This window comes from Geobacillus sp. Y412MC52 (genome assembly GCF_000174795.2).
Taxonomy (GTDB): domain Bacteria; phylum Bacillota; class Bacilli; order Bacillales; family Anoxybacillaceae; genus Geobacillus; species Geobacillus thermoleovorans.
Window position 1 is genome coordinate 2,561,034 of record NC_014915.1, and the last position, 55,345, is coordinate 2,616,378.

The following is a 55,345-nucleotide window of genomic DNA, read 5'->3' on the forward strand; positions in this document are numbered from 1 at the left end:
CGAGGATCACGACGCCTAAAATCGTTGACAGCATGAATGTTTTCCCAATTTGCTTATAGCCGAAATACATGAACGGGACGTTTAAGAGGATGACGAGCGTGGCGAAATTGAGCAGCCGCCATTCGTCCGGAGTCAAGTAGTCCAGAATCAGCGATATGCCAATGATGCCGCCGTCGATCATTTTGTTTGGAACGAGCAGCCGCTCGATGGCAAACGCCGCCAAAGAGGCGCCGATGGCGATCATCAACACCCGATACAACACATGGCCTAGCGGTTCTTTTTTATGCTGTTTTGGCGCCAAACTACCACCCTTTCCCTTTTTGTTTTTTTCCATTATACCATACACGCCTTTTCCATTCACGTCATATGATGGAACAGAAGCAAGGAGGCGGCTGCGATGAACATTTACCAACAGCTTGTCAAGCAAAAATTAAAAACGATCACTCCGGAAGAACTCGTTTCGTACAGCCGAGAGTACGGCTTGCCCATCACGACGAGCCAAGCGAAACAAATTCTTCATCTCGCCCGAACGAACGACATTAACGTCTTTGACCCTGAGGAACGGAAAAAATGGGTGCGAGAGTTAGCGAAAATCACGTCACCGGACATCGCTCGAAAGGCGAACGAACTGTTTTTGAAATTCGTGCAAAAAAAATAAAAGGGCGCATAGCCCTTTTCTCATTCCGCCCCAGCGTTGATTTTTTCAAGCAACTGGTCATCGAACGACTGCGCCCGCAGCATGGCGATTTCGTGCTTGTACGGCGGCTTTTTGTTGTGTTTGTCTTCGCCCACGTATGGGGTTTCTAAAATTTTCGGAATATCCTCAAGCTGCGGGTGATGGACGATATAGTTGAGCGCAGCAAACCCGATATGGCCGAAACCGATGTTTTCATGGCGGTCTTTCCGGCTGCCGCGCGGGTTTTTGCTGTCGTTGATGTGCAACACTTTCAACCGTTCAAGACCAATGATCCGGTCAAACTCCTCAAGGACGCCGTCAAAATCGTTAACAATGTCATAGCCGGCGTCATGCGTATGGCATGTATCAAAGCAAACGGACAGCTTATCATTATAGGCGACGCCGTCGATAATGTACGCGAGCTCCTCAAACGTCCGCCCGCATTCCGACCCTTTGCCGGCCATCGTTTCTAGGGCAATTTCAACCGTCTGTTCGCGCGTCAACACTTCATTCAGGCCGCGAATAATTTGGCGAAGTCCAGCTTCCACCCCTGCGCCGACGTGAGCGCCTGGATGGAGCACGAGCTGTTTGGCTCCAATGGCTTCCGTCCGCTCGATTTCCGCGCGCAAAAAGTCGACGCCCAGCGAAAACGTATCGAGATTGGTCGTATTGCCGATATTGATGATATACGGGGCGTGGACGACAATCTCTTCGATGCCGTGCGCTTGCATATGCTTGCGCCCGGCTTCGATGTTGAGCTCTTCAATCGACTTGCGCTTTGTGTTTTGCGGCGCCCCAGTGTAAATCATAAACGTGTTCGCTCCGTAGGAGGCCGCTTCTTCGCTGGCGGCCAGCAGCATTTTCTTTCCGCTCATGGAAACATGTGAACCGATTTTTAACATGTTCTTCTCTCCCTTTTCTTTGCGTTAAAGGCGGACGGCGATTATGATTTTTTGAAGCGGCCAAGCCGCTTTTTCTTCTTCTCCAGCTCCGCGCGCAGCTTTTTTTTGTAGCCCGGCTTCACCTGCTTCGTTTTTTTCAGTTTGGCGAAAAGCAGCGCCAGTTCGTCATCCTTTTCGCCCGCCCGCTTGCTCCGCCGGTTCCACGGCGGCAGCTCCTTCCATTCGCCGCGCACGAGATCACGGTGGACAAACGAAATTCCCATTTTTTCCAATCGGGCAATCGCATCTTGGTCAGACGGCTCGTAAATCGTCGCCGCAATGCCGCTATAGCCAGCGCGCGCCGTCCGTCCGGCGCGGTGAATATAAAACTGCAGATCATCAGGCAACTCGTAGTTGATGACATGACTGACGCCTTCAATATCGATGCCGCGCGCCGCCAAATCGGTCGCGACGACATATTGAAACTCCAAATCGCGGATGAGATTCATCATCTTTCTCCGCTCGCGCGGCGTCAAATCGCCGTGCAGCACGCCGACTTTCAATCCTTGCTCAGCGAGACGGTCGGCGACCTCGTCAGCCATTTTCCTTGTGTTGACAAATACGATGGCCAAATACGGGTTGTAGCTGAGGAGCACATCATGAAGAAGTTTTGTTTTCTCGCGTCCGCGCAGCGGGATGAGCACATGTTCGATGTTTTCGTTCGCCGTCTGTTTCGGGTTGACGTGGACAAAGGTCGGGTTTTCCATATATTTTTTCAAAAACGGCTTCAGCTTTTCCGGAATCGTCGCTGAAAAGACGAGCATTTGCAAGTCTTTCGGCATCCGGGCGGCGATTTGGTCGACATCAGTGATAAAGCCCATATCGAGCATCAAGTCGGCTTCATCGACGACAAGGATGTGGGCCGTATGCACATCAAGCGCCTGCTCGCGGATGAAATCGTTGATGCGCCCCGGCGTGCCGATGACAATATGCGGCTGCACGTTGAGCTTTTCGAGCGCTTTTTGCTTATCCGTCCCGCCGATCAAGCAACGGGCGACGATCATCCGATCTTTCGGGCAAAACTTCGTAATTTTCAGCGTTTCGTGGTAAATTTGCGTCGCTAACTCGCGCGTCGGCGCCGTGATGACGGCTTGCACTTCGGCGCGTTCCGGCTTGATTTTTTCCATGATCGGCAATAAGTACGCATGTGTTTTTCCCGTTCCAGTTTGCGATTGGCCGACCATGCTTTCGCCGCGCAGCGCCCCCGGAATGATGCGCTCTTGAATTTCCGTCGGTTTATAAAAACGAAGCGTCTTGATCGCTTCGATGATAAACGGTTGAAACGGAAAACGAGTAAACTGCGTTTCTGCCATGAAGCACCACTCCCTTCTATGAAATAAATGCAACTGGAAGGTTTCCCATCTCGTTGGCCCAAAAGCGTGCCGTCTATTTTTCCGACTGTCGGCGGCAAGCTTTGACGCGACGGAAGACGGAACAACCAACCGTTTCACAAATCCATGCATCGGTCTGGAAGCGGTATGGTTCGGTCACCCGACAGTCGATCAAATACCGGCTGGCTCCATAAAAGAGCGTAAACGTGAACGTTTCAAATGGCATATGGGCACCGCTTCGTCCGCTTCACCATTATAGCGAATCGCTGCCCCCTGCCGCAACTAAAAGACGATCCTGCAACAAACCTTTCCCGCCTTGCCCGCATATTGTAGAAAGGAGGACATTCGTTCATCCGCACGACCGAAAGGAGGAAGCTGCTATGAGATACAGTCGGCCCCCGATGATGCCTTCTCCGTTTGCCGGAAGGCCGCCATCCCCGTTCGCCCGCATGCCGGCGCCGCCTTTTGGCCCCAGCGGCCCCGGCGGCTTCTTGGCCCGCTTGTTTTCGCGCGGGCAGCCGCCGGCTGCTGCATCGTCTCCTTGGGGGCTGCCGTTGCTGTCCAACGCCGCTAACACCGCCGCATCCAACACGGGCGGCGGCTTGGTTGGCATGTTAAACAACGTGCAAAAAATGCTTGGCATCGCACAAAACGTCATGCCGATGGTGCAACAGTATGGACCGCTCATCCGCAATCTTTCGGCGATGATCCGCATTTTCCGCGAGTTGAAACCGGCCGATGAAGGGGAAGGCGAAACAACGTCGGAAAGCGCACCGGCCAACGAAACGAAACAAAAGCCGGCCGCCAAGGCGCCAAAAAAACGCTCCGTTCCGCAGGCAAAGCGCGAAGAGCCGCAAGAAAAAGAAGCACCGGCCGCCCCGAAGCCGTCCAAGCCGAAACTGTATATCTAGTTTCTTTCCCCGCCCTAGCGCACCCTCTGTTTAGGGCGGTTATTCTTTGTCTTCTCCCGGGTGCTCCGATATAATGGAAGGTGAACAACCGCCGCACAACCGGCGGCAGGGAGGGAATATGATGGAAGTGATTAAAATTACCCCGCGCGGGTATTGCTACGGGGTGGTCGATGCAATGGTCATCGCCCGCAACGCGGCGTTGGACCCATCTTTGCCGCGTCCTATTTACATTCTCGGCATGATCGTCCATAATAAGCACGTCACGGACGCGTTTGCCGAAGAAGGCATCATCACGCTCGATGGAGAAAATCGTTTGGAAATTTTGGAAAAAATCGACCATGGCACCGTCATTTTCACCGCCCACGGCGTCTCACCGGAAGTGAAAAAACGAGCGCTCGAAAAGGGACTTGTCACGATTGATGCGACATGCCCCGATGTGACAAAAACGCATCGGCTCATCGAACAAAAGCTCGCCGATGGCTACGATATCATCTATATTGGCAAAAAAGGACATCCGGAACCGGAAGGAGCGGTCGGCATCAATCCGGAAAGAATCCATCTTGTGGAAACCATCGATGATGTCGAACGGCTGTCCATTCACAATGAGCGCATCATGGTGACAAACCAAACGACGATGAGCCAATGGGACGTCGCCGATATCATGGCGAAAGTGAAAGAAAAATACCCGCACGTGGAAATGCATAAAGAAATTTGCCTGGCCACCCAGCTCCGACAAGAAGCGGTCGCTGAGCAGGCGAAGGAAGCCGATGTGACGATCGTCGTCGGCGACCCGCGCAGCAACAACTCGAACCGCCTCGCCCAAGTATCGGAAGAGATCGCCGGCACGAAGGCGTATCGCGTCGCTGATGTGACGGAAATCGACATCAACTGGATTAAAGATGCGAAAAAAGTCGCTGTCACCGCCGGCGCTTCCACCCCGACGCCGATTACGAAAGAAGTGATCGACTTTTTGGAGCAGTTTGACCCGAACGACCCATCGACATGGAAGAGGGAACGGAAAGTGCCGCTGCAAAAAATCTTGCCGAAAGTGAAAACAAAGAAAGAAGAGTGACGGTTGTTTCATCCATAAAGAGAGGCTGTCTTGGACAAACGGTTGAACCGCTCATCCAGGACAGCCTTTTTCGTTGGCCGTTCATACGAACTGAAACGGATCAGTATGGACGCTGGAAGCAACCACTTCCGCCCCCCATTGACGTTTCGAGAGCTCAGTGATTAAGTATCGAGCTACGCCTTCTTTCATGATTTTTTCTACATTATGTCCCGGATCAATGATGTGAAGGCCGAGCGCTTGGGCGTCATGGGCGGTGTGGTAATACACATCCCCTGTCACGTATACGTCCGCCCCGGCCGATGCGGCGGCAGCGACAAACTTATTCCCATCCCCGCCAAGCACCGCGACCGTTTGCACGAGATCATCCAGCCGGCCAACGACGCGCACCGCCGGAACGGAAAACGCCGTTTTCACCTGCTCGGCAAAAGCGCCAAGCGTCACCGGCTGCGGCAGCCGGCCAATGCGCCCGAGCCCGAAGCGGCGGCCTTCATTGTCAAGCGGATAGATATCATAGGCCACTTCCTCATACGGATGAACAGCCAGCATCGCCTGAATCGCTTCCCGTTCAAGAGAGGCCGGCACGATCGTTTCGATGCGCACTTCCTCAACTTCCTCGAGCCGCCCTTGCTCGCCGATGAACGGCCGCGCTCCTTCGTGCGGCAAAAACGTGCCGACGCCGCGGCTGTTGAACGTGCAATGGCTGTAGCGGCCGATATGCCCGGCGCCGGCATCGCCTAAGGCCTTACGCACCACCTCAGCATGCGTCACCGGCACATAAACAACGAGCTTTTTCAACGGTTCGGTATACGTCGGCACAAGCACAGCCGTATCGTTTAAGCCGAGCGCCTCGGCAAGCCAATCGTTCAGACCGCCATCGGCCACATCCAAATTCGTATGGGCGGCGTACACCGCAATGTCATGCTTGATGCACGCGGCGATCATCCGCCCGTGCCCATCATCAGTCAGCAATTGCTTCAGCGGGCGGTACAGCGGCGGGTGGTGGGCGATGATTAAATCCACTTGCTGATCGATCGCTTCGACAACGACATCTTCGAGCACATCAAGAGCGATCATCACTTTTTTGACCGGCTTGTTTAGCGTCCCGATTTGCAGACCGATCCGATCCCCTTCCATCGCCAACTGTTTCGGAGCAAGCTGCTCAAGAAGCTGAATGATTTCATAACCGTACGGAACGCGGCTCATAACAACGCCTCCTCCACCAATTGAACTTTTCTCTCCAGTTCACGCTTTTTCCGCTCAGCCGCTTCACTTTGCCCTTTGGCCGTCAAATCAGCGATGATCCGTTTCCAATTTTCAATCTCGCGCTTCCACTTTTCGCGGAACACCTCGCTGTTTTCCCGGCGCAAAAACGGTCCAAGGAGCAGCTCCGCCTCGAGATGGCGATACGGCCGTCGGGGGGCGCCAGGCTCGGCGACGAGTACTTCATAAATTTGCCCATCTTCTTTCAAAATGCGCTCAGCCACGAGCTCCCACCCATGATCAAGAAGCCAACGGCGAACAAGTTCCGCACCGATGTTCGGTTGCAAAATGAGCCGTTTGACACCGGCAAGCTTTTCCTTTCCGTCGCCCAAAATGCGGGCGATAAGCGCCCCACCCATGCCGGCGATCGTGATGCAGTTCACCTCCCCCGGGGCAAGGATCGAAAGCCCATCCCCTTTGCGCACGGAAATGAGATGAGAAAGCCCGGACTTCTCGACTTGCTGCTGCGCTAGGCGGAACGGTCCGTCCGCCACCTCGCCGGCAATGGCTTTTGATGCGTAGCCGTGCAAGCAGGCATAGCAAGGCAAATACGCATGATCCGATCCGATGTCAGCAAGCACCGCCCCTTTTGGAATGAATGAGGCGACCGTTTCCAGCCGTTTCGACAGGCGAAATTCGTTCATAGCACCGCAATGGCAACCAACCTTCCGCCACCTGCAGCGCGAAGGCGGTTCGCCTTCCCCTCCTTTCCTCTCCAACACCGCGCGCCTCTATTGTACTAAACAAAACATCCCCTTGCCAAAAAGCAAAGGGATGTTCACCATCCATTATTTTAAACCGGCGAGCCATTTCGCCATGGCATCGGCTTTATCCGCCGGCACAAGCCCTGGCGGCATGTTGCCGCGCCCGTGTTGGATGACGTCTTTAATTTGGTCCATCGACAGCCGTTGCCCGACCCCTTTCAACGATGGACCGACGCCGCCTTCATAGTTTTGGCCGTGACAGCCAGAACACGTTTGTTGGTAAAACTGTTCTGGGTTGAATTCGGCCGTTTGTTCCGTTTTTTCGCCGCCTTTTTTCTCTTTGGCCATTTCCTTCGCATCGCCTAGCCCTTTAAACGACAAGACGAACGTCAGCACAATCCCGAATGCCATGATGATGAAAAACGGGATGAGCGGATTGCGGTTCATCTCTTTTACCTCCCTTATGTATAATGAAGAACGCTGCAAACAATTTTATTTTACTGTAAATAATGGACAAGGAAAAGCCCTAAGTTGCCGAAATGGCAACAACACGCCTCAGCGCCACCAGATGGCGGCGGTTACAAGCAACGCCCCGCTGACAGCGGCGAGCGAAAAGTAGCGAAGGTGAAGCAGGCGGCCGACAACAAACCAGAGAACACAGTTTCCGAGCACGACAGCTACTAGCGCACCCGTTTGCCTGGGAAAATACCGATCAACCTCAAGAATGGATGCCATAAGCAAAATCCAGGCGCTTCCGATGAGCGGAAAGTGAAGGAGCTCTCGCTTGTTCCGCCACCGCCAACAAAAGAACAAGCAGGCAGCCAAAAATAGGGCGAAAAGGAACGTTTGCAAAACGAATGACAATTCAGTAAAATAAATGACAAGAGCAGCGGCTGGAAGCAATAAACAGAGACCAGCGGCGAGCGAGCTGCGCCACCGTCGTCCGTGCGAACGGGCGTCTCCTTCCGTGTACAACGCGAGCAAATAGTCGCAATAATGTTCCGGCAGAAGGCGCGAACGTTTCCAATATTCGATTTCTTGGATGATCGTTTCCCGTCGTTGCCGATTCATAGATAGACCACCTTTCCCATAAAGAAAGAAAAAATAGTTTACTTCCGAAGAAGTAAACTATCGAACAAAACGGTCACTCTAAAAAGTCTTTCAGCCGTTTGCTGCGGCTTGGATGGCGCAGCTTGCGCAACGCTTTGGCTTCAATTTGACGGATGCGTTCGCGCGTCACGCCGAACACTTTGCCGACTTCTTCGAGCGTCCGCGTCCGTCCGTCGTCAAGCCCGAAGCGGAGACGCAGCACATTTTCCTCGCGATCCGTCAGCGTATCAAGCACATCTTCGAGCTGCTCTTTCAACAGCTCGTAAGCAGCGTGCTCGGATGGCGATGTCGCGTCTTGGTCTTCGATGAAATCGCCAAGATGCGAGTCATCTTCCTCGCCGATCGGCGTCTCGAGCGACACCGGTTCTTGGGCGATTTTCAAAATTTCCCGCACTTTTTCCGGTGTCAAATCCATTTCCTCGGCGATTTCTTCCGGCGTTGGTTCGCGCCCGAGGTCTTGGAGCAATTGCCGTTGGACGCGGATCAGTTTATTGATCGTTTCGACCATATGAACCGGGATGCGGATCGTCCGCGCCTGATCGGCGATCGCCCTTGTGATGGCTTGGCGGATCCACCACGTCGCGTACGTGCTGAACTTGTAGCCTTTCCGATAGTCAAACTTTTCGACCGCCTTGATCAGCCCCATGTTCCCTTCTTGAATCAAATCAAGAAAGAGCATGCCGCGGCCGACATACCGTTTGGCGATGCTGACGACGAGGCGGAGGTTCGCTTCCGTCAGCCGGCGTTTCGCTTCTTCATCGCCTTGCTCGATCCGTTTCGCCAGCTCGATTTCTTCTTCCGCCGACAACAGCGGCACGCGGCCGATCTCCTTCAAGTACATGCGCACCGGGTCATTGATTTTGACGCCGGGAGGAACGGACAAGTCATTTAAGTCGAATTCTTCCTCTTTGGCCAAGTCGTCGATGTCCGGATCGGCCTCAAGGTCGGATTCGCTGATCACTTCAATGCCCTGCTCAGCGAGGTATTCATAATACTCATCCATCTGGTCGGAGTCCAAATCAAAGCCAGACAACCGCTCAGCGATTTCCTCGTAGGTGAGGATCCCCCGCTTTTTGCCGAGCTCAGCGAGTTGCTCTTTCACTTGTTCAAGCGATTCGCCGGCAGCTTCAGCCTGCTTTGATTGGGCTGGTTTTTCAGCCATTTCATTACCTCCCTCTAGAAATGTTGATTTATCAAGGCTTTTCGGCCCCTCAGGGGTGTCCAAAAAATATTTTTCGACAAAATCCCTTACATTCTTTTTCAGTTTTGTGGATATCTTACAGACCTAGGGTGCGCTTCGCGGCCACGGCTGGGGATATTTTCCTTCCGTGGGGAGAAGCGTATTCGATGCACCCTTTGGATCTCCGCGTCGCTGATGAGGACGAACCCTCCCATGTCTCCGGGCGTCTTCGCGCCAACATTCCCTCGTTCGGTCTCGTCATCAGGCGGAGGCCGGCCAAGCTCCTTTGGGGACTCAAGGTCGAATGGATAAAATCACGCCAGCTTCTCCGGTGTCATCCTGTTGTCCAACGATTCTTCCGTTCGCAGGGGGAGGCCTTAGGCCGCCCGTTGCACCTGGGACAAGACGTCCTGTTTCATTCGCTCCGCGTCAAAGGCTTGTTTCTTCGTACAAATCGCAAACAGCACATTCAACAGCTTCCGGCATAATGCGACGATGGACTGCTTTCCGGTCAGCGGATTGACGGGGCGGGTCGTGTAATAGTCATGCAGCTCGCGAAACGCCTCGTTGTGCCGGATCAGCGGAATCATCGCCCGAAACAGCACCGATCGCAGCCGTTTCCGTCCCCGTTTGGAGATGTGCTTTTGCCCTTTGCGCTGGCCGGAGGAGTTCTCTTTGAGCGTCAGGCCCGCCAACTTCACCAATTGACGCGGGTCCCGATAGTGGGCGAAGCTGCCGATCTCCGCCAGCAGATCGATGATCGTGGCGTCTCCCAACCCGTCGACCGTTTTCAGCCATTGATACTCCATCGTCGTTTGAACCAACGCCTTCAACTCGGCGTCCAACGCGGCGATCTCAGCCTCCAATTGGCGGTATCGGCGGACGAGCGCGGCGATTTCAAACCGGGCCATCGTCGTCCCTTCCGTCACCCCAATCGAGTCCTTCGCGGCGTCGATCAACGCCTGAATTTTGGCCTTCTGCGGGCATTTCAGCCCTTCGCTTTGCCGGTACACCTCGATGAGCTCCTCGGCGGATCGGCTGGCCATATCGGCCGGAAGCGGCGTCCACTCCAGCACCGAAAGCGCCGTTTTCCCCAGGTCGCGAAACACCGTCCAAAACTCTGGAAAATATCGGTCGGTCCAGCGGACGATCGCGTTTTTCACCGCCGTCTGTTCCTTGCGGAGCTTCTCTTTGAGCGTGCTCCCGACGCGCAAATCGGCTTCGATCTCGTGCAGCAGCCGGGGGACGAGGAATCGTCCGTCTTTCGCCAGTCTGGCGATGACTAGGGCGTCTTTGGCGTCATGTTTCGTCGGCAGGTTGTCATCGAGTTCTTTCGACCGGCACACATGCGCCGGGTTGACCATGACCAACGGGATCCCGTGCTCCTCGAGGAAGTAGGCCAGGTTCAACCAGTAGTGCCCGGTCGGCTCCACCGCGACGATCACCTGCGGCTTTCCGAACGCTTGCATCGCCTCCTGAATCGCTTCATACAGCTGGCGAAAGCCCTCTTTCGACTGGAAGATCGGGAACGATTTGCGAAGCACACGCCCCCGGTCATCCACGAAGCAGGCGTAGTGGGTTCGTTTCGCGATATCGATGCCCACGACAAGCGTTTGTTCGGTGACTTGATCAATTTTATAGTTTTGTGTACAATTCATCTGAAGTCCTCCTTGGTATGGTGAGTGATGTGTTTGACACCCCTGCATCATACCAAGAGGGCTTTTTTTGATCAAGTCCCCGGAAAAGCTCCTAACGGGAATGCTCCTTTAAAAACTCATACCACCATGTTATGAAGAAGATAACATTTTTTTCATCTCAATCATCTCTTTCGCGATGCGGGCGGCCGTCAAAAAGTCTTTTCTTCGCTCCGCTTCCGTCTTTTCTTGCTCTTTTTCCTTTAGCATTAACCATTTCGGGTGATTCAACACATGCCGGATGCAATCGGCAAGCTCCCGCTCGGAAACGTCGTCTGCGACCAACAAAAGCGACAGCTCGCTCGCCAGCGTCCGCAACTCGCCGGGAAGCCGAGACATGAGCGCGCTGGGGTCGGCTTCATGCCCCTCTTCGTAAAAGGCGTAAATGTAAGCAGCCAACGCCCGATGCTCTTCGATATTAAATCGGCCGCCGACCTTCTCCTGAACGATGAACGCCACATCGCGGCTCCGCATCATATGGGCAAGCAGCAACCGCTCGGCATTTTGAAAGGCCGGAAGCAATTTTTTCGTCAATGCCGGCTGGGACGGTTTTCCGCCGTCGTTCACCTGCGGCTTTGGCTGTTCCGGCTTGGAGCGGGACAACTGTTCGTAAAGCGCGGAGAGCGACAGCGAAAACTCATCCGCAAGCTGGCGCATATAATAATCTTTTTCCACCGGGCTCGACAGCTTGCTGATTTCTCGGAGCGCTTCCTCGATATAACGGAGCCGGTCGCCTTCTTCCTGCAAATTTTTTCCCCGCCGCAAACGATCCATTTTAAACGCCATGAGCGGCCGGGCGGCGGCGATCTCTTCGGCAAAACGGTCGGCGCCAGAAGTGCGTATATATTCATCTGGATCCAGCCCGTCCGGGAGCAACGCTACCTTCACGCGGCACCCGAACGCGCTCAATTGTTCGGCGGCGCGCCAGGCGGCTTCCGTTCCGGCGCTGTCGCCGTCATAGCAAATCGTGACCGTTTCAGCATGGCGGCGCAAAATGCGTGCCTGCTCCTCGGTCAGCGACGTTCCCATCGTTGCCACCACATAGTCAACGCCGGCCTGCACGGCAGAGATGACATCGGCAAACCCTTCAACGAGCAGCGCCTCTTGACGCTTGCGGATTGACATGCGCGCCTCGTGAAAAAAATACAAAAGCGTGCCTTTGCGGAAAATCGGCGTTTCTGGGCTGTTCATGTACTTTGGTTGCCCGTCGCCGAGCAGACGGCCGGAAAAACCAACCGTCTCGCCGCGATGATCATGGATCGGAAACATAATCCGATTCCGGAAGCGGTCGACGTATCGCCCGTCTTCTTTTTTCACCAACAAGCCCGCCTTTTCCATCAACACCAACGGAAACGAACGGCTCTCCAGCAGCTTGACGGCGGCATCAGGAACATCCGGCGCATAGCCGATTTCAAATCGGTCGATCGTTTCTTTTGTCCACCCGCGCACCTGCAAATAATCGAGCGCGGCTTGTCCTTCTTTTGTATGGACAAGCAAATGATGGTAAAATCGTTTCAACAACGTGTGTGCTTCGACCATCGCCTTCGCCTCGTCGGCTCGGCTGCCATCACTCCCGCGGCTGTCCAGCTCATAGGCGGACAAGTCGATCCCTGCTTTGGCCGCAAGACGTTTCGCCGCTTCCACAAACGGAATGCCTTCGATATCCATTAAAAACGTAAAGGCATTCCCCCCTGCCCCGCAGCCGAAGCAGTGGAAAATTTGCTTTTCTGGGGAAACGGAAAACGATGGCGTCTTTTCTCCGTGAAACGGGCATAAGCCAAAATAGTTGCGGCCTTGCTTTTTCAACTGGACGTATTCGCCAATGACGTCAACGATGTCAACGCCGCGGCGGATGGCTTCAATCGTTTCCTCGGGAATGCGATGTCCCATACGAACAACCCCGTATCGTATTTATTCTCGGCAACAAGCCGATTTTCCTTTCCATTTCGACAAATTTTTTCAAAACGTTCGTTTCGCCCCCTTGCCCGTAAAGTCGGCTGGCTTGATCATCCGCTTCCCGCCCCTCAGCCCGCCGTCTGGACAAAGATTCATCAGAGCGGTGCATCTCGAAGATGCGCTTCGGTATATTATATTTCAGCAAGAAAAAGAAAATTTCACTTTTTTCTTGACGATCTTATGCAGCAGATGACCGCGCTCTCAAAGCAAGGGTTGCTTTACACCCCCTATTATTCTACACCATCGCAAAAAAATCCTGCTTTTTTGCCGAATGATTGACAACTTTGTCGAAAATCTTTTTTTCGTTCTTCTTGACAAGCGGCTATAAATAGTTTACTCGTCTCATGGCCGCTCTAAACCTATATAGGTCATTTTTCTCGCAATTTTTTATTATAATATAAGTGGCGGCAATATGCCATAAGAAAACGCACGACTCCAATCAAGAAATCGTGCGGATGAGGCGAAGCTAGCGCTTCAACTTTTTCATAATGATGCTCGCCGTCTCTTCGACCGCCTTGTTCGTCACATCGATGACGTCGCAGCCGATTTTTTTCACGACTTCATCAAAATAAGCGAGCTCCTCTTTGATTCGATCCATATTGGCGTAAATCGCCTGGTCGTTCAGGCCGAGCGATTTCAGCCGCTCGCGGCGGATCGAAAGCAGTTTATCCGGACTGATTTTCAAACCGAAGCATTTCCCCGGACCGACTCGAAACAGCTGCTCCGGCGGCTCGACCTCTGGAACGATCGGCACATTCGCCACTTTCAGCCGCTTATGCGCCAAATATTGCGACAGCGGTGTTTTCGATGTGCGCGATACGCCGATGAGCACGATATCGGCGCGCAAAATGCCGCGCGGGTCGCGTCCGTCATCGTATTTGACGGCAAATTCGATCGCTTCAATCTTTTTGAAGTAATCTTCGTCAAGTACGCGCACTTGACCCGGCTCATATCTTGGCGTCAGCTGGAACAAATGGCTCATCTTTTCAATGAGCGGACCGATGATATCGTATGCGACGACCCCTTCGCGCGCCGCTTCGGCGAGCAAGAATTCCCGCATCTCCGGAACGACGAGCGTAAACGCGATAATGGCGCGGTTCATTTTCGCTAAAGCGACGACTTCAGCCAATGTCGTTTTATCTTCCACATACGGGACGCGTTTCACTTGAATCGGCGAGGCGTGAAACTGGCTGGCCGCCGCTTTGACGACAAGCTCGGCCGTTTCCCCGCCGGAATCGGATACGACGTAAACAAGGCGCTGGTTCATTCTTCTCCTCCTTTGTTTGGATTTAGTCCTCTTTGGCTAGCGACACGAATGCTTTCGTTATATTCGTTTTCGTAATACGGCCGATCACTTCATATCCTTTCTCCGTTTTGCGCACGACCGGCATGGCATCGATCTGTTTTTCAATCAGCTGTTCAGCCACGTCAATGAGCGGGTCGTCCTTGTAGCAAACGGCGATGTTCGGCATCCGCGTCATAATAATATTGACCGGGATCGCCGTCAGTTCCTGCTTGCCAAGGCTTGCGCGCAACAAATCTTTGCGCGACAAAACGCCCGCAAGCAACGACTCGTCATCGACGACAAACAGCGTGCCGACGTCCTCTAGAAACATTGTGACGATCGCATCATAGACGCTCACATTCTCATTGACGACAACCGGAATCGATTGGTAATCCTCGACTTTCATCTTTTTCATTTTATCGGCGAACAGCTGCTTGCCGGTTTTTCCCGTATAGAAATAGCCGACGCGCGGCCGCGCTTCCAAGTAGCCAGCCATCGTCAAGATGGCCAAATCCGGCCGCAGCGTCGCCCTCGTCAAGTTCAGTTTCTCAGCGATGCTTTCTCCGGTGATCGGCCCGTAGTCTTTCACAATTTGCAAAATCTGCTCTTGGCGTTTATTTAGTTCGATCGTCGTTCACCACCTTGCCAAAAAAGGTCCCACACGCTATCACTCTCATTTATATTATACTACACGCCCCATTCACAATGAAAATGATGCTCCTTGCCCTCCGTCTGGGCTGAGCTTGTCTTTCAGTTCACCGATTTGCTGCAAAAAACGCTTCGTCTTCAGCGACAGGCCGGCATATTCATCATAATAGGCGGACAATACGGCGCCCAGCTCCATCTTTGTGCTTTCTTTCACCGATATGGACCCAAGCCGAGCAAGATCGATATGAAAAAAGAGGCGCAACAGCCGGACGGAAGCCGAAGAGAGCGGGAACCGATGGGGATCGGACGCCTCACAGCGATGGCAAAGGAAGCCCGCCTCCTTGACGGAAAACGAGAAGCGCCCCTCCGTCGCCCCGCAGCGGGCGCAACGGTCCAGCACCGGCGGAATGCCAAGCACTGCAAGCATTTTCATTTCGTAAATGAACGTCAAAATCTCTAAATCGCGGCCTTCGCTCATATATTGTAGTGTCTGCAAAAGAAGCTCAAACAAGTACGGATTGCGCTTTTGCTCTTCCGTGCTTTTGTCGGTGAGCTCTACAATATACACCGCATAGGCGGCGGCAAACAAATCTTCGCGCAGCGCCCGCATCGAGTCGATGAGCTCTCCCTGGTGAAGAACGCCGACGCCGCGGCTGCGGCGGATGACATAATGGCCGTATGAGAGCGGCTGCGTAACAGCAGAAAGGCGGCTGCTTGGCTTTTTCGCTCCCCTTGCCATCGCAGCCACCTTTCCCCATTCTCGGGTAAACAATGTGACAATTTTATTTGTTTCGCCATAATCGACCGTCCGCATGACGATCGCTTCACACGTTTCGAACATCCCATCACCACCGCTTCTACCAACAACGATGCTACGAGATCGGCTGGTCGATTTCTTTCTGTTCAGCGTTTTGCTCTTCACCGCCAAACTGTTGCTCTCGTTCCAACTCTTTAAATAGGAGGTACGTGTCGATATTGCCTGTTTGGCTAAACAACTTCCACGTAAACTCAAGCATGGAATGACACCTCTTTCCGCCTGCAGGCATTGCGTATTGGTGGTCTACCTATAGGTTGGCTCAGGCAAAAACGGTTTATGTCGCGTAAAATTTTCTAACCGTCAATACTCGTCTTCACGGAACCCGAAATCACGCAGCTGCGAAAGGCGGTTGCGCCAGTCTTTTTGCACTTTGACCCACAGTTCCAAAAACACTCTTGACCCAAGCAGCGCTTCGATGTCAGCGCGCGCCCGCTGTCCGATTTCCTTCAGCATCCGGCCTTGCTTGCCGATGATGATTCCTTTTTGCGAATCGCGCTCCACCACGATCACCGCGCTAATGTACACCGTTCCTGATCCTTCTCGCCGCTCGATGCGTTCGACGACGACAGCAATCGAGTGCGGAACTTCCTCGCGCGTTAAGTGAAGCGCTTTCTCGCGAATGAGCTCGGCGATGATAAACTGCTCCGGATGGTCAGTAATCTGGTCCGGCGGATAATATTGCGGCCCTTCCGGCAGCCGCTCTTTAATTTGCTCAAGCAGGCGGTCGACATTGTTCCCTTCAAGCGCCGAAATCGGCACGATTTCAGCAAACGGGTACAAATCTTTGTATCGGTCAATGAGCGGCAGCAATTCATCCGGATGGACGCGGTCGATCTTATTGATGACTAAAAACACCGGGGTATCCACTTCTTTCAGCCGTTCGATGATGAACGCCTCACCGCGCCCAAATCCTTCCTCGGCATTGACCATAAACAAAATCAAATCGACTTCGCGAAGCGCATTGAGCGCCACTTTCATCATAAAGTCGCCGAGCTTATGCTTCGGTTTGTGCACCCCAGGCGTGTCGATAAAGATGATTTGCGCGTCATCGTCCGTGTACACGCCTTGAATCTTATTGCGCGTCGTTTGCGGTTTATCGCTCATAATCGCGATTTTTTGCCCGATGACGCGGTTTAAAAACGTCGACTTTCCTACGTTTGGTCTTCCGATAATGGCAACAAATCCTGATTTGTATCCTTCTTTACGCATGCAAATCCTCCGCTGAAAAAGCTTCTGGCAGCAATTCGCTGACTGTCATGACTTTCACATCGCCTTTGAGGTTGGCTAAAATGACTTTCATATCGCCGTGGCAAAGTTCGGCGATCACTTGGCGGCATGCGCCGCACGGCGGCACCGGGCGGGGAGTGTCGGCGATGACCGCAAGAGCAGTAAACTCCTTCTCCCCTTCCGAATATGCCTTAAACAACGCGGTCCGCTCCGCACAATTGCACACACTGTAGGCGGCGTTTTCAATGTTGCAGCCGCGGTACACACTGCCGCCTTTCGTCAACAGCGCGGCGCCGACTGGAAACTTCGAGTACGGCACGTAGGCGAGTTCGCGCGCTTTTTTCGCTTCGGCAATGAGCTGCTCAATCTCCACGAGTGACTCTTCCTTTCCTGCAAGCAAACGCTGCTTTCTTTTATTTTACAAAAAAACGCCATCCATTTCATCATTTGAAATCAAAATGTAACAGAAAAATTAGAATTTTCTCTCTTATTCGTTTAACGAAGATGCGGCCAAAACAGCAAAATGCCGATCACAACCGCAAATCCGGCCGCCGCGAGCACCGCCGCGGCAGCGATGTCTTTCGCCGCTTTCGCCAACGGATGAAACTCACCCGTCGCCAAATCGACGGCGCGCTCAATAGCCGTGTTGACGAGCTCAAGCGCAATGACCGGGCCGACTGTCATGAGCAGCACGATCCACTCCCAGCGCGACAGCCCAACGACCCACCCGGCGGCAAAGGCGACAACAGCGGCCGCCAAGTGGAAGCGCAAATGAGCTTCCTCTTTCACCGCCGCCTTCATTCCCGCCCACGCCCAAGCAAACCGGTCTCGCTCTCGTTTGCCGCGCATTATCTTGTCAACCCGAACCTCGCCAAGATGTCTTCCTGCTTGGCGAACATGACGCGCTCTTCCTCTTCTGTCCCATGATCGTAACCAAGCAGGTGCAAGAAACCGTGCACAGCCAAAAACCCGAGCTCGCGCATGAACGAATGCCCATAGGCCGCCGCCTGCTCTTTCGCCTTCGGAATCGAAATGACGATATCGCCGAGCACCGGCGGCATATCAGCGCCGACGATGTGAACCTCTTCTTCCCCTTCCTCCTCAAGAGCAAACGAAAGCACATCGGTCGGCGCATCTTTGCCGCGATAGTCGCGATTCATCGCGCGGATGCGTTCGTTGTCCACAAATGTGACGCTCACTTCCGCCCCGTCCGGCACGTTTTCAAGGGCCGCCGCCTCAGCGAGCAGCCGCTCGATCGTCTCGATTTGCTCAGCGGTCACCTCGTTCGTTTCATCTAGAAAATCAATGTGAATGGTCATGCATGCTTCACCTTTTCCTTTCGTACTTCTGGGTATTCGATGCGCGAATGGAAGACGCCGTTTAACGTCTCGCAAAGCGAACGGGCGACGAGTTCCAACTCCTTCAGCGTAATGTCGCACTCGTTCAGCTGGTTGTCCTGCAAGCGATCAGCGATGATCGACCGGACGATCTTCTCGATTTTTTCCTGCGACGGGTTGGATAGCGAGCGAACAGCCGCTTCGACGCTGTCGGCGATGTTGATGACCGCCGCTTCTTTCGTCTGCGGCTTCGGCCCGGGATAACGAAACTCCGCTTCCGAGACAAACTCGGTTTGCTCGCGCGCCTTATGATAAAAATACTTCAGCAGCGTCGTGCCGTGGTGCTGTTCGGCGATGTCGATGATCTCCTTCGGCAGCCGGTGCTTGCGCAGCAAAGCGACGCCGTCGGCGACATGGGCGATAATAATATTTTTGCTCAACTGCGGCGACAAATGGTCATGCGGATTGCCGCCTATTTGATTTTCGATGAAATAGCGCGGCCGCTTCGTCTTGCCGATGTCATGGTAGTAGCAGGCGACGCGCGCCAGCAAGCCGTCGGCGCCGATCGCCTCGCACGCCGATTCGGCCAAATTGGCGACCATAATGCTATGATGGTACGTCCCCGGCGCTTCAGTGAGCAACTTGCGCAAGAGCGGATGGTTCGGATTGGACAGTTCAATGAGCCGAAGCGGCGACAAAATGCCAAACGCCGCCTCCAACACCGGCAAGAGACCAATCGTCAAAATGGCAGAAAAAACCCCTGAGGCCGCCGCCATCAGCACCAACAAACCGATTTCCGTCGGCGAATAGCGGCCGTTTTTTAACAGCAACAGCGAAAAAAGCGAAACGATATTGACCGCGGCGACAAACACGCCGGCCCGCCAAATGTTCGCTTTCGCCAGCTCCTTTGGCAGACAAAACGTCCCGGCCAAGCCGCCGGCAAGAAAGTAAACAATCAATGACACCGACACCGCGCCGGCCGTTCCAATTTCCTCATTGAACAGCAAACTGCCGCACACTGCTCCGATGATGGTCGTCATCATCGCGAGCCGCTCTCCGAGCAAAATGCGGACGAGCATCGGCCCGAACGCCGCCGGCACAAGGTAACCGATGGAAACAGCGCCGCTAGATGGCAGAAGGCGAATGAGCGCCATTGTCGTCATCATCAACGCAAAAATGGCTGTATAAAGCGACAGCTTTTCATTCGTCGTTTCCGTCCGAAAATAGTAAATGAGCGGAGCAAGCAGCAACAAAACGAACACCAAAAGCCCAGCGGCGGTCCAAGACGGACGCCCGCTCTCAAGCAAGCCGACCAGCTCGAGCCGGCGGTAAACATCATTCGTGATAAACTGTCCTTCCTCGACGATCACTTGCCCTTGCAAAATTTTCACCGGCTTCACTTCATCCATCGCCTGCCGCCGTTTTTCTTCCGTCGCCGCCCGATCGTAGACGACGTTCGGAATGACCGCCTGTCGGCAAAGCTTCGCGACCGCCTCGCGAAGCGGCGGCGACAGCGCAGCGTATTCAAGCTCTTTGGCCGCTTCCGCCCGCGCCGTGTCAAGTTCCGCTTGGGAAATGCGCTCGCTCATGACGGCATGCACCGCGGTCAAGGCGGCTTCCTTCGCCGTCTTGAGCTCCTCCGGCGAGACGGCAAGCAACCGTTGCCATTCAGCGGCAGACAGATAGGCAAGCCATTCCGGCGGCAGCCGTTCCTCAAGTTTGGCGATCATATCGCCGAGCGAGCGGTCCGGCTCCGCCTCGTGCTGCACGCTCTCAATTGCAGCAAACAGCGAGGAAAGAAGGTCGACCCGGTTTTCGGCATATTCTTTTTTTAACGTATAGACATCCGCTACTTTCGCCGCCGCCTCTTCTTTCAGCTTGGCGGTCGCCTCTTTGTCCTCGACCGTCACCGGCGAACGGATCGTTTCCTTAGCGACGTCAAACAGGCGCAGCTCATACTGGCGCGGCTTCACTTGCCAATACAAAACGGCAAACAACAGAACAGCCAAAAGCAAAAACAGCCAAAAGCGGACAAAGCGGACTGTTTTTGTCCGCTCAAGAAAAAAACGAAACCTTCCCACCGGTTTTCCCCTCGCTTTGCAAGAAAAGACCGATCCCGTCGCTCTCGTTCTATAAGCCCGCCTCATCATAGGCGTCAATAATTTTCGCGACGAGCGGATGGCGAACGACATCCGACTGTTCCAAAAACACAAAGGCGATGCCGCCAATGGAGGCCAAAATGCGCTTGGCGACCGAAAGCCCCGATTCGACGCCCTTCGGCAAGTCGACTTGGGAAATATCGCCGGTAATGACCATCTTCGAGCCGAAGCCGAGCCGGGTCAAAAACATTTTCATTTGCGCTGGCGTCGTATTTTGCGCCTCGTCAAGGATGACGAACGCATCCTCCAGCGTCCGGCCGCGCATGTAGGCGAGTGGGGCGATTTCAATCGTGCCGCGCTCAATCAACCGCTGCGTATACTCCGCTCCCAACACATCGTTTAAGGCATCATACAGCGGGCGCAAATACGGGTCAACCTTCTCTTTTAAGTCGCCTGGCAAAAAGCCGAGGCTTTCTCCGGCCTCAACGGCCGGACGAGTCAAAATGATGCGCTTGACGCTGCCGTTTTTTAACGCCTTGACCGCCATGACGACCGCCAAATACGTTTTTCCGGTGCCGGCTGGGCCGATGCCGAACGTCAAGTCATACTGTTCAATTGCTGCAACATAATAGCGCTGGCCCAACGTTTTGACGCGGATCGGCTTCCCTTTGGCGTTTTTTGTAATCTCCTTGTCATACAGCTGAACAAGGCCGTCAAGCGCTCCTTTTTTTGCAAGCTGAATGGCGTAAAGAACGTCGCGCTCGCTGACCGCCGCCCCTTTGCGAATGACGATCAATAAATGGCGAAGCAATTCATCAACGAGCTGAACTTGCTGCGGCGTGCCGGAGACGTTGACCGTTTCCCCGCGCGTCACAATCGACACGCCGAGCTCTTCCTCGATCCGCTTTAAATGGATGTCATGGACGCCAAAGAGCGCCGCCGCTTCCTGCGGGTTTCGCACATGTTGGCTGATCGTAACGAACTGCTCTGACATTCTCAATCTCCTTGGACGATGGGTTGTGGTACAGCAATATTTTCGATGACTTCGTAATGCAATTCTACCCTTACTTTACCATTCTCTTTCGCCTGATGCAAAACTTTTTCGCTGCGAATGGCCGCCTCCTCCGGCAATTTCGCCCGCAGCTCGCGGCGGGCGATCTCTTTCGCTTCCGCGAACGCTTCTTCCCACGTGTAGCGCCGCTTCACTTCTTCCGCCTCGCGGATCGTGATGCGCTCGTAATAGAGCGGCAAGTCCCATTTCCAAAAACGAAACGGCCGTTTTTCTGTCTCAACGATGGTATGGGCAAACACCGGCTTCTTCCATCCCCAAACGGGAATCAAAAGGCGCCCGATCCCAACATAATGCCGTTCGGTGAACTTGCCGGTCAACACATGAAACGTCGTCTCAAGCGGCAGGACGACTGTAGACTTGTACCATGTTTCGCCAAACACTTTCCCTGACGCCGGCACAAACTTCGTCCTCCCTTCAGCGCCGATAATGCCAGAAACAAGCAGCTGGCCTTTTTGCACATAGTCGTTGACGGAAACGAGCGGTTGTCCCTCTTCAACGAACAAATCAGCGATGACCGCCTCTTTTTTTGCCACGAGATGACGCGGCGGAATCGGTTTTTTCGGCTCCGGAATCTCTTTTTCAACGACGCGGAAGTGAAGCGACGTCCCTTTCCACTCAACGCCGACCCACGTGATGTCCGGAACGCGTTCCGTCAGCTTTTTTTGCAGCGTCTCCGGGTCATCAAGCAGAAACTGAAATACGCCGCGCTCGACTCCCATTCGCTTCAACTCGCGGGCGATTTGATGCTCCGTCTCTGGAGCCGCCCCTTTGATTTCGATCTTCCAAACGATGTTCGAAAGCAAAAACACAATCGCGATAAAAAGGAGCAAGCCGAGCCAAAACCCGCTGTTCCGCCAGGCCTGCCGCCAAAAAAACGGCAGCCCGGTTCTCCCGACAAACGAAAGTTTGCATTCGCTTTGCCGGGCGACATGGCGCAGCCGTTTCACGTCGCTGAGCTTAATGAAAAACGTCGCGGTATCCGCGCTATGCTTTTTCACGTTCCAGACGGCAATCCCTTGGCGGACGCAGGCGTTGATCAACCGTTCGATCCCTTTCCCTCTCGCTTTGACCCGCACGCTGCCGGCGAGTGTGTCGACCCATTCGTTTTTCATCTCCGTTCCTCCTCGCTATTCATCTATATAAACGACTTGGCTGATTTTTCCTTCCAACAAAATTTCTTCCGGCAAAATCGTTTTAATCACAAACTGTTCGCCGCGGACAACGAGCTGTCCGTTCCGCAGCAAAAGGCGGAGCTCTTTATCGCTGAACGCGAGCAGCCCGCGGTGGTTTTCAATGTAAATATGTATGTGCCCAACCATCGTAATGCGGGGCAGATCCATCATAATGTCGGCGGGAAGTTCAAGCTTTTCCGCCATCCACCGCTTCATCTGCTGGCGCCATTTTTTCACCATCAAAAAGAACCCCCTTTCATCTCATATGTATGAGACAAAAGGGGGTTCTAGCACCGCTTTTCAAAAACAACGGGCCTGCCTGCCGGCAAGGCCCATTGCATTTATGACAGCTGTTGTTGGACAAGTTTGTTGACGAGCGAACCATCCGCTCTTCCTTTCACTTTCGGCATGATCGCGCCCATCACTTTTCCCATATCCGCTTTCGAAGAGGCGCCGACTTCCTTGATCGTCTGCTCGATCAATTCGCGCAGCTCGTCCTCTGTCAGCGGCGTTGGCATATACGATTGAACAATGTCAATTTCGGTTTTCACTTTTTCGACAAGATCTGAACGGCCAGCGTTTTCAAATTCTTGGAGGGAGTCTTTACGCTGTTTCAGTTCGCGAGAAAGAACCGTCAGCTCTTCGTCTTCCGAGAGCGGGCTTTTGCCGAGCTTGATCGCTTCGTTTTGCAGCGCCGCTTTCAGCATCCGGAGAACAGACAGTTTTTCTTTCTCCTTGTTTTTCATCGCCTGCTTCATATCGTCATTCAAACGATCGAGAAGACTCACCGATTATACACCCTCTTTAATGCATGCTCTTAGTGCTTGCGCTTTCTAGCCGCCTCAGATTTTTTCTTCCGTCTGACGCTTGGCTTTTCATAAAATTCGCGCTTTCTCACTTCTTGCAAAGTGCCCGTTTTCGAAACGGCACGCTTAAAGCGACGAAGAGCGTCGTCGATCGACTCATTTTTGCGAACGATCGTTTTGGACATCCTGCTTCCCTCCCTCCGAACAACAACCATTGCATATTGTACTTGTCAATTATAATACATGCTGACAGAAAAGGTCAATAAAAAAAGCAGCGGAGGCCTGCTGGCCGCCTCTTCCCCGCGCTGAAAAAACGGTCATCACCCGCGGACAAGGCCCATACATATAGGGTGAAAGGGGAGTCGCCCATGGGGTCGTTTTGGATGCTGTTTGCCATTTACACCGCTTTGTTTCTTCTTGGCATGTTTATGATGAAAGCTGGGCTTTACACGTTGTCCGGCCATCGGTTAAAACGGTGGCTCATGCGCTTTACCGCCACGCCGCTGCAAGGATTTGCCGCCGGTTTGGCGACGACCGCTCTCCTGCAAAGCAGCTCAGCGGTGATGGTGATGACGGTCGGCCTTGTCGCCGCCGGCTACTTGTCGTTCCGCCAATCGATCGGCATCATTTTAGGCAGCAACATCGGCTCGACGGTCACGACCGAGCTGATGACGCTTGATATCGGCGATGGCGCCATCCCACTTCTTATAAGCGGCGCGCTGCTTGTTTTTTTCGGCCGCCATCGCCTTGTTCTCGGCATCGGCATGACCGCTGTCGGCCTCGCCGCTGTGCTGTTTGCCATGGACGGCTTTGGCAGCCTCGCTAAACCGCTTGCCGCCTATCCGTTCGTTGATGCATGGCTTAAAGAAACGAACCGATCCGTCGCTGTCGGCCTTCTTGTCGGCATCGTCCTCACCGCTCTCGTTCATTCGAGCGCGGCAACGATCGGCATCGCCATGGGATTTTTAAACGAACAGCTGTTGACGCTGTCCGCGGCGATTGCTCTGTTGCTTGGCGCCAACATCGGTACGTGCATCACCGGGCTTTTGGCTTCGATCGGCTCCAGCAAAGAGGCCCAGCTGACCGCCTACACCCATCTATGGCTGAACGTCGTCGGCGCCGCTTTGTTCGCCTTTTGGACCGAGCCGCTCGCCAGTTTTGCCGCCAGGCTCAGCCCAGCGCCTGATGTGCAGCTCGCTCATGTGAGCGTCTTGTTCAACGTCATTTGCTCAGTGGCTGCTCTTCCATTTGTCGGCGCCATCGAAAAGGTCATTCTGTTTTTGCATGACCGAAACCGGGCTTAGTAGTCAGCGCGGCCCGTCCCGCCGGTGACGATCTCCACTCCAGAGCTTGTGCCGATGCGCGTCGCGCCGGCGTTGATCATCGCTTCTGCCGTTTTCCGGTCGCGAACGCCGCCTGATGCTTTGACACCTGCTCTGTCGCCGACCGTTTTCCGCATCAGCGCCACATCCTCCACCGTCGCACCTCCGCTGGAAAACCCGGTCGACGTTTTCACATAATCAGCGCCGGCTTTCACCGCAAGCTGGCAGGCGCGCACTTTTTCCTCATCGGTCAAAAGCGCCGTTTCAATGATCACTTTGACAAGCGCCCTGCCAGCCGCCGCCTCGACGACCGCGCGAATGTCGCGCTCGACAAGCTCGTCTTGCCCGCTTTTTAACGCGCCGATGTTGATCACCATATCGACTTCGCGGGCGCCGTTTTCGATGGCGTTCATTGTTTCAAATGCCTTTGTTTCCGGCGTCGTCGCCCCAAGTGGAAAGCCGATGACCGTGCAGACGCGGACATCCGTGCCGGAAAGCTCGCGCGCCGCCGTTTTCACCCACGTTGGGTTGACGCACACGGAAGCAAAGCCGTATTGCTTTGCTTCCGTGCACAGTTGCACGATTTGTTGTTCTGTCGCTTCCGGTTTGAGCAGCGTATGATCGATCATTTTCGCCATATTCATCGTCATTCGGAGAAACCCCTTTCTGCCATTTCCGTCAAGATGGAAGGTCTGACGTCTACCATCATACCATGCTCCCTCGACAAAAACTAGCCATCCGTATTGTCTCCGGAAAAAAGACAGAAAAAACCCAGCAACTAGGCTGGGTTATGAGCTCCATTTGACCGAACGGGCCATTTCATCCGGCACAACGCGGACGAACTCTCCTTCATTGTACGGATAGCCGGCTTTCGTAATCTTCACTTTGACAAGTTCACCGACCATTTCCTCGGTTGCCGGGAAGCGGACTTTCAAATAGTTGTCTGTATAGCCGACGTACAAATCCGGCCGCTCTTTGTCGCGCTCTTCCGGGATGACCTCGAGCACTTGCCCTTCAAAACGGGAGGCGTACTCTTTCGCCAATTGATCGGACAGAGCGATCAAGCGGCGGACGCGGTCATGCTTCGTTTCTTCATCGATTTGGTTCGGCATGCGCGCCGCCGGCGTGCCGGTCCGCTTTGAATAAGGAAAGACATGCAGCTCGGAAAACCGTTGTTCACGAATAAAGTTGTACGTCTCCATAAATTCGTCTTCCGTCTCGCCTGGGAAGCCGACGATGACGTCAGAAGTCACCGCCAGCTCTGGAAACACTTCGCGCAGCCGGGCGAGCCGCTCCGCGTAAAATTCCACCGTATATTTGCGGCGCATCCGCTTGAGCACCGTATTCGACCCAGACTGGAGCGGAATGTGCAAATGGCGGACGATTTTCTCCGACCGCTTCAGCACATCAATCACTTCATCGGTGATTTGGCTCGCCTCAATCGACGAAATGCGGAGCCGCTTCAGCCCCGGCACTTGCTCGTCTAAATCGCGCAACAAGGACGCAAAGTTATAGTCTTTCAGATCGGTGCCATAGCCGCCTGTATGAATGCCGGTCAGAACGATTTCTTTATAGCCGGCGGCGACGAGCTGGCGCGCCTGGCGGATGATTTCCTGCGGATCGCGCGAGCGCATTAAGCCGCGCGCCCACGGGATGATGCAAAACGTGCAGAAGTTGTTGCACCCTTCTTGGATCTTAAGCGACGCCCGCGTCCGATCCGTGAATTCCGGCACATCCATCTCCTCAAAAACGCGCGTTTTCATAATGTTGTGAACAGCGTTGATCGGCTGGCGCTCGCGCTGGAACTGCTCGATGTAATCCAAAATTTTATGCCGGTCTTGCGTGCCGATGACAATATCAACGCCCGGAATGGCCATGACCTCAGCCGGCGATGTTTGCGCATAGCAGCCGGTCACGCAGACGACGGCGTCCGGATTGCGGCGCACCGCACGACGGATGACTTGACGGCTCTTTTTATCGCCGGTGTTCGTCACCGTGCACGTGTTGATCACATACACATCCGCACGGCTTTCAAACTCTTTTCGCTCGTAGCCGGCTTTTTTAAACAGCTGCCAAATCGCTTCGGTTTCGTAATGATTGACTTTGCAGCCTAGTGTATGAAAAGCCACTGTCGGCATTTTGTTCACCTCGCTCTGCCCCCCCCGCTTGATGACCAGCAGGGATGAATTTGTCCATTTTCCTTCCCGCCCTCGTTTCGGCTGAACCGCCGCCCGCATGCCAACGTCTGGCGCAAGCGAATATGCAGGGGACAACCGTCAGGGCGCGAAACGGCCCATTATCGCCCACGCGCCGCTTCTCCGCCTGCGCGCAGCTCCCATTCATAAGAGGCGGCGGAAAGCAAATAGAGCGGAGCTGTTTCGGTCCGCAAAATGCGCGGCCCAAGGCTGCACGGCGAAAAGCCGTGCTGCCGAAGCTGTTCTGCTTCTTCCGGGCTGAACCCGCCTTCCGGCCCGAAGACAGCCAGCAACGCGCCGCCCGGACGGAGGCGGGAAAGAAGCGCCGGAAGCGCGGCATGCCGGGCGTTTCGCGCCTCTTTTTCGTAGGCAAACAGCCGAACATCGACCGTTTGGCCAAAGGAGAGGAGCTCGACAAACGAAAGCGGCGCCCGCACGTCCGGCACCACCGTTCGTTCAGCCTGCTCAGCCGCTTCTTTCGCGATTTTTTTCCATCGCTCGACTTTTTTCTCCGCCTTTTTCGCGTCCCATTTCACGACCGACCGGGCGGCTTCGAACGGAAGAAAACCGGCGGCGCCGAGCTCTGTTCCTTTTTGGATGACGAGCTCCCACTTTTCGCCTTTCGGCAGCCCTTGGGCGATGTAGATGCGCACCGGCAGCTCGCTTCGCTCCTCTTTCCATTGTACAATACGGGCTTGCACATGCTCATTGGCAATTTGTTCAATTTCACACACCGCCGTGCGCCCGTCTGGAAAGACGCAAATGATCCCGTCCCCCGGCTTCATGCGCATGACGCGGGCGATATGATGGGCATCATCGCCGCTGATCGCGACGATCCCGCCTTGTTGCGCCTGGCCGGAAACGAAATAGCGCTGCACAGCCATCCCTTCTTTGCTTACGGTTTCATGGCGACAACCGCCACCCAGTCTTCCATCACGTTGATTTCCTCAATGGCAAAGCCGGCGGCAAGCAACCCGTCTTTGACGTCCTGCTTTTTCGCCTGAATGATGCCAGACGTGATGAAGCGGCCGCCTGGCTTTAACAACCGGTAGGCGTCACCAGTAAAGCGCAAAATGATTTCCGCTAAAATATTGGCGACGATCACATCAGCCGGTTCCTCGATATGGTCGAGCAAATTGTTTTGTGAGACCGTTACGATATGCTGCACCTTATTGAGCTTCACGTTCAGCCGCGCGCTGTCGACCGCCACCGGGTCCAAATCGAGCGCCCGCACCGACCGAGCGCCAAGCATCGCCGCGACGATGCTTAAAATGCCGGAGCCGGTGCCGACGTCAATGACATGATCGCCGGGGCGCACGTACTTTTCGAGCGCCTGCAGACACATGACCGTTGTCGGGTGCGTGCCGGTCCCAAACGCCATGCCCGGATCCATTTCGATGATCAGCTCATCACTAGACGCCGGCTCGTACGTTTCCCACGTCGGCACGATCGTAAACTTTTCGGACACTTTCACCGGGTGATAATGCTTTTTCCACGCCGTTGCCCATTCCTCTTCGTTTACTTCGCTCAATGTAATTTTATTTTTGCCAAGGTCGATATCATACAGCCATAAATTGTTAATCGCCTGCTTAATTTGTTCGACCGTTTCGCCAAGAAAACTGTTGACCGGCAAATATGCCTTAATGATCACCCCTTCTTCCGGATAGTCGTCCGGGTTGAGCTCGACGATCTCGCCGTACCAGTCGTCCCGTTCTTTGACCAAATCGTATGGGTCTTCGATGACGACGCCGCCGGCGCCCGCTTCATGCAAAATGTTCGAAATCGCCTCGACCGCCTCATGCGTCGTATGAATGCTGATTTCTGACCATTTCATCGCGCTTACGCTTCTCCTTTAAACGCCTTTTTGACTTTCTCAAAAAAACGGCCGTGCGGCCCGTCGTGCATCGTGTCTCCGCCGAGCCGATCAAACTCGCGCAACAGCTGCTTTTGCTTTTCGGTCAGCTTCGTCGGCGTCACAACGCGGACAATGACGTGCTGATCGCCTTGGCCGTAGCCGCGCACGTTCGGCACCCCTTTTCCCTTCAAGCGGAAGCGCGTGCCCGTTTGCGTGCCGGCCGGGATTTTCAGCTTCACATGGCCATGGAGCGTCGGCACTTCGATCTCATCGCCGAGCGCCGCCTGGGCGAACGACAACGGCACTTCGCAATAAATATCGTCGCCGTCGCGTTTGAAAAACTCATGTGGTTCGACTCGGAAGATGATGTACAAATCGCCCGGCGGCCCGCCATTGACCCCTGGCTCCCCTTGGCCGGCGACGCGCAGCTGCTGGCCGTCGTCGACGCCGGCTGGAATTTTGACGTGAATTTTTTTCCGCCGTTTGACGCGTCCCGTGCCGCCGCACGTTGGGCATTTCTCCGGAATGTACCGGCCCGTGCCGCCGCAGACGGGACATGTCCGGCGGTTGACGATGCGGCCAAATGGCGTCGCTTGTTCGCTTGTCACTTGCCCGCTGCCGTGGCAATGCGGACAAGACGTCGGGCTTGTGCCCGGTTTCGCTCCGCTGCCCTGGCACGTGTCGCACGTCTCTTCCCGCGGAATTTCAATTTCCGTTTCTTTTCCGAACGCCGCTTCTTCAAACGTAAGCGTCATCATATACTCGACATCCGCGCCTTTGCGCGGACCGCTCGCCCGCCTGCGCGGACCGGCGCCGAAAAACGTTTCAAAAATATCTTCAAAACCGCCAAAGCCGCTAAAGCCGCCGAAATCAAACCCTCCGCCTTGGAATCCGCCGCCGCCAAACGTTTCGTTCGGGTCGGCATGGCCGAAGCGGTCGTAGCGGGCCCGCTTTTCATCATCGCTTAACACTTCGTACGCCTCTTTAATTTCCTTAAACTTCTCCGCGGCGTCCGGGGCTTTGTTCACATCTGGATGATACTGCTTCGAAAGCTTTCGATACGCTTTTTTGATCTCGTCTTTCGTCGCGTTTTTGCTGACGCCGAGAATCTCGTAATAATCGCGCTTCGCCATCGTTGATCATCCACTCCCGATTCACTCACATAAATTTGATTTTATCATTTCCCTCTGCGGCAAGGCAATATGTCAATGCTAGAAAAAAAGTCAAAGCCAAGGCAGGCCTGACTTTGACTTTCGGTTGCATTATTTATCGTCGTTCACTTCTTCAAACTCGGCGTCCACCACGTTGTCTTTATGATTGGCAGCGCCGCCTTGCGATCCTGCACTTTGCGCCTGTTTCGCCGCTTGTTCATACAGCTTGATCGACAGCTGCTGCACCGCTTCTTGCAGCGCGTCTTTTTTCTTGCGGATGTCGTCGATGTCGTTTTTCTCGAGCGCCGCTTTCAACGCCTCTTTCGCATCCTGCGCCTTCTTGATCTCATCGGCGCTCACTTTTCCTTCGACTTCTTTGATCGTTTTGTCGGTCATGAAAATGAGCTGGTCGGCTTCGTTGCGCAACTCGGCGGCTTCTTTCCGCTTCCGGTCGGCTTCGGCGTTTTCTTCCGCTTCTTTAATCATGCGCTGAATTTCTTCTTCCGACAGGCCGGACGACGATTTGATCGTAATCGACTGCTCTTTGTTCGTTCCTAAATCTTTGGCGCGCACGTGAACGATGCCGTTGGCGTCAATATCAAACGTCACTTCAATTTGCGGCACGCCGCGCGGCGCCGGCGGAATGCCGGTCAGCTGAAAGCGGCCGAGCGATTTGTTGTCCGCCGCCATCGGGCGCTCTCCTTGCAAAACGTGAATGTCGACCGTCGTTTGATTGTCAGCCGCCGTTGTGAACACTTGCGATTTGCTTGTCGGGATCGTCGTGTTCCGTTCGATCAGTTTCGTAAATACGCCGCCCATCGTTTCAATGCCAAGCGAAAGCGGGGTCACGTCAAGCAGGACGACATCTTTCACTTCGCCGGCGATCACCCCGCCCTGGATCGCCGCACCGATGGCAACGACTTCGTCCGGGTTGACGCCTTTGTGCGGCTCTTTGCCAAGCTCGCGCTTGATCGCTTCTTGGACAGCTGGAATGCGCGTCGAACCGCCGACCAAAATGACTTTATCAATATCGGCTGGCGTCAAGCCGGCGTCTTGAAGCGCCTGGCGGACCGGCCCCATCGTCCGCTCGACGAGGTGGGCGGACAACTCTTCAAATTTCGCTCTTGTCAACGTCATTTCCAAATGGAGCGGACCGTTTTCATTGGCGCTGATAAACGGAAGCGAAATTTGTGTCTGCGTGACGCCGGACAGCTCTTTTTTCGCTTTTTCCGCGGCATCTTTCAAGCGTTGGAGCGCCATTTTGTCTTTCGACAAATCGATGCCGTGCTCTTGCTTGAACTGATTGACCAAATAATCGATGATCACTTGGTCGAAGTCGTCGCCGCCCAAATGGTTGTCGCCGGCCGTCGCCTTCACTTCAAACACGCCGTCGCCAAGCTCCAAAATCGAGACGTCAAACGTCCCGCCGCCTAAGTCATAGACGAGAATCGTTTGGTCTTCTTCTTTATCAAGGCCGTAAGCAAGCGCCGCGGCCGTCGGCTCGTTGATGATGCGCTCGACTTCGAGGCCGGCGATGCGGCCGGCGTCTTTCGTCGCTTGGCGCTGGGCGTCGTTGAAATACGCCGGCACCGTGATGACCGCACGCGTCACCGGCTCGCCCAAATAGTCTTCGGCGTACGACTTCAAGTATTGCAAAATGATCGCCGAAATTTCTTGCGGCGTATATTGCTTCCCTTCGATTTCGACTTTGTAATCCGTCCCCATATGGCGCTTGATCGAGATGATCGTGTTCGGGTTCGTGATCGCTTGCCGTTTGGCGACTTCGCCGACTAGGCGTTCGCCGTTTTTAAACGCGACGACCGACGGGGTCGTGCGGTTTCCTTCCGGATTCGGAATGACTTTCACTTCGCCGCCTTCTAACACGGCGACGCAAGAGTTCGTCGTTCCTAAGTCGATGCCGATAATTTTGCTCATCACTGATCACCCTCCGTTTCCGTTTATTGGCTTACTTTGACCATGGCGGGCCGCAGCACGCGGTCTTTCAGCTTATAACCTTTTTGCAGCTCCTCAACAACCGTGTTCGGCTCATAGCCTTCCGCTTCCGCCTGCATGACGGCTTGGTGCAAATAAGGGTCAAACGGCTTTCCGACCGCCTCGATCGCCTCGACGCCTTCTTTCTTCAAGGCGTCAACAAGCGACCGGTACACCATTTCCATCCCTTGCAAAATCGATTTCGCCTGTTCGTTGTCCGTCTCTATTTTCAACGCGCGTTCAAAGTTATCAAGCACCGGAAGCAAATCGCTTGCCAAGCTTTGGGCGCGGTATTTTTCAGCCGCTTCCATCTCCTGGCGCGTCCGGCGGCGGAAGTTTTCAAAATCGGCGTACAGGCGGAGATACCGGTGTTCCATCTCTGAAAGCTTCGCTTCCAATTCGGCGATCTGCGCCTTGGCCGCCGCCAACTCCTCGGCCGTTGGCGCTTTTTCCGCCGGCTCCGCCGCTTCCTCCCCACCGGCCTCTTCAAGCGGAACGCCGCCTGATTCCCCCTCGGGCTGCGGGGCGGCTTCTTCCTCGATCGGTTGCTCCCGCTCCGGCTCATCGTATGTAGCTTGTTCCATCACTTGTTTTTCTCCTTGCTCCATCGCTTTCACCTCCCTGCCGGGGCTCTTCCCTTTTATGTATCAATGGCCACAAGGAAAGGATGGATGCGCGATCCATCCGTTATCCAATATGGCCATTCTTATTGACTTTGATACCATTTCGCGAGCGCGGCCGACAAATCGGAAGCGACACGGTTTAAGACAGTGATGACGCGCGAGTATTCCATGCGCGTTGGACCAAGAATCGCGATCGCCCCGAGCGGCTCATCGCCGACCGAATACGTCGCTGTAATCAAGCTGCAGTTTTCCATGCCGCGCAGTTCGTTTTCATGCCCGATCGAAACCCGCACTCCTTTTTGGGTTTGCTTGCGGAGCAGGCGATAAATGTCTTTTTCCTGCTCAATGATGTCCAGAAGCGGGCGCACTTTTTGGATGTCGCTGAACTCCGGCTGGTTGAGCATATTCGCCTTGCCGGCGAAAAACACTTTTTCTTCTTCAGGGGCATCGAGCGTCTCAATGAGCGTATTGAGCACGCTGTCGTAGTTGCGGATGTGCCGGCGCAATACGTCGGCCACTTCCGTCTCCATTTTTTCTTTCAAATCAATGAGCGGAACGCCGGCGAGCCGCTCGTTGAAAATGTTGACCATTTTTTCGAGGTCGCCTGCGTCCATCGATGACGGAATCGTCACGACCCGGTTTTCAACATGGCCGGTGTCCGTCACGACGATGGCGACGGCGGTCTGTTCGTTGAGCGGAACGATTTGCATCCGCTTCAGTTTGCTTTCTTTAAACGTCGGCCCGAGCGCGATGGATGTATAGTTCGTCAGCTCGGATAAAATTTGCGCCGACTTTTGCATCAGTTTTTCCAGCTCATAGATGCGCTCAGCAAACACGGAGCGGATTTTTTGAATGTCCGCCCTTGTCAGCCGCTGCGGCGGCAGCAAATGGTCGACGTAGTAGCGGTACCCTTTTTCCGACGGCACACGGCCGGAAGAAATGTGCGTTTTTTCAATATAGCCGAGCTCCTCCAAATCCGCCATCTCATTGCGGATCGTCGCCGAGCTGAACGCGATTTGATGCTTTTTCGATAACGTCCGCGAACCGACCGGCTGCCCAGAACGAATGAAATCGTCGATAATCACCTGCAAAATCAGCAGTTGGCGGTCCGTTAGCACGTGTCTCACCTCTGTTAGCACTCGAACAATTCGAGTGCTAAATCTACTACTAGGGTAGCAAATCGCCCGGCAAATGTCAATGTTTACATTTCGCCGAGGAACGCGGCAAACACTTCATTGCCGAGCAGCTTGCCCCGTTTTGTCAAGCGGATGTGAGTCTCCGTTTCCTCGAGGCGTCCGTTTTCGATTTCCCGGCGGATCGCCGCGCCAAATATGTCATGGAGGTCGCGGCCGAACTTTTGCCGAAAGCAGGCTTTGGACACCCCTTCCGTTTTGCGCAGCCCTAAAAACATTTCCTCTTCCATCTGCTCGCGAGTGGTCAAGCGGCGCACGTCGCGGTGCGGCCATTGGCCGCGTTCGATCGCGCTGATGTAATGCCGGATGGGGCCGATATTCGCCCGCCGCACCCCGTCGATATAGCTGTGCGCCCCAGCGCCGATGCCGTAGTACTCCTCATTGTTCCAGTACGTCAAGTTGTGCCGGCTTTCAAATCCCGGCAAAGCATAGTTGCTGATTTCGTATTGCCGATAGCCAGCGGCAGCCATCTGCTCCATCGCCGCTTCGTACATCTCGGCTTCCATCTCTTCGCCCGGTAGACGGAGCCGCCCTTTCCGCCATTCGTTATAAAAAATCGTCCTTGGCTCCAAAATGAGGGAATAAGCAGAAAGATGCGGCACATGAAGCGAAAACGCCGCTTCTAAATCGGCCGTAAACTGCTCAAGCGTCTGCCCCGGCAAACCGTACATGACATCAATGCTGATGTTCTGAAACCCGACTTCTCTGGCCAACGCTACAGCCCGTATGACGTCGCCTCGCCGGTGCGTGCGGCCGATCGTTTGCAGAAGCTGATCGTCAAATGTCTGCACCCCCAGGCTCAGCCGATTCACTCCGGCATCGCGCAAAATAGCGAGCTTTTCTTTCGTCAAGCCGTCCGGGTTGGCTTCGACGGTAAATTCGGCCGTTTGTGGGTCAAACTGAAAATGGCGGTGGATGCTCGCAAGCAAACAGCCGAGCTGCGCCGGCTCAAGCACCGTCGGCGTGCCGCCGCCGATAAACAGCGTCTTGAGTTGGCTGCCAAATTCCGCCGCCGTCCACGCCATTTCTTTGTCCATCGCCCGCAAATAGTCGTCAATCGGCTGGCCGGCGGCGAATACTTTGTTAAAATCGCAATAATGGCAAATATGGGCGCAAAATGGAATATGAAAATACGCTGAAACGGCCATCGGTCCTCCTCCTTTCAGCCGGCGGCGCCGCAGGAAACAAACAAGGCTATCCCCAACGGAGACAGCCTTGCTCGTTATTTTTTCTGGTCGTCGATTTTCAAGACGGCCATAAACGCTTCTTGCGGCACTTCGACCGACCCGATTTGTTTCATCCGCTTCTTTCCTTCTTTTTGCTTCTCAAGCAGCTTCCGCTTCCGCGACACGTCGCCGCCGTAACATTTTGCGAGCACGTTTTTGCGCAACGCTTTGATTGTCGAACGGGCGATGACCTTGTTGCCGATCGCCGCCTGCACCGGCACTTCAAATTGCTGGCGTGGAATCAAATCTTTCAGCTTTTCAACGATCGCTTTGCCGCGCTCGTACGCAGAGTCGCGATGAACGATAAACGATAAGGCATCGATTTTTTCGCCGTTTAGCAAAATATCCATCTTGACGAGATTGGACGGCCGGTAGCCGATCAATTCGTAGTCGAATGACGCGTACCCTTTTGTGTTCGACTTTAAAGCGTCGAAAAAGTCGTAGACGATCTCGGAGAGCGGAATATCGTAAATGAGCATGACGCGCTTTTCATCCAAATATTGCATATCGACAAACGTGCCGCGCTTTCCTTGACACAGCTCCATCACCGGCCCGACATAGTCGTTTGGCACCATGATCGTCGCTTTCACATACGGCTCTTCAATGCGGTCGATTTTTTGCGGGTCGGGCATGTTCGTCGGGTTGTCGACGTCAACTTCCGTTCCGTCGGTCAAATGCACCTTGTAAACGACGCTCGGCGCGGTCGTGATCAAATCGATATGAAATTCGCGCTCGAGCCGCTCTTGGAGGATTTCCATATGAAGCAAGCCGAGAAATCCACAGCGGAAGCCGAACCCAAGCGCCTGCGACGTTTCCGGCTCAAAGTGGAGCGCCGCATCGTTCAATTGCAGCTTCTCGAGCGCCTCGCGCAAATCGTTGTAGCGCGCCGTATCGATCGGATACATCCCGCAAAACACCATCGGATTGAGCTTCCGATAGCCCGGGAGCGGTTCAGCTGCCGGCCGTTCGGCATCGGTGATCGTATCGCCGACGCGCGTATCTTTCACGTTTTTAATCGAGGCGGTCAAATAGCCGACATCACCGACCGTCAATTCGTCGACGACTTTTTGCTTCGGCGTGAACACGCCGACTTCCGTCACTTCAAACTCTTTGCCGGTCGACATCATTTTAATGCGCTGCCCTGGCTTCACCGTTCCATCGACGACGCGGACATAGGCGACAACGCCGCGGTACGGGTCATAAAGGGAATCAAAAATGAGCGCTTTCAGCGGCGCATCCGGATCTCCCGAGGGAGCCGGAATTTTTTCGACGATTTTTTCCAAAATTTCTTCGATGCCGATGCCGACTTTGGCCGAAGCAAGCACCGCGTCAGAGGCGTCCAAGCCGATGACATCCTCAATTTCTTGACGCACACGCTCCGGTTCGGCGCTTGGCAAATCGATTTTGTTAATGACTGGCAAAATTTCCAAATTATTGTCGATCGCCAAATACACGTTGGCGAGCGTCTGCGCTTCAATGCCTTGCGCCGCATCGACGACCAAAATCGCCCCTTCGCAGGCAGCCAAACTGCGCGACACTTCGTACGTAAAGTCGACATGACCCGGCGTGTCGATCAAATGGAAAATGTACTCTTCGCCATTTTTCGCTTTATATGTCAACTGGACCGCATTCAATTTAATCGTGATGCCGCGCTCGCGCTCAAGCTCCATCGTATCGAGCGTCTGCTCGCGCAATTCGCGCTCCGACAGCGCCCCCGTTTTTTCCAAAATGCGGTCCGCCAGCGTCGATTTTCCGTGGTCAATGTGGGCAATAATCGAAAAATTGCGGATCCGTTCCTGCCGTTTCAACCGTTCTTCCCGGTTCATCGTCTCTCACTCCTGCTTCTTCGCAAAACTACACTAGCTTTGATTATAGCAACAGCGCGAAGAAGATTCAATGATGAACGAAAAGCCAAGCCGCCGTTCGAGCTTTCCGGAAAGACGCGAAACGGCCAGAGCCGCGCCAAGAAAACAATCGACAATATGGAAAGCGCAGCACTTTGTGCTCCAGCCGGCGGACGGCGTCCAAAAGAAAAAGCCGCCATTGTGACGGCACGTTCCTGTTTCGTCCGCACATGAACGGGCTAGTCCAACACCCGGCCGACGAGCGAAAACAGCATTTCCATGAGCGCGGTGACGGCATCGGCAAAAAGTTGGCCGAGCCTAGAGAACAAGTTGAACGTTTTCAGCTCGTGAATCGTTTCTTGCTTTTCTCCTAAATCTCCAGCAACGACCGGCCGGCCAAACACCGCCGCTTCCACCTCACCATTTTCCCTTTTTTTCATATCGATGACGGATGGAAACGACGGATCGGCATAACCGCGCATCCGTTCAATGCCGCGATGCGCCTCTTGCATGCCAAACAACACGCCGAAAAAAAGAAGAAAGATCGCTAGAGTAAAGCGGATGAACCATCGTGCCATAGTGACGCTCCTTTACTTTTTCTCCGCCGGAGCCGGCGCTTCGACTTTTTCCGCCTGCCAATAATAGTCGCTGAATACGTCAGCGAGCGCCGACACGGAACGAAACAACTCAGTAAACGTATTGTCAACACCGCCGACTTCAATTAAAATCGCGTTTTCCGATAAATCTTGATTAAACTTGCCGTTCGTCCCGGCTCCTTTTTTCTCGATCACCCCCCGGCTCAACCCTGGATATTTCTTTTGCAGCAACTGATGCAACGCGGTAGCCAGCTGCAAGTTTTTCTCGTATGTCGCGTTTTCTCCGCCAATAATGAATGCGACACGCGCATAATCAACGCCGTGGATCGTAGCCGTCGTATATTTCCGCCGCCGCGAATCGCGATGGATATCGATGAAGTAGTGCAAGTCACGATTTTGCTTCATCGCTGCGACCACTATTTGGCGAGACATATCATACGATTGGGAGTATTTCATTCCTTTCTTTAACAATTCGCTGACAATGTCGATTTTGCTCACTTCAGCCCCGATGCCGCGCTTTTCCAGTTCTTCCGCTAACTTTTCCCCCACTTTTGTGATGTTGACCGTCGGGTGAAACGCCAAATCCGGGTCAGTGACCCCTTTGAGCGCCGGCAAAAACGACTCATGCGTATGGGTATTGTAAATGTAGACTACTTTTTTCCCTCCGGTCGTCTGCGATGGCGGGGGAACCGGTTTTTCATCTTCGTTCTTGTTTGCTTGTTCGAGTTCATCGACCGAGGCTTGCCGTTCCGCAAGCATCGCCTCCAGCGGCGGCGCTGATTCGTATGGCATGTTCGTATAATCCGTTCCTTCACCAGCGATGAGAATTTTGCTGTCATAAAGGGCAAAGCCCGGCAGCTCGCTGCCAAGCAGGCTGCGCGGGTCATCGGGATTGATGCTCGTCGCCAGGCGGAACAATAGCGATGAGTAATTCGTCTGCCGCCGATCTTTCGGCAACAGCTGCGCAAAATATCGATTTTCCAAGGCGAACAGACGAATGAACGTCTCTTCCGGAAAATGGGCCGCCATATCGTTCAGCGATGATGACGACGGACGGTATTCCGGCCGCAGCGATGTGAGCGCTCCGACAAGCATAAACATCATCATGCAGCCAAGGATGATGAGCATCAACAGTTTCTTTATGCTGGCTCCTGGAATCGCGATCATGACGTTTGGGGAGCGCCATCGTTTCATATTCCCACCCTTTCCCGGCTTGTCTCCTCAGTTTAACGTATGGCCAAGCGGGAAAAGATAGAACTGTTTTTTGTCTAATGGGTGTAGGAGCCGACATTGCCTTGGTCGACTTGCCGATGCAGCGCCGCATTCAAGCCGCCAGCTAATAAGTTGGCCATATCGCCGATAAACGAATCGATCTCTTTTGGAGTCACCATCAAATTATGCCCGAGCGGGGCGAGCACTTCATAGATGAGACGCCGCTTTTCTTCATCGCCAAGCGTGCCGACCATGCCAAGAAACGTCGACCGTTCTTGCGGCGACGGCATGTCTTGTTCCGTCAATTTTCGTTTGCGCCCAAACGTCCAGCCCGCCGGAGCGAGCGCGCTTGACGGCCGTTTCCCTTCGCGCATTTCGCGGCCGAAGTGCTTCAAAATGAAATCGATCGTGTCGCTCGTGATGGAGACCGCATCGACAACCGTCGGAACGCCGATCGAAATGACCGGAATGCCAAGCGTTTCATAGCTTAACTCTTTCCGCTTGTTGCCGACCCCGGAGCCAGGATGGATGCCGGTGTCAGAAATTTGAATCGTCGCGTTGACCCGTTCGATCGAGCGGGCAGCCAAGGCGTCAATCACAATGACAAAATTCGGCTTTGTTTTCCGGACGACGCCGTCGATAATGTCGCTCGTTTCAATCCCGGTCGTCCCCATCACCCCCGGAGCAAGGGCGCTCACCGGCCGGAAGCCTTCCTCGACGCTTTCCGGCTGCAGCTGGAACAAATGACGGGTGACAAGCACGTTTTCCACCGTGAGCGGCCCGAGCGCGTCCGGGGTGACGTTTTGGTTGCCGAGCCCGACGATCAAGCAGCTCGCTTGATCGGGGATGCGGAGCCGCTTGAAAAAGGCGCTGAGCTGCTCGGAAAAAATGCGTTGCACGTTTTGCTGCAGCTCGGTGTTTTGTTCGCGGATGCCTTGCGCTTCAATCGTCACGTAGTGGCCCGGCTTTTTGCCGATCGAGGCCGCTCCTTGTTCCGTGACATGCACATGCGACAGCTTGACGCCGTTGATCTCCTCGTCATGAATGATGACCCCCTCAATCGGCGCGGCGCTTTCTTGTTTTTGCTGCAAGCGCTCCTCGAGTGCGATCTCATGCGCTTCGATCGCTAAATCCGTACGCACCGAGTACTGGCGTAAATCGAGCGGCTGTTCCATGTCGTTCCTCCCCATTTCTGCCGTTTTCTTTTATTGTCGCCGCAATCAGGCCCGGTCATTCATGTTTCGTAAAGGATTTTCGCTTGAACACTCTTGCATAATCAAAACACGTTTGATAGAATAACACTTGTTCTTCCTGTTGTTCACAACAGAAATAGGAACGGTAACGGAGGTGAACGAACGTGGCTAACATCAAATCAGCGATCAAACGCGCGAAAACGAGCGAAAAGCGCCGGGCTCACAACGCCTCGATGAAATCGGCCATGCGTACGGCGATCAAAAAATTTGAAGCGCTTGTTGAATTGAAAGACGTAGAAAAAGCGCGCGAGGCGTTCATTATCGCGTCGAAAAAATTAGACAAAGCTGCAAGCAAAGGCCTTATCCATAAAAACGCCGCCAGCCGGCAAAAATCACGCTTAGCGAAAAAATTGAACAGCATCCAAGCTTCCTAATCAAAAACGACCTGGCGCCAGGTCGTTTTTTTGTTTTTCTTTTGTTCACGGCAAACGGCCGGGCGATCGCTTCACCGCCGGCCGTGGCGCCCCGCTTGCGCCGGGCGGGCGCCCCAGCGCATCAGAAGCAGCTCAACGGCCAACCGGCGATCGACCGCCCCGCTTTTCACTTCGTAATCGGCGTCAGCGAGCTCGTTGATCGCCTCAGCAAGCTCTCCGTCAGCGAAGCGGGCCGCTTGAGCAAGAGCGAGCTTGACGCGGAACGGGTGCACCTTGAGCGCCGCAGCAATTTGCGCCTGTCCGTAGCCTAAGGAGGCAAGCCATTTCACTTGCGAAAGCAAGCGGAAATGGGCGGCGAGCAACGCCAAAATTTTGATCGGCTCTTCATTGTTTTCAAGCAGATCATAAAACGTCTGCAACGCTGCTGGAATGTCGCGCTTCGCCACTTGCTCGACAAGCACAAATACGTTTTCTTCCGGCGTGCGGGCGACAAGCCGCTCAACCGCCGCCGCCTCGATGGTTCCGCCCGATCCGGCAAACAGGGCCAATTTATCGATTTCATTCGCCAAGGCGGAAAGCTGCGTCCCGGCCCGCCGCAACAGGACATCAATCGCCTCGTCGCTTGCTTGCGCCCCTTGGCTCTCGATGCGGCGCCGCACCCAGGCACGCAGCTCCGCTTCGGCGAGCGGGGCGGCGATGACGACTTCGCTTTGCTCTTTGGCGAGCTTCGTAATTTTTTTTCGCTCATCAAGCTTCTCGTACGGCGCGAAAAAGACGACGATCGAAAACGGCGACGGCGCCTTCAAGTACGCCTCCAGCTTCGCCAAATCATGTTCGATCTCCTTCTCTTTTTCAGACGTAAAAAAATATGGATGCTTGATGAGAATGACACGCCGCTCGCCGAAAAACGGCACCGTCTCGGCCTCCTCAAGCGCCGCCTCGATCGGCGTTTCCTCGCAGTCGTACACAGCCAAGTTCCACTCCCGCTCCTCGGGGCCAAGCGCTGCGTTCACCAATCGCTCATACGTTTCCGTTAATAAAAACGGCTCATTGCCGTATAATAAATAAAGGGGAGAAAAACGCCGTTTTTCAATGTTTCCCCATACGCGTTCCAGCATGTTCCCGTCTCCATTCCCTAGCAAACGTCTCTGCTAGAAAAGATACACCGTTTTTCGTCATTTTACAAGGGAACCGGCTGCCGAAAAAACCGGTTCCCCTTTATATAAACGCCAGCCTATAAGTCCTAGGACCTTATTGGCCAGCGGGTTATTTTTATGTTTTCCCGGCTGTTTGAAAGTATTTGTGTCAACTGTTGTCAAGGAAGGAAAAGAAGCAAGCGGCGGTAGATTTTTCACGCGTTTTCGTCTATACTAAAAATGATTGAACGAGGAGGGGGAAAACGATGAACGTATTTGAAAAGGAAGTGCAAAGCCAACGAAATGACGCCGTCGATTCCGCCGTCGGATTCATCGTGTCGTTCGGCTTTTTCGCTACCATGTTCATCATCGCAACGTTGATCGAATTTTTCGGTCGATAAGGATTGCTTACATAAGCAATCCTTATTTTTTGTTTCTGCTGAAACGTTCCGTTTTTTTGTGCACTACATCTTATGGTTTCATCACCTGAAAGGTTCCACTGTTTTCGTCATACACATAGCGAATGGCCCCGTTTTCATCCGTCCGCCAAATGATCGCCCGTTGTTGCCCAAGCCGCATAAGCACCTCGGGGGACGGATGCCCGTAGCGATTGTAGCGGCCGACGGAAATGATGGCCGCTCGCGGCTTGACCGTCCGCAAAAACGGCTCTGTTGTCGACGTTTTGCTGCCGTGGTGGGCGACTTTCAATACATCGACACGCAGCGTCGGATAAGCGCGGATGAGCGCCTGTTCCGCCTCTTCCTCGATATCCGCAGCAAACAGCCATGTCAAGCGGCCGAGGCGGGCGAGCAATACAAGCGAGCCGTTATTATCCTCATTGTTTCCCGCCTCCGGGTGCAATACGGAAAACGCGGCATCCCCCACCTTCCACCGATCCCCCCGCACGCCGGCGGCCACCGGCACGGAAAACGGGCGCGCCATCGCCTTGACGGCCGGCAGCGCTCCTGGGCTTGTGACAATCTTCTTGACGCGCACGGCTGCCATCACCTCGGGAGCAGACCCGATATGGTCGGCGTCATCGTGCGTCAAAATCAGTTGATCAAGCGTCCTCACCCCTTGGGCTTTTAAAAACGGCACGACAACGTCGCGGCCGACAGAAAACGGACGCGACCGCTTGCGCCACGGTTCGCGCGCCCATTCCGGCGTCCCGCCCGTGTCAATGAGATAGACCGCTTTGCGATGCGGAAGCTCGATATAAACGCAGTCCCCTTGTCCAACATCCAATATCGTTACTTCTCCCTTTGGATTCATATACGGAGAAGCCATATGCAGCGCCGTCGCCGCCGCCACCGCTGTCAATCCGCGGATCAGGCGGCCGCGTTCCCAATCCAAAAACGCCGCCGCGATGGCTGTCAGATAACCAGCTAAGCACCACGGCCCCGGACGGCCGAGCACAAGCATAAACGAGTAATCGACCGAGAAAAAATGGACAACCGCGTCCGTCAGCTCAATGAGACGGCTAAACAGCCAAATGAGCGGAGAAAAGGGAAAAACTGCGGATAGAAAAGCGAGTGGCAAGATGACAAATGAATACCAAGGGACGAAGAAGACATTGAGTCCTACGCTCCAAACAGAAACTTCATAAAAATGGTAAAGCAAAACCGGCAGCGCGGCAAGCTGAGCGGCGAGCGCGGTCTGAAACAAGTTTTGGAGCATCGAACGAGCAGAGGCGAGCACCGATACATGGGCGAGAAGGGCAAACGTGACAAGAAACGATAGTTGAAAACCGACATCCCAAACCATATAGGGATCAAAGACGAGCAGGGCAAGCGCTGTCCAACTCAACGCATCCAGCGGATGGATCCTTCCTTTTTTCCACTGGACGGCCAACACAATCATCCCGGTCGCACAAGCGCGCAGCACCGACGGCGAAGCGCCGGCGAGCACCGCATACATAGGCAAGAAAACGAGCAAAGCAAGCACGGCCGCTTCGCGCGTCACAAACCGAATGGCAGCGGCCAACGCAGCACTGACAAGCAGGGTGACATGGCCGCCGGAAATGGCCAACAAATGGATGATCCCGAGCTGCTGGTAACCGCTAATCACTTCCTCGTCCAACGAGCGGCGTTCGCCATAAATGAGCGCAGCGGCGATGCCGGCCGCTTCCGGCGGAAACCGGGCTTCAATGCGGCGGACGCCAGCCTCGCGAATGGCTTCGAGCCGTTCGATGATGGTGGGACGGACGCGCACGCAAGCGGAAAGGTCGATCGCCTCAGGGAGAAAGAGCCAATGAATGCGGTGGCGGCGCAAATAACGGCGGTAATCAAACGCATACGGATTGCCAGCTGGCATGGGGCGCTCGAGCATTCCGCTCAGCCGGCACACGACCCCGGGCATAAGACGCGCACGCAGCGCTTCTTTTTCCGCAGCCGTCCGAATGATGTAACGGAGCTGCACCCGCTCCTTGCCAGCTTGCACCGCCGCCTGCAATCGATCGCCGTCGATCGCCGGCGCGGCGGAAAAACGAACGGAAAGCGAATGACGGCCGCCGGAAAGGGAAGTTTTGTTATGATGGTCAACGATGAGAAAATAGACAAAAAAGAAGAGAGCTGCAACGAGAGCAGGAAGGAAACAGTGGGGCCGGCGGATGAAAAGAAGAAGGAGATAAACGATAAGGAGAAGACATGTGGTTTTGGACGGAGAGGCCGCCGCCACGGCCAAAAGCGCCGCCGCGGCGGGATAGACGGCTTGTCCTTTCATGATTCCCCTCCACCGTCGGAAAGCAAGGCGAACACATCCGTTTTCAGCGGCACTTGCACGAGCCGGACGCCAGCTTGGGCAAACAGCTCCAAGGCGTACGGGTGGTTTTTGTAGTCTTGCGCGTAATAGACAGCGCGGATGCCGCTTTGAATGATCGCCTTGCAACAATGCAAGCACGGAAAATGGGTGACATACATCTCCGCCCCCTCGGTCGGGACGCCGAACTTGGCGCATTGCAAAATGGCATTCATTTCCGCATGGATCGTCCGTACACAATGGCCGTCAATAACGTAGCACCCTTCATCGGTGCAATGGGCGCCGCCGGCGATCGAGCCGTTGTACCCGCCGGCGATGATGCGCTTATCGCGCACAATCGTCGCTCCGACCGCCAGCCTTGTGCACGTGCTGCGCAGCGCCAACAGATGGCTTTGCGCCATAAAGTATTGATCCCATGTGATGCGTTCCATTTTACGTCCCTCCGCTCGTTTCCATACTTTTAGTCTACCCGCCGCCGCCTGCCCCCGTCAACGCCGAAAAACGTCCGCAGCAGCCCTGATCCGCCCATAAACGAGAAGCATTGCGCTCCCCCGCCTCGTTTACGGCACAAGCAAATACGGTTTCAATTTCTCCAGCGTTTTTTCACCAATTCCGGTTACATTCAACAAATCCTCCACCCGCTGAAACGGCCCGTGTTCTTCGCGATAGGCGATGATCGCTTTTGCCTTCGCCGGTCCGATGCCGGGAAGCTGCATCAACTCCTCTTCCGTCGCCATATTGACCGCCACTTGCGGCCCGTCCCGAGCCCCATCGCTCGGAGACTTGCCGACGGCATTTGACGCCGGTGCGGCCTCGCCTTTTGCCGGCACGTAAATCATCATTTCATCGCGCACTTTTGCCGCCAGATTGACTTTCGTTTCATCCGCCTCGTCCGTCAATCCACCGGCTAGGACGATGACATCGCGAACGCGGGCGTCCGCCGCCACCTCGTACACCCCTGGTTTCACGACCGCCCCTTTCACATCCACCACAGCGGTTTTTGGCGCCTCGTCCTTTTTTTCTTCCGTCCGGGCGGCATCTGTTTCAGCCGCCGCCGGCAAGACGACTTGCCCCTTTTCATCCGTCGGATGACGAAACACCCATAACCCCGCCGCCGCGGCAAACAACAAGAGCACCCCCGCTTTCCCATAACGTTTTCCAAGCTCCTGCACATGCTCCCACATACGATCCCATCCTTTCCATCTCAAGTCATAAACCGAGCCTTTTTCTCATACATATCGAAAAAGAGAGTTCCGGTGAACCAAAACCGGGAGGGGGGGGACAACACATGAACATCGGCGTCATCGGCACGGGGAATATGGGCACCATCTTAATCGAAGCGTTCCTCGACTCCGGCGCCGTGAAAGCGGATCAGCTCGTCATCACGAACCGTACGCTTGCGAAAGCGTTCGCGATACAACGCGCGCATCCCGGCATTGCAGTGGTTGCCGATGCGGCTGAAGTCATCAAACAATCCAGCCTCGTCTTTTTATGCGTCAAACCGCTCGACATCCACCCATTATTGCAGCAACTGGCCCCGCACTGGACAAGGGAGCATTGCCTTGTGTCGATCACAAGCCCGATCAGCGTCGAACAGCTTGAAGCAGCCGTCCCTTGCCAAATCGTGCGCGCCATTCCGAGCATTGCAAACCGGGCGCTCTCCGGCAGCATCCTTGTCACCTTCGGATCACGCTGTTCGACCACCTGCCGGCAAACGATCGATGATCTTCTCCGGCGCATCGCCTCGCCGGTGTACATCGACGAGGCCATCACCCGCGTCGCTTCCGACATCTCAAGCTGCGGCCCGGCGTTTTTCAGCTATTTGCTTCAGCGCTTCATCGACGCCGCAGCGGCCAAAACCGCCATCACGAAGGAACAGGCGACGATGCTGGCAACCGATATGATCATCGGCCTTGGGGAGCTGCTGAAGCGGAATCTGTACACATTGCCAACGTTGCAGGAAAAAGTATGCGTCAAAGGCGGGATCACCGGGGAAGGAATCGCTGTGCTGGAACAACGAATGAACGGCGTCTTTGAAGAAGTGCTGGCGAAAACACATGAGAAGTTTAAAGAAGATGTGGAGAAGGTGAAGCAACAATTTTCATAGGTTTCATTCGACGCAGAAAGGGAAATTCCTGCTTTGTTTTGCAAAAAAGATATCCCTTGAACCTTCAGCTAGGAGATAATGTTGCAATCCTCACCCAGCCTTTTGGCTGGGTGCAATCGATTATTAGCCCGGCATTTGCGAGGAGATATTGATGTTTCAATCCTCACCCATCCCTTTTGGATGGGTGCAATACAAAATGCCGATGATATGTGCGGCAAGATAGAGGAAATATTCCTGAGATATATTCGGATTATGTAAATCATTGGGATGGCGTTGAGCCAATAAGAACCGTGCTGTTTCCATTGCTGTTCGATACGATCCTCTTTGAGCTTGGCATGTCTTCTATTTCAAAATTCCCGTGGCGTATGAGCATAAACATCATTCATTTTCGATTCGACCCCATCAGACATTTTCTCTTAGGACATTTGCCTTATATTTATCTATTTCGACCAATATCTTCATAATCCTTCTAACTCACACATCTTTTTCAATTTCCCAGCCGTCAATCGCGTCGATCGCAACGTTTGGCCATACATTCACCCCCTTCTTTTCCACATGCGCATAAAAAAAGAGCCCCTCCGGCTCTTTTTTCTTTCCCCACTTTCAGTGATGTTCCATCAACCTCTTGCAACAGCATCTTTTTTGGCTGCTAAGGTCCCTCACCACACGCCCCTCACCGCTTCCGCGCGACGAAAAACAACCGTTCCGCCGTCTCGGTCGGGGGCGCATTGGTGAAATCGGCGGTCACCTCGAACACCTCAAAGCCAGCGGAATCGAGCCATTGCTCATAGACAGCGCGCTCAAACGTGCGCTGTTCATGCCATTCGTCATAGCGCTCGTACCACTCGCCGCGGCGGACGAAAAAGGTTAATTCATGCCCGACGCTGTGCGGCCAGTCAAGCGGATGGCACGTCCATATGTAGCTGAGGTCGTCATCCTGGTCCGCAAACACGGCGTCGCGGAACAGGACGTCCATTTTGTAGACCGAATGGACATCAAACAAAAGCAGCCCGCCGCCGCCAAGGGCGCGGGAGACGGCGGCGAACGTCCGCTTCACATCCTCTTCATCCGTTAAATAGTTGAGAGCATCGCAAAACAGGAAGGCGCCATCCAGATCAGAAAACCCGTCGAGCTCCGCCATGTTTTGCTCGAAAAACGGCACCTCCACTCCCGCCGCTTCGGCTTTCGCCTGGGCGACGGCGAGCATATGTTCGGAGAGATCAACGCCGGATACTTGCCATCCGGCCTTGGCAAGGCGGATGGCAAGCTCTCCCGTCCCGCAGCCGATGTCAATGACCCGTCTCCCCGGCCGTTTGGTGTATTGGGCGAATGCCCGTTCAACAAACGATTGCCATGCGTCATACGGCGCCTCAGCCATGAGCGCATCATACCAGTCGGCGAAGCGGCCGTACGTCATGGCTGCAACACAGCCGCGACGTCTTCCGTCGGAGCGTCCCCCCAGAGCCGTTCGAGGTTGTAATACTCGCGCTCCTCTTTGGCAAAAACATGCACAACGATGTCGCCCAAATCGACAAGCACCCATTTCGCCTCCTGGAATCCTTCAACCCGCTTCACCACTAGGCCGTGTTCTTCCGCTTGGTCTTGAATTTCGCGGGCGATGGCCTGCACTTGTTTGTCCGAATTGCCATGGCAAATGACAAAATAATCGGCGACAAGCGAAATGCCTTTCATGTTCAAGATGACAATTTGTTCCGCCTTTTTATCATCCGCCGCGCGGACGACAAGCTGCAACGCCTCTTGTTCCGTCACCGTTTTGCTTCCCCCTTCACTTCACGCATGAGTGAATTGTACGCATGAATCGTATCTGGATAAATGAGCTGGCGCTTCTCAAGCAAAAACGCGATCGTATTTTTCACCGCCTGCAAAAGCGCCCGGTTGAGGTCTTCTTCCGCCAAGCGCCGTACGTCGTCGACGCCGGGGAAGCGGCGCCCTGGTTCCATATAGTCGGCTAAATAAATAATTTTTTCCAACAGAGTCATTCCCGCCCTTCCCGACGTATGGTAGCGAATGGCATCCAGCACTTCCGGATCATCGATGCCGATTTCTGTCTGCACCAAATAGGCGCCGACGGGCGCATGCCATAGCTCACTGTTGTAAGCAAGCAAATCGTTGGGCATATTTTGCGCCAAAATGATTTGTTTCATTTCCTCGACCGGACGGAATTTGGCATAGTCGTGGAAAATCGCCGCCAGTTCCGCCTTTTTCGCGTCGGCGCCGTATTGCTTGGCGAGCTTAACGGCGGTCTCGACAACGCCAAGCGTATGCTCGTAGCGCTGCTCTGTCAGCTGTTGTTTCACAATCCACAACGCTTGTTCTCGCTCCATATAGCCCCTTCTCCTCAATATAAAGTCTGACGCCTTCCGGCACAAGATAGCGAATCGTCTGTCCGTTCCGCACCCGCTCGCGGATGAGCGAGGAAGAAACAGCAAACTGCGGCGCCTCAACTTCGATGACCGGATACGGCGTTTCCATTGAAAACCCCGGCCGCTTGACGCCAACAAACGTCACCAACTCGATGAGCTCATCGATGCGGTGCCAATTCGGCAAATATTCGACCATATCGGCGCCGATGATGAAATAAAATTCGTCATCAGGATGCATCGCGACAAGCTGCCGGATCGTGTCGTACGTATACGAAGGCCCTTCCCGCTCGAGTTCGATCGTCTCAATATGAAAGCGCGGATGGCCAGCCACTGCCAACTCGAGCATGCGCAGCCGGTCTTCGCTTTTGGTCACTTGTTCGTGCTGCTTATGGGGAGGAAGGCGGTTGGGCAGAAACCAAATTTCTGACAACTGAAGGGCGTCAAGCACTTCATTCGCCATGAGCAAATGACCGTAATGAGGCGGATCAAACGTGCCGCCGAAAATCCCGATTTTTCCCATCTTCTTTCCTCCCGCCGCCTGCCGTGGCTGCTCCCATTGTCAATCAGGCAGAACGATTTGTTTATGCTCCTTCGATTCTTTGTATAAGACGATCGTATTGCCGATCACTTGCACGACTTCCGCCCCCGTTCCAGCCGCGAGCTGCTCGGCGACGGCGTGGCGGTCTTCTTCGCAGTTTTGCAAAACGCTCACTTTCAACAGCTCGCGCGCTTCGAGCGCCGCCGCAATTTGTTCGGTCATCGCTTCCGTCACGCCGCCTTTGCCGACTTGAAAAATCGGTTTCAAATGATGGGCTTGAGCGCGCAAAAACCGTTTTTGTTTTCCCGTTAGCATATGTTACCTCCTTAACGCTTCGATGACAAGCTGTTTCATCCGGTTGACATCCGGCCATTGGCCGGTCCACTTTTCGAACGCCAGCGCCCCTTGGTATACGAGCATGCCGACGCCGTTTTGCACACGGGCGCCGCGGGCTTTCGCTTCTTTCAGCCATTTTGTTTCCAGTGGATTGTAAATAATATCGGAAACGATCACCCCTGGCCGCAGCCGTTCAAGAGAAAGCGGCTGCACCTCGACACGCGGATGCATGCCGACAGAAGTGGTATTGATAATAATATCGTATTCGTCAAGCCGCGTTTCGGCCTCGGCGAGTGAAAAATACGCCGAGCGGCCATCCTCCCCTTCGCGGACGAGCCGCTCCGCTTTTTCCACCGTCCGGTTGGCCATATCGATGCGCTCGGCTGCCGTCGACAGCAACGAAAAGTAAATGCCGCGCGCCCCGCCGCCAGCGCCGATCACCAAAATCCGCTTGCCGTCCAAGGTGATGTTCATTTCCTCTTCCAACGCTTGGACATAACCGGGCCCGTCTGTATTGAAGCCAATGAGCCGGCCGTCGTTGTTGATGATCGTATTGACCGCCCCGATGCGGCGCGCATGTTCGTCCACTTCGTCCAAAAACGGAATGACCGCCAGTTTGTGCGGAATCGTCACGTTCACCCCGGCGATGCCGAGCGCCCGCACGCCAGCGATCGCCGCACCGACTTGCCCCGGTTCGACGGGAAACAAATGATAGCGCGCCGGAATGCCCAAACGGGCGAATGCATCATTATGCATGAGCGGCGACAGCGAGTGCTCGACGGGAAACCCAATCAACCCGTATACCTTTTCCACGTTTCTCCCCCTCCCGCTTTCCATTAAATCAACGATTGACGGATAAATACGTCGACCCCTTTTGGAGCATGGACGACAAGCTGAGCACCCGGGTCGTTGCACGTCACCCAGCCGAGTCCGGAAAAGACGATGTCCGTCTTCCGCTCTTTGACAGACAGCGAGCGCGGCACAAGCGGCGGAAATTCAGCGGCATAGCGTTTGTTTGGCGGCGACAGCAAATCGCCAAGCTGATTGGCATAAAGGGAGTCGGCTTTTTCCAACTTTGTCCGATGAACCGTCAACTCATTGGCCATGTAGCAGACGAACGAGCGGCGCCCGCCTTTGATGTAATCGAGGCGGGCCAAGCCTCCGAAAAAGAGCGTCTGCCCTTCGTTGAGCTGATAAACGCGCGGATGGATTTCCCGCTTCGGCGTAATGATCTTCAAATCGCGCGCATCAACAAAGTGCGCCATTTGGTGATGGTTGATGATCCCCGGCGTATCATACAGCGTCGCTCCACCCTCAAGCGGAATTTCGATCATATCGAGTGTCGTCCCCGGGAAATATGACGTGGTAATCACATTCCCTTTGCCGGTCGCCTCTTCAATGATCCGATTGATGAACGTCGACTTGCCGACATTCGTGCAGCCGACGACGTAGACATCACCGCCCTCACGGTAGCGGTTGATCGCTTCCATCACCTTCGCCATGCCAATTCCTTTCGCTGCGCTGACAAGGCAGACGTCAACCGGACAGAGCCCGAGCTCTTCCGCCATGCGGCGCATCCAGCGCAGCAGCTTCGGGTATTTGACCGATCGCGGCAATAAATCCGCCTTGTTGCCGACAAGCAAAATCGGATTCTCGGCCGCAAACCGCGGCAAGCCAGGAATCCAGCTGCCGTTGAAATCAAAAATGTCGACGATGTTGACGACAAGCGCCTTCGATTCCCCGATGCGGTGCAGCATGTTTAAAAAATCGCTGTCATCAAGCGGCACGTCTTGCACTTCGTTGTAATGTTTCAAGCGGAAGCAGCGCTGGCAAATGATTTCTTCCTCGTCTTTTTCGAGCACGCTTTTCGGCGCATAGCCCGCCTTTTTCGGATCGTCAAACTGAATGGCCGCTCCGCAGCCGATGCAACGCAGTTGTGGCTCCACGATCATTCCTCCCAGTAAATCATCCCTTTTTTGCGCATCACCTTTAAAATTCTCCGCTCCATTTTTCGATTGAAACGCGTCCATAATCCGTCCGTCTGGGCGACCGGGACGACTAAAATCGTGTTCAGTCCGAGCCGGTTGCCCCCAAGCACATCGGTCAGCAACTGATCGCCGATGACGACGACTTCCTCTTTCTTAAGCTCCATCATCTTTAATGCCTGCAAAAACGCGCGTGTCAGCGGTTTGCGCGCTTCAAAGATGAACGGGATGCCAAGCGGCTCAGCAAACGACTGCACGCGTTGTTTATTATTATTCGATACGATGACGACCTTAATGCCCGCCTGCTTCATCGCATCAAACCATGCGGCCAGCTCCGGGGTGGCGCTCGGCCGATCCCATTCAACGAGCGTATTGTCCAAATCAGTGATGATCCCTTTGACCCCTTTTTGTTTCAGCTCATCCGGAGTAATGTCGATCACACGCTTGGCAAACTGGCTTGGCAAAAAGTAGTGAAGCATGCCGGACACCCGCCTTTCCATTTGCTTTTCCCATCATAGCGAATTTTATCGTTTGTTTCAAAACAAAGTTTACCGATGATAAATAGAAAAAACTTTCGACAAATTTTGCGCCTCTCCATCTTGTGGATAACTGTTGTCCACATTATACACAAGCTGGTCATCACACTTCCTACACTTTATAAACATGTTTTCCACATGTTATCCACCGCTTTCTGTGGATAACAGAACGGTTGTTCTCTTTCACAAGTCATGGTACATTGTAAGTAACCTACCATTATATGTATGACATGTTTGGCATATTCCATCCAAAAAAGGAGGACGCCCCCGATGAAACATTTGTCCGACGAGCTGTTGATCGAGTCGTACTTCAAGGCGAAAGAGCTCAACCTCAGCCCGGAATTCATCGAGTTGATTGAAAAAGAAATCCAGCGCCGTTCATTGACCCACAAAATTAAGCTGTCCTCATAAGCAAAGGCCTTCGGGCTTTTTTTGTTTCCGAAAGCCTTAGCGCTCGTGCGCCTCGCACCAATAGCCGAGCCGCTCGCCGACTTTGATCGGCATGGGCGCAACAATGCGCGGGTCAGGGGCGAAACTTCCGCGTTCAAACAGCAAGACGACCGTTGAACCGAACGAAAAATACGCCATTTCCTCTCCTTTTACAAGCTGCTCACCCTCATGGGTCAATTCAATGCTGTTGACGAACATGGCGCCGATTTTCACGATCGCCAAGCGCTTGCCGCCGGCTGTGACCTCGGTGATGAGGCGGTAATTTTTCTCGAGCGGCCGACGCCCATATTTTAAGCCAAGACGGTTGACTGGATACGACTTGCGGCCGAGCGCCCACTGCTTTTCGATCACTCCAGATATTGGGCTGTGGATGCGGTGATAATGGCTCGGGCTTAAATACAGAATAAAAAAGAACCCGTTCACATACGGTTGTGCCGCTTCAACGCTGCCGAGCATTTCCGCAATGGAATACGGCTTTCCCTTGACGATCATTTCACAGTTTTCTCGAATCGTGCCCATGTCTTCAATGACAGCGTCGACCGGGCTGACGACCGTATGCTCATCAGCGTCGACCGGCCTCACCCCGGCCTTCAGCCGGCGAACGAACAGTTGCTGCAACGTCTTATAATTTTTTAGGCTTTTTTCCATTTCGTCTTGGTTAATATGATAAATTTTTGCATACGATGATATCAATAGCCCGCTGAGGCGCGATTTGGCAAACGAAGCGAGCAGCTTTGAAGAAAGCGAGTGATTGGTCAGCTCGATGAACAAACGATAAAGCCATTTTCGCAAGCACGTTCCCTCCAGTAGCGCAACATCGCTATTCGTTACTACCTTCCATATTACCGCCAAAACGAGTATAATGGTAGTAGAATTTTCTTTTGGCGTTTTCTGTTGGAAAAGGAGTGGGGAAACTTGTTCTTATCGGACTATTTAGATTATACGTTAAAAAAGCTGAAAGCAAACGCGGCAAACATTTTGACGATGACAAACTTGTCGCTTGGCGGCTTTTCCGTCCTGGCTACGCTGAAAGGGCAGCTTCATATGAGCGTGCTGCTCGTTTTTTTAGCAGCGTTTGTCGATCGCTTTGACGGCGCTGTGGCGCGCAAGATGAACATTGAATCCGAACTTGGCAAGCAGCTCGATTCGATGAGCGACATCGTCTCCTTCGGCGTCGCTCCCGCCTTGCTGATGTACCAAGGCTTGTTCCATGAGTTCGGCGCGCCCGGCGCGGTATTCACCGTTTTGTACATCGCTTGCGGCGCCTTCCGCCTCGCTCGCTTCAACATCACAGAAAACAACGGTTACTTCGCGGGGCTGCCGATCACCGCCGCCGGGGTGCTGATGACGCTCGGTTATTTAGCCATCCCGTACTTCCCGCCACAATCGTTTATGTTTTTGGCGCTTATTTTATCGTTTTTAATGGTCGGCACGTTTAAACTGAAAAAAATATGATGATCACCGGAGCTGCCCCTTCCGTCAGCCTAATGGAGCGGGCGGCTTTTTTCGTCTCATGTCACACCTTTTTCCCTTTTCAACCTCCTATATTCAGTATATGATAAATATGGTTTCTTCATAAAAACGCCCAATGGCGTAGATCGTTCGTATGGAAAAAGCGGGGGGATTCATTTGGACAAAACATCGGTCATCGGCATCATCCTTGGCGTCATTGCCGTCGGGTTGGGCATGTACTTTAAGGGCGTTTCGCCTGCTGTATTGATCAATCCGGCCGCTATCCTCATCATTCTCGTCGGGACGGCGGCAGCGGTCGTCATCGCCTTTCCGACGCAGGAAATTAAAAAAGTGCCAAAACTTTTCAAAGTCATTTTCACGGAATCAACGACGCCGACGGTCGAACAACTGATTCCGCTGTTCGTCGATTGGGCGAATATCGCCCGCCGCGAAGGGCTGCTGGCGCTCGAGGCGAAATTGGACGACATTGACGACCCGTTTTTGCGCAACGGACTCAGCATGGCAATCGATGGGCAAACGCAAGAGTTCATCCGCGATGTCATGACAGAGGAAATCGTTGCCATGGAAGAGCGCCACGAAGCGAATGCCGCGATTTTTTCCCAAGCAGGCACGTACGCGCCGACGCTCGGGGTGCTTGGGGCCGTCATCGGCCTGATTGCCGCCCTTGGCAATATGGAAAACATCGCCGAGCTCGGCAAGGCGATCAGCGCCGCTTTTGTCGCCACGATGCTCGGCATTTTCACCGGCTATGTGCTTTGGCATCCGTTTGCCAACAAACTGCGGCGGAAATCGAAGGAAGAGGCGCGCGTGCGCTACATCATGATTGAAGGGGTGCTGTCCATTTTGGAAGGACAAGCCCCGCGCATGATCGAACAAAAACTCGCCTCATACTTGCCGGAAAGCGAGCGGCGCCAAGCGCTGGTGCAAGGGGAAACGGCCAATGGCTAAGAAAAAAAAGAACAAGCATGACGACCATATGAGCGAGGCATGGCTGATTCCGTACGCGGATTTATTGACGCTATTGCTCGCCCTATTCATCGTCTTGTTTGCGAGCAGCCAAATCGACCAAAAGAAGTTTCAAGAAATTGCGCGCGCCTTTAGCACCGCCTTTGCCGGTGGAACAGGTGTTCTTGACTTTCAAAGCCCGATCGAGCCGATCACTCCACCGGCCCAAGACGAAGAAGGACGGCATCAAGCAAAGCAGCCTTCCCCAGCCGTAAACGGAAAGGAAAAAGAAGAATTAGGGCAAATCAAAGCGAAAATCGACAGCTACATCCACGACAACAAGCTGACGGGAAAACTGCAGACTTCCTTGACGGACGAAGGGCTCGCGATTACCATTTTGGATGATATTTTATTCGACTCCGGCAGCGCCGAAGTGCGCATGAAAGACCGGCGTCTTGCGGCGGAAATCTCCGCTTTGCTCGTCATGAACCCGCCGCGCAATATCATTATCAGCGGCCATACGGACAACGTGCCGATCCATAACGAGAAATTTGCTTCCAACTG

General features: G+C 54.1%; 62 protein-coding genes (2 of these 62 only partly in view). 11 read left to right on the plus strand and 51 right to left on the minus strand.

What is annotated here, in order from left to right; all coding sequences use genetic code 11:
- Positions 1 to 301 carry the beginning of a YitT family protein gene (locus tag GYMC52_RS12580; protein WP_012820519.1) on the minus strand. The gene continues 581 nt to the left of window position 1, outside the view, so the window shows 301 of its 882 coding nt (coding positions 1–301); it begins with the start codon at positions 299 to 301; its stop codon lies off the left edge, out of view.
- A gap of 96 nt (positions 302 to 397) precedes the next feature.
- Here GYMC52_RS12580 and GYMC52_RS12585 point away from each other — a divergent pair, with 96 nt between their 5' ends.
- Positions 398 to 658: a DUF2624 domain-containing protein gene (locus GYMC52_RS12585; protein ID WP_012820518.1), complete on the plus strand. Its 261-nt coding sequence runs from the start codon at positions 398 to 400 to the stop codon at positions 656 to 658.
- 20 nt (positions 659 to 678) lie between these two features.
- On the opposite strand, the gene GYMC52_RS12590 is transcribed toward GYMC52_RS12585, so the two are convergent.
- The 3 genes from GYMC52_RS12590 to GYMC52_RS19790 form a co-directional block, all read right to left on the minus strand.
- Positions 679 to 1,578 (minus strand): deoxyribonuclease IV, encoded by a 900-nt coding sequence (locus GYMC52_RS12590; protein WP_012820517.1) that lies wholly within the window; start codon positions 1,576 to 1,578, stop codon positions 679 to 681.
- Between the two features lie 41 nt (positions 1,579 to 1,619).
- A complete protein-coding gene (locus GYMC52_RS12595) occupies positions 1,620 to 2,930 on the minus strand; it encodes a DEAD/DEAH box helicase (protein ID WP_012820516.1) in 1,311 nt (436 codons plus the stop codon).
- Between the two features lie 73 nt (positions 2,931 to 3,003).
- Complete coding sequence (locus GYMC52_RS19790) at positions 3,004 to 3,174, minus strand: hypothetical protein (RefSeq protein WP_167337613.1); 171 nt, start codon at positions 3,172 to 3,174, stop codon at positions 3,004 to 3,006.
- Between the two features lie 154 nt (positions 3,175 to 3,328).
- Here GYMC52_RS19790 and vrrA point away from each other — a divergent pair, with 154 nt between their 5' ends.
- Positions 3,329 to 3,859 carry a VrrA/YqfQ family protein gene (gene vrrA, locus GYMC52_RS12600; RefSeq protein WP_012820515.1) on the plus strand — a complete coding sequence of 177 codons (531 nt, stop codon included), beginning with the start codon at positions 3,329 to 3,331 and terminating at the stop codon, positions 3,857 to 3,859.
- 121 nt (positions 3,860 to 3,980) lie between these two features.
- A complete protein-coding gene (locus tag GYMC52_RS12605) occupies positions 3,981 to 4,931 on the plus strand; it encodes a 4-hydroxy-3-methylbut-2-enyl diphosphate reductase (RefSeq protein ID WP_012820514.1) in 951 nt (316 codons plus the stop codon).
- Positions 4,932 to 5,012: 81 nt separating this feature from the next.
- Here the strand turns inward: GYMC52_RS12605 and GYMC52_RS12610 are convergent, their stop codons facing one another.
- From GYMC52_RS12610 to rpsU, 21 genes are all read right to left on the minus strand, one after another.
- A complete protein-coding gene (locus GYMC52_RS12610) occupies positions 5,013 to 6,134 on the minus strand; it encodes a Nif3-like dinuclear metal center hexameric protein (protein ID WP_012820513.1) in 1,122 nt (373 codons plus the stop codon).
- Entirely contained in the window at positions 6,131 to 6,835 is a 705-nt protein-coding gene (locus tag GYMC52_RS12615; RefSeq protein ID WP_012820512.1) for a tRNA (adenine(22)-N(1))-methyltransferase, read from the minus strand. Before GYMC52_RS12615 ends, GYMC52_RS12610 begins: the two co-directional genes overlap by 4 nt.
- Positions 6,836 to 6,979: 144 nt before the next feature.
- Complete coding sequence (gene cccA, locus GYMC52_RS12620) at positions 6,980 to 7,342, minus strand: cytochrome c550 (protein WP_011231960.1); 363 nt, start codon at positions 7,340 to 7,342, stop codon at positions 6,980 to 6,982.
- A 108-nt stretch (positions 7,343 to 7,450) separates the two neighbouring features.
- Complete coding sequence (locus GYMC52_RS12625; RefSeq protein WP_012820511.1) at positions 7,451 to 7,966, minus strand: hypothetical protein; 516 nt, start codon at positions 7,964 to 7,966, stop codon at positions 7,451 to 7,453.
- 73 nt (positions 7,967 to 8,039) lie between these two features.
- Positions 8,040 to 9,167, minus strand: a complete 1,128-nt coding sequence (gene rpoD, locus GYMC52_RS12630; RefSeq protein WP_011231962.1) for an RNA polymerase sigma factor RpoD — start codon at positions 9,165 to 9,167, stop codon at positions 8,040 to 8,042.
- Positions 9,168 to 9,562: 395 nt separating this feature from the next.
- Positions 9,563 to 10,843 carry an IS110 family transposase gene (locus GYMC52_RS12635; RefSeq protein ID WP_012820563.1) on the minus strand — a complete coding sequence of 427 codons (1,281 nt, stop codon included), beginning with the start codon at positions 10,841 to 10,843 and terminating at the stop codon, positions 9,563 to 9,565.
- Positions 10,844 to 10,972: 129 nt separating this feature from the next.
- Positions 10,973 to 12,769, minus strand: a complete 1,797-nt coding sequence (dnaG, locus tag GYMC52_RS12640) for a DNA primase (RefSeq protein WP_013524159.1) — start codon at positions 12,767 to 12,769, stop codon at positions 10,973 to 10,975.
- 532 nt (positions 12,770 to 13,301) lie between these two features.
- Positions 13,302 to 14,102 (minus strand): pyruvate, water dikinase regulatory protein, encoded by an 801-nt coding sequence (locus GYMC52_RS12645; RefSeq protein WP_011231964.1) that lies wholly within the window; start codon positions 14,100 to 14,102, stop codon positions 13,302 to 13,304.
- A gap of 22 nt (positions 14,103 to 14,124) precedes the next feature.
- The gene (locus tag GYMC52_RS12650) at positions 14,125 to 14,748 is read right to left on the minus strand and encodes a helix-turn-helix transcriptional regulator (RefSeq protein ID WP_272945229.1); all 624 of its coding nucleotides are present in this window, start codon (positions 14,746 to 14,748) and stop codon (positions 14,125 to 14,127) included.
- 72 nt (positions 14,749 to 14,820) lie between these two features.
- On the minus strand, positions 14,821 to 15,609 hold the full coding sequence (gene recO, locus GYMC52_RS12655) for a DNA repair protein RecO (protein ID WP_011231966.1): 789 nt from the start codon (positions 15,607 to 15,609) through the stop codon (positions 14,821 to 14,823).
- 31 nt (positions 15,610 to 15,640) lie between these two features.
- Positions 15,641 to 15,784, minus strand: a complete 144-nt coding sequence (locus tag GYMC52_RS18210; RefSeq protein ID WP_011231967.1) for a YqzL family protein — start codon at positions 15,782 to 15,784, stop codon at positions 15,641 to 15,643.
- 101 nt (positions 15,785 to 15,885) lie between these two features.
- The gene (era, locus tag GYMC52_RS12660) at positions 15,886 to 16,794 is read right to left on the minus strand and encodes a GTPase Era (RefSeq protein WP_013144714.1); all 909 of its coding nucleotides are present in this window, start codon (positions 16,792 to 16,794) and stop codon (positions 15,886 to 15,888) included.
- Positions 16,787 to 17,185: a cytidine deaminase gene (locus GYMC52_RS12665; protein ID WP_013144713.1), complete on the minus strand. Its 399-nt coding sequence runs from the start codon at positions 17,183 to 17,185 to the stop codon at positions 16,787 to 16,789. Before GYMC52_RS12665 ends, era begins: the two co-directional genes overlap by 8 nt.
- Before the next feature lie 122 nt (positions 17,186 to 17,307).
- Positions 17,308 to 17,661: a diacylglycerol kinase family protein gene (locus tag GYMC52_RS12670; protein ID WP_013144712.1), complete on the minus strand. Its 354-nt coding sequence runs from the start codon at positions 17,659 to 17,661 to the stop codon at positions 17,308 to 17,310.
- Entirely contained in the window at positions 17,661 to 18,131 is a 471-nt protein-coding gene (ybeY, locus tag GYMC52_RS12675) for an rRNA maturation RNase YbeY (protein ID WP_011231971.1), read from the minus strand. The genes GYMC52_RS12670 and ybeY overlap by 1 nt, the downstream gene beginning before the upstream one ends.
- The gene (locus GYMC52_RS12680) at positions 18,128 to 20,230 is read right to left on the minus strand and encodes an HD family phosphohydrolase (protein ID WP_013524160.1); all 2,103 of its coding nucleotides are present in this window, start codon (positions 20,228 to 20,230) and stop codon (positions 18,128 to 18,130) included. Before GYMC52_RS12680 ends, ybeY begins: the two co-directional genes overlap by 4 nt.
- Positions 20,231 to 20,279: 49 nt before the next feature.
- Positions 20,280 to 21,242, minus strand: a complete 963-nt coding sequence (locus GYMC52_RS12685) for a PhoH family protein (protein WP_013524161.1) — start codon at positions 21,240 to 21,242, stop codon at positions 20,280 to 20,282.
- A 2-nt stretch (positions 21,243 to 21,244) separates the two neighbouring features.
- Entirely contained in the window at positions 21,245 to 22,432 is a 1,188-nt protein-coding gene (gene yqfD, locus GYMC52_RS12690; protein WP_011231974.1) for a sporulation protein YqfD, read from the minus strand.
- Between the two features lie 15 nt (positions 22,433 to 22,447).
- The gene (gene yqfC, locus GYMC52_RS12695; protein WP_013144709.1) at positions 22,448 to 22,732 is read right to left on the minus strand and encodes a sporulation protein YqfC; all 285 of its coding nucleotides are present in this window, start codon (positions 22,730 to 22,732) and stop codon (positions 22,448 to 22,450) included.
- Positions 22,733 to 22,833: 101 nt separating this feature from the next.
- Positions 22,834 to 23,280 carry a GatB/YqeY domain-containing protein gene (locus GYMC52_RS12700; protein WP_013524162.1) on the minus strand — a complete coding sequence of 149 codons (447 nt, stop codon included), beginning with the start codon at positions 23,278 to 23,280 and terminating at the stop codon, positions 22,834 to 22,836.
- Positions 23,281 to 23,309: 29 nt separating this feature from the next.
- A complete protein-coding gene (rpsU, locus tag GYMC52_RS12705; protein WP_008879912.1) occupies positions 23,310 to 23,483 on the minus strand; it encodes a 30S ribosomal protein S21 in 174 nt (57 codons plus the stop codon).
- Between the two features lie 183 nt (positions 23,484 to 23,666).
- Here rpsU and GYMC52_RS12710 point away from each other — a divergent pair, with 183 nt between their 5' ends.
- The gene (locus tag GYMC52_RS12710) at positions 23,667 to 24,602 is read left to right on the plus strand and encodes a Na/Pi symporter (RefSeq protein WP_013524163.1); all 936 of its coding nucleotides are present in this window, start codon (positions 23,667 to 23,669) and stop codon (positions 24,600 to 24,602) included.
- Here the strand turns inward: GYMC52_RS12710 and deoC are convergent.
- From deoC to gpr, 13 genes are all read right to left on the minus strand, one after another.
- A complete protein-coding gene (deoC, locus tag GYMC52_RS12715; RefSeq protein ID WP_013524164.1) occupies positions 24,599 to 25,270 on the minus strand; it encodes a deoxyribose-phosphate aldolase in 672 nt (223 codons plus the stop codon). The genes GYMC52_RS12710 and deoC overlap by 4 nt on opposite strands.
- Before the next feature lie 138 nt (positions 25,271 to 25,408).
- Complete coding sequence (mtaB, locus tag GYMC52_RS12720; RefSeq protein ID WP_011231979.1) at positions 25,409 to 26,758, minus strand: tRNA (N(6)-L-threonylcarbamoyladenosine(37)-C(2))-methylthiotransferase MtaB; 1,350 nt, start codon at positions 26,756 to 26,758, stop codon at positions 25,409 to 25,411.
- A 158-nt stretch (positions 26,759 to 26,916) separates the two neighbouring features.
- Positions 26,917 to 27,693, minus strand: coding sequence for a 16S rRNA (uracil(1498)-N(3))-methyltransferase (locus tag GYMC52_RS12725; RefSeq protein ID WP_013524165.1), 777 nt, complete (start codon positions 27,691 to 27,693; stop codon positions 26,917 to 26,919).
- A gap of 17 nt (positions 27,694 to 27,710) precedes the next feature.
- Positions 27,711 to 28,649, minus strand: coding sequence for a 50S ribosomal protein L11 methyltransferase (gene prmA, locus GYMC52_RS12730; protein ID WP_013524166.1), 939 nt, complete (start codon positions 28,647 to 28,649; stop codon positions 27,711 to 27,713).
- 5 nt (positions 28,650 to 28,654) lie between these two features.
- Positions 28,655 to 29,803 carry a molecular chaperone DnaJ gene (gene dnaJ, locus GYMC52_RS12735; RefSeq protein ID WP_013524167.1) on the minus strand — a complete coding sequence of 383 codons (1,149 nt, stop codon included), beginning with the start codon at positions 29,801 to 29,803 and terminating at the stop codon, positions 28,655 to 28,657.
- Between the two features lie 129 nt (positions 29,804 to 29,932).
- Positions 29,933 to 31,756, minus strand: a complete 1,824-nt coding sequence (gene dnaK / locus GYMC52_RS12740; RefSeq protein ID WP_013144701.1) for a molecular chaperone DnaK — start codon at positions 31,754 to 31,756, stop codon at positions 29,933 to 29,935.
- Between the two features lie 23 nt (positions 31,757 to 31,779).
- Entirely contained in the window at positions 31,780 to 32,421 is a 642-nt protein-coding gene (grpE, locus tag GYMC52_RS12745) for a nucleotide exchange factor GrpE (RefSeq protein ID WP_013524168.1), read from the minus strand.
- A 98-nt stretch (positions 32,422 to 32,519) separates the two neighbouring features.
- A complete protein-coding gene (gene hrcA, locus GYMC52_RS12750) occupies positions 32,520 to 33,554 on the minus strand; it encodes a heat-inducible transcriptional repressor HrcA (RefSeq protein ID WP_013144699.1) in 1,035 nt (344 codons plus the stop codon).
- Positions 33,555 to 33,637: 83 nt separating this feature from the next.
- Positions 33,638 to 34,777: a radical SAM family heme chaperone HemW gene (gene hemW, locus GYMC52_RS12755; protein WP_013144698.1), complete on the minus strand. Its 1,140-nt coding sequence runs from the start codon at positions 34,775 to 34,777 to the stop codon at positions 33,638 to 33,640.
- A gap of 74 nt (positions 34,778 to 34,851) precedes the next feature.
- Positions 34,852 to 36,681, minus strand: a complete 1,830-nt coding sequence (lepA, locus tag GYMC52_RS12760; RefSeq protein ID WP_013524169.1) for a translation elongation factor 4 — start codon at positions 36,679 to 36,681, stop codon at positions 34,852 to 34,854.
- Between the two features lie 257 nt (positions 36,682 to 36,938).
- Positions 36,939 to 37,277 (minus strand): YqxA family protein, encoded by a 339-nt coding sequence (locus GYMC52_RS12765; RefSeq protein ID WP_013524170.1) that lies wholly within the window; start codon positions 37,275 to 37,277, stop codon positions 36,939 to 36,941.
- Between the two features lie 12 nt (positions 37,278 to 37,289).
- Entirely contained in the window at positions 37,290 to 38,489 is a 1,200-nt protein-coding gene (gene spoIIP / locus GYMC52_RS12770; RefSeq protein WP_013524171.1) for a stage II sporulation protein P, read from the minus strand.
- A 74-nt stretch (positions 38,490 to 38,563) separates the two neighbouring features.
- Positions 38,564 to 39,682 (minus strand): GPR endopeptidase, encoded by a 1,119-nt coding sequence (gpr, locus tag GYMC52_RS12775; protein ID WP_013524172.1) that lies wholly within the window; start codon positions 39,680 to 39,682, stop codon positions 38,564 to 38,566.
- A 182-nt stretch (positions 39,683 to 39,864) separates the two neighbouring features.
- Between gpr and rpsT the strand changes: the two genes are divergently transcribed.
- Positions 39,865 to 40,134 carry a 30S ribosomal protein S20 gene (gene rpsT, locus GYMC52_RS12780; protein ID WP_011231991.1) on the plus strand — a complete coding sequence of 90 codons (270 nt, stop codon included), beginning with the start codon at positions 39,865 to 39,867 and terminating at the stop codon, positions 40,132 to 40,134.
- Positions 40,135 to 40,205: 71 nt separating this feature from the next.
- Here rpsT and holA read toward each other — a convergent pair whose 3' ends face one another.
- Positions 40,206 to 41,252, minus strand: a complete 1,047-nt coding sequence (gene holA, locus GYMC52_RS12785; protein ID WP_013524173.1) for a DNA polymerase III subunit delta — start codon at positions 41,250 to 41,252, stop codon at positions 40,206 to 40,208.
- A gap of 284 nt (positions 41,253 to 41,536) precedes the next feature.
- Here holA and GYMC52_RS18215 point away from each other — a divergent pair, with 284 nt between their 5' ends.
- Positions 41,537 to 41,671 (plus strand): YqzM family protein, encoded by a 135-nt coding sequence (locus GYMC52_RS18215; protein WP_011231993.1) that lies wholly within the window; start codon positions 41,537 to 41,539, stop codon positions 41,669 to 41,671.
- 70 nt (positions 41,672 to 41,741) lie between these two features.
- Here GYMC52_RS18215 and GYMC52_RS12795 read toward each other — a convergent pair whose 3' ends face one another.
- The 3 genes from GYMC52_RS12795 to GYMC52_RS12805 all read right to left on the minus strand — a co-directional run bounded on the left by GYMC52_RS12795 (position 41,742) and on the right by GYMC52_RS12805 (position 45,211).
- Positions 41,742 to 43,991 carry a DNA internalization-related competence protein ComEC/Rec2 gene (locus GYMC52_RS12795; RefSeq protein WP_013524174.1) on the minus strand — a complete coding sequence of 750 codons (2,250 nt, stop codon included), beginning with the start codon at positions 43,989 to 43,991 and terminating at the stop codon, positions 41,742 to 41,744.
- On the minus strand, positions 43,988 to 44,458 hold the full coding sequence (locus tag GYMC52_RS12800; RefSeq protein ID WP_013524175.1) for a ComE operon protein 2: 471 nt from the start codon (positions 44,456 to 44,458) through the stop codon (positions 43,988 to 43,990). The genes GYMC52_RS12795 and GYMC52_RS12800 overlap by 4 nt, the downstream gene beginning before the upstream one ends.
- Before the next feature lie 129 nt (positions 44,459 to 44,587).
- On the minus strand, positions 44,588 to 45,211 hold the full coding sequence (locus tag GYMC52_RS12805; RefSeq protein ID WP_013524176.1) for a helix-hairpin-helix domain-containing protein: 624 nt from the start codon (positions 45,209 to 45,211) through the stop codon (positions 44,588 to 44,590).
- A 104-nt stretch (positions 45,212 to 45,315) separates the two neighbouring features.
- On the opposite strand from GYMC52_RS12805, the gene comER reads away from it, so the two are divergent.
- The gene (comER, locus tag GYMC52_RS12810) at positions 45,316 to 46,134 is read left to right on the plus strand and encodes a late competence protein ComER (RefSeq protein ID WP_013524177.1); all 819 of its coding nucleotides are present in this window, start codon (positions 45,316 to 45,318) and stop codon (positions 46,132 to 46,134) included.
- Positions 46,135 to 46,807: 673 nt separating this feature from the next.
- On the opposite strand, the gene GYMC52_RS12815 is transcribed toward comER, so the two are convergent.
- From GYMC52_RS12815 to GYMC52_RS12850, 8 genes are read right to left on the minus strand one after another with little or no spacing between them, the layout of a single operon-like run.
- The gene (locus GYMC52_RS12815; RefSeq protein ID WP_013524178.1) at positions 46,808 to 47,551 is read right to left on the minus strand and encodes a class I SAM-dependent DNA methyltransferase; all 744 of its coding nucleotides are present in this window, start codon (positions 47,549 to 47,551) and stop codon (positions 46,808 to 46,810) included.
- Entirely contained in the window at positions 47,548 to 47,904 is a 357-nt protein-coding gene (gene rsfS / locus GYMC52_RS12820; RefSeq protein ID WP_013524179.1) for a ribosome silencing factor, read from the minus strand. Before rsfS ends, GYMC52_RS12815 begins: the two co-directional genes overlap by 4 nt.
- Entirely contained in the window at positions 47,901 to 48,479 is a 579-nt protein-coding gene (gene yqeK / locus GYMC52_RS12825; RefSeq protein WP_013524180.1) for a bis(5'-nucleosyl)-tetraphosphatase (symmetrical) YqeK, read from the minus strand. Before yqeK ends, rsfS begins: the two co-directional genes overlap by 4 nt.
- Positions 48,388 to 49,038, minus strand: a complete 651-nt coding sequence (locus tag GYMC52_RS12830; RefSeq protein ID WP_013524181.1) for a nicotinate-nucleotide adenylyltransferase — start codon at positions 49,036 to 49,038, stop codon at positions 48,388 to 48,390. Before GYMC52_RS12830 ends, yqeK begins: the two co-directional genes overlap by 92 nt.
- A 39-nt stretch (positions 49,039 to 49,077) precedes the next feature.
- Positions 49,078 to 49,371, minus strand: a complete 294-nt coding sequence (yhbY, locus tag GYMC52_RS12835; protein ID WP_013524182.1) for a ribosome assembly RNA-binding protein YhbY — start codon at positions 49,369 to 49,371, stop codon at positions 49,078 to 49,080.
- A gap of 3 nt (positions 49,372 to 49,374) precedes the next feature.
- Positions 49,375 to 50,205 carry a shikimate dehydrogenase gene (aroE, locus tag GYMC52_RS12840; protein WP_013524183.1) on the minus strand — a complete coding sequence of 277 codons (831 nt, stop codon included), beginning with the start codon at positions 50,203 to 50,205 and terminating at the stop codon, positions 49,375 to 49,377.
- 23 nt (positions 50,206 to 50,228) lie between these two features.
- The gene (gene yqeH, locus GYMC52_RS12845) at positions 50,229 to 51,338 is read right to left on the minus strand and encodes a ribosome biogenesis GTPase YqeH (protein ID WP_013524184.1); all 1,110 of its coding nucleotides are present in this window, start codon (positions 51,336 to 51,338) and stop codon (positions 50,229 to 50,231) included.
- Positions 51,339 to 51,340: 2 nt separating this feature from the next.
- Positions 51,341 to 51,856: a YqeG family HAD IIIA-type phosphatase gene (locus GYMC52_RS12850; protein WP_011232005.1), complete on the minus strand. Its 516-nt coding sequence runs from the start codon at positions 51,854 to 51,856 to the stop codon at positions 51,341 to 51,343.
- Positions 51,857 to 52,183: 327 nt separating this feature from the next.
- Here GYMC52_RS12850 and GYMC52_RS12855 point away from each other — a divergent pair, with 327 nt between their 5' ends.
- The gene (locus GYMC52_RS12855) at positions 52,184 to 52,324 is read left to right on the plus strand and encodes a sporulation histidine kinase inhibitor Sda (protein ID WP_008879941.1); all 141 of its coding nucleotides are present in this window, start codon (positions 52,184 to 52,186) and stop codon (positions 52,322 to 52,324) included.
- 36 nt (positions 52,325 to 52,360) lie between these two features.
- On the opposite strand, the gene GYMC52_RS12860 is transcribed toward GYMC52_RS12855, so the two are convergent.
- On the minus strand, positions 52,361 to 53,155 hold the full coding sequence (locus GYMC52_RS12860) for a phosphatidylserine decarboxylase (RefSeq protein WP_011232006.1): 795 nt from the start codon (positions 53,153 to 53,155) through the stop codon (positions 52,361 to 52,363).
- Between the two features lie 123 nt (positions 53,156 to 53,278).
- Between GYMC52_RS12860 and pssA the strand changes: the two genes are divergently transcribed.
- The 3 genes from pssA to motB all read left to right on the plus strand — a co-directional run.
- On the plus strand, positions 53,279 to 53,818 hold the full coding sequence (pssA, locus tag GYMC52_RS12865) for a CDP-diacylglycerol--serine O-phosphatidyltransferase (protein ID WP_013524185.1): 540 nt from the start codon (positions 53,279 to 53,281) through the stop codon (positions 53,816 to 53,818).
- Between the two features lie 174 nt (positions 53,819 to 53,992).
- Positions 53,993 to 54,784: a flagellar motor stator protein MotA gene (motA, locus tag GYMC52_RS12870; RefSeq protein WP_013524186.1), complete on the plus strand. Its 792-nt coding sequence runs from the start codon at positions 53,993 to 53,995 to the stop codon at positions 54,782 to 54,784.
- Positions 54,777 to 55,345, plus strand: partial view of a flagellar motor protein MotB gene (gene motB, locus GYMC52_RS12875; RefSeq protein ID WP_013524187.1) — the 5' portion only. The gene runs 211 nt beyond the window's last position; the window shows 569 of its 780 coding nt (coding positions 1–569); the start codon lies at positions 54,777 to 54,779; the stop codon falls past the right edge of the window. The genes motA and motB overlap by 8 nt, the downstream gene beginning before the upstream one ends.

What these genes read in the sequence shown, in the direction of transcription:
- GYMC52_RS12585 (WP_012820518.1), top strand. Translation starts at nt 398, where the DNA reads ATGAACATTTACCAACAGCTTGTCAAGCAAAAATTAAAAACGATCACT.
- GYMC52_RS12590 (WP_012820517.1), bottom strand. Translation starts at nt 1,578, where the DNA reads ATGTTAAAAATCGGTTCACATGTTTCCATGAGCGGAAAGAAAATGCTG.
- GYMC52_RS12595 (WP_012820516.1), bottom strand. Translation starts at nt 2,930, where the DNA reads ATGGCAGAAACGCAGTTTACTCGTTTTCCGTTTCAACCGTTTATCATC.
- GYMC52_RS19790 (WP_167337613.1), bottom strand. Translation starts at nt 3,174, where the DNA reads ATGCCATTTGAAACGTTCACGTTTACGCTCTTTTATGGAGCCAGCCGG.
- vrrA (WP_012820515.1), top strand. Translation starts at nt 3,329, where the DNA reads ATGAGATACAGTCGGCCCCCGATGATGCCTTCTCCGTTTGCCGGAAGG.
- GYMC52_RS12605 (WP_012820514.1), top strand. Translation starts at nt 3,981, where the DNA reads ATGGAAGTGATTAAAATTACCCCGCGCGGGTATTGCTACGGGGTGGTC.
- GYMC52_RS12610 (WP_012820513.1), bottom strand. Translation starts at nt 6,134, where the DNA reads ATGAGCCGCGTTCCGTACGGTTATGAAATCATTCAGCTTCTTGAGCAG.
- GYMC52_RS12615 (WP_012820512.1), bottom strand. Translation starts at nt 6,835, where the DNA reads ATGAACGAATTTCGCCTGTCGAAACGGCTGGAAACGGTCGCCTCATTC.
- cccA (WP_011231960.1), bottom strand. Translation starts at nt 7,342, where the DNA reads ATGAACCGCAATCCGCTCATCCCGTTTTTCATCATCATGGCATTCGGG.
- GYMC52_RS12625 (WP_012820511.1), bottom strand. Translation starts at nt 7,966, where the DNA reads ATGAATCGGCAACGACGGGAAACGATCATCCAAGAAATCGAATATTGG.
- rpoD (WP_011231962.1), bottom strand. Translation starts at nt 9,167, where the DNA reads ATGGCTGAAAAACCAGCCCAATCAAAGCAGGCTGAAGCTGCCGGCGAA.
- GYMC52_RS12635 (WP_012820563.1), bottom strand. Translation starts at nt 10,843, where the DNA reads ATGAATTGTACACAAAACTATAAAATTGATCAAGTCACCGAACAAACG.
- dnaG (WP_013524159.1), bottom strand. Translation starts at nt 12,769, where the DNA reads ATGGGACATCGCATTCCCGAGGAAACGATTGAAGCCATCCGCCGCGGC.
- GYMC52_RS12645 (WP_011231964.1), bottom strand. Translation starts at nt 14,102, where the DNA reads ATGAACCAGCGCCTTGTTTACGTCGTATCCGATTCCGGCGGGGAAACG.
- recO (WP_011231966.1), bottom strand. Translation starts at nt 15,609, where the DNA reads ATGTTCGAAACGTGTGAAGCGATCGTCATGCGGACGGTCGATTATGGC.
- GYMC52_RS18210 (WP_011231967.1), bottom strand. Translation starts at nt 15,784, where the DNA reads ATGCTTGAGTTTACGTGGAAGTTGTTTAGCCAAACAGGCAATATCGAC.
- era (WP_013144714.1), bottom strand. Translation starts at nt 16,794, where the DNA reads ATGCGTAAAGAAGGATACAAATCAGGATTTGTTGCCATTATCGGAAGA.
- GYMC52_RS12670 (WP_013144712.1), bottom strand. Translation starts at nt 17,661, where the DNA reads ATGCGCGGCAAACGAGAGCGAGACCGGTTTGCTTGGGCGTGGGCGGGA.
- ybeY (WP_011231971.1), bottom strand. Translation starts at nt 18,131, where the DNA reads ATGACCATTCACATTGATTTTCTAGATGAAACGAACGAGGTGACCGCT.
- GYMC52_RS12685 (WP_013524161.1), bottom strand. Translation starts at nt 21,242, where the DNA reads ATGTCAGAGCAGTTCGTTACGATCAGCCAACATGTGCGAAACCCGCAG.
- yqfD (WP_011231974.1), bottom strand. Translation starts at nt 22,432, where the DNA reads ATGAAAAACGAATGGGTCGACACACTCGCCGGCAGCGTGCGGGTCAAA.
- yqfC (WP_013144709.1), bottom strand. Translation starts at nt 22,732, where the DNA reads ATGGTGAAAAAATGGCGCCAGCAGATGAAGCGGTGGATGGCGGAAAAG.
- rpsU (WP_008879912.1), bottom strand. Translation starts at nt 23,483, where the DNA reads ATGTCCAAAACGATCGTTCGCAAAAATGAGTCGATCGACGACGCTCTT.
- GYMC52_RS12710 (WP_013524163.1), top strand. Translation starts at nt 23,667, where the DNA reads ATGGGGTCGTTTTGGATGCTGTTTGCCATTTACACCGCTTTGTTTCTT.
- deoC (WP_013524164.1), bottom strand. Translation starts at nt 25,270, where the DNA reads ATGACGATGAATATGGCGAAAATGATCGATCATACGCTGCTCAAACCG.
- mtaB (WP_011231979.1), bottom strand. Translation starts at nt 26,758, where the DNA reads ATGCCGACAGTGGCTTTTCATACACTAGGCTGCAAAGTCAATCATTAC.
- prmA (WP_013524166.1), bottom strand. Translation starts at nt 28,649, where the DNA reads ATGAAATGGTCAGAAATCAGCATTCATACGACGCATGAGGCGGTCGAG.
- dnaJ (WP_013524167.1), bottom strand. Translation starts at nt 29,803, where the DNA reads ATGGCGAAGCGCGATTATTACGAGATTCTCGGCGTCAGCAAAAACGCG.
- dnaK (WP_013144701.1), bottom strand. Translation starts at nt 31,756, where the DNA reads ATGAGCAAAATTATCGGCATCGACTTAGGAACGACGAACTCTTGCGTC.
- grpE (WP_013524168.1), bottom strand. Translation starts at nt 32,421, where the DNA reads ATGGAGCAAGGAGAAAAACAAGTGATGGAACAAGCTACATACGATGAG.
- hemW (WP_013144698.1), bottom strand. Translation starts at nt 34,777, where the DNA reads ATGGCCGTTTCAGCGTATTTTCATATTCCATTTTGCGCCCATATTTGC.
- lepA (WP_013524169.1), bottom strand. Translation starts at nt 36,681, where the DNA reads ATGAACCGGGAAGAACGGTTGAAACGGCAGGAACGGATCCGCAATTTT.
- GYMC52_RS12765 (WP_013524170.1), bottom strand. Translation starts at nt 37,277, where the DNA reads ATGGCACGATGGTTCATCCGCTTTACTCTAGCGATCTTTCTTCTTTTT.
- spoIIP (WP_013524171.1), bottom strand. Translation starts at nt 38,489, where the DNA reads ATGAAACGATGGCGCTCCCCAAACGTCATGATCGCGATTCCAGGAGCC.
- gpr (WP_013524172.1), bottom strand. Translation starts at nt 39,682, where the DNA reads ATGGAACAGCCGCTCGATTTACGCCAGTACTCGGTGCGTACGGATTTA.
- holA (WP_013524173.1), bottom strand. Translation starts at nt 41,252, where the DNA reads ATGCTGGAACGCGTATGGGGAAACATTGAAAAACGGCGTTTTTCTCCC.
- GYMC52_RS18215 (WP_011231993.1), top strand. Translation starts at nt 41,537, where the DNA reads ATGAACGTATTTGAAAAGGAAGTGCAAAGCCAACGAAATGACGCCGTC.
- GYMC52_RS12795 (WP_013524174.1), bottom strand. Translation starts at nt 43,991, where the DNA reads ATGAAAGGACAAGCCGTCTATCCCGCCGCGGCGGCGCTTTTGGCCGTG.
- GYMC52_RS12800 (WP_013524175.1), bottom strand. Translation starts at nt 44,458, where the DNA reads ATGGAACGCATCACATGGGATCAATACTTTATGGCGCAAAGCCATCTG.
- GYMC52_RS12805 (WP_013524176.1), bottom strand. Translation starts at nt 45,211, where the DNA reads ATGTGGGAGCATGTGCAGGAGCTTGGAAAACGTTATGGGAAAGCGGGG.
- comER (WP_013524177.1), top strand. Translation starts at nt 45,316, where the DNA reads ATGAACATCGGCGTCATCGGCACGGGGAATATGGGCACCATCTTAATC.
- GYMC52_RS12815 (WP_013524178.1), bottom strand. Translation starts at nt 47,551, where the DNA reads ATGACGTACGGCCGCTTCGCCGACTGGTATGATGCGCTCATGGCTGAG.
- yqeK (WP_013524180.1), bottom strand. Translation starts at nt 48,479, where the DNA reads ATGGAGCGAGAACAAGCGTTGTGGATTGTGAAACAACAGCTGACAGAG.
- GYMC52_RS12830 (WP_013524181.1), bottom strand. Translation starts at nt 49,038, where the DNA reads ATGGGAAAAATCGGGATTTTCGGCGGCACGTTTGATCCGCCTCATTAC.
- yhbY (WP_013524182.1), bottom strand. Translation starts at nt 49,371, where the DNA reads ATGCTAACGGGAAAACAAAAACGGTTTTTGCGCGCTCAAGCCCATCAT.
- GYMC52_RS12850 (WP_011232005.1), bottom strand. Translation starts at nt 51,856, where the DNA reads ATGCTTCACTACTTTTTGCCAAGCCAGTTTGCCAAGCGTGTGATCGAC.
- GYMC52_RS12855 (WP_008879941.1), top strand. Translation starts at nt 52,184, where the DNA reads ATGAAACATTTGTCCGACGAGCTGTTGATCGAGTCGTACTTCAAGGCG.